This is a genomic window from Shewanella violacea DSS12 (assembly GCF_000091325.1).
Lineage (GTDB): Bacteria > Pseudomonadota > Gammaproteobacteria > Enterobacterales > Shewanellaceae > Shewanella > Shewanella violacea.
This window is the reverse complement of the sequence record NC_014012.1, coordinates 4,498,377-4,556,047: the sequence shown is the minus strand read 5'-3', so window position 1 is coordinate 4,556,047 and position 57,671 is coordinate 4,498,377. Positions and strand designations below refer to the sequence as shown.

54 protein-coding genes and 1 pseudogene (2 of these 55 cut by a window edge) are annotated in these 57,671 nt (G+C 44.6%); 29 read left to right on the top strand and 26 right to left on the bottom strand.

The features are described from left to right. Positions 1–2,694 carry the 3' portion of an amino acid adenylation domain-containing protein gene (locus SVI_RS20830; protein ID WP_013053246.1) on the top strand. 3,156 nt of this gene lie to the left of the window's left edge, so the window shows 2,694 of its 5,850 coding nt (coding positions 3,157–5,850); the start codon falls outside the window, past its left edge; its stop codon occupies positions 2,692–2,694. Between the two features lie 151 nt (positions 2,695–2,845). On the opposite strand, the gene SVI_RS18775 is transcribed toward SVI_RS20830, so the two are convergent. The 5 genes from SVI_RS18775 to SVI_RS18755 all read right to left on the bottom strand — a co-directional run bounded on the left by SVI_RS18775 (position 2,846) and on the right by SVI_RS18755 (position 10,755). After that, positions 2,846–3,796 carry a linear amide C-N hydrolase gene (locus SVI_RS18775; protein ID WP_013053245.1) on the bottom strand — a complete coding sequence of 317 codons (951 nt, stop codon included), beginning with the start codon at positions 3,794–3,796 and terminating at the stop codon, positions 2,846–2,848. Between the two features lie 421 nt (positions 3,797–4,217). After that, entirely contained in the window at positions 4,218–5,660 is a 1,443-nt protein-coding gene (locus SVI_RS18770; protein ID WP_041420100.1) for a phosphomannomutase, read from the bottom strand. A 121-nt stretch (positions 5,661–5,781) separates the two neighbouring features. Beyond that, a complete protein-coding gene (locus SVI_RS18765) occupies positions 5,782–7,221 on the bottom strand; it encodes a mannose-1-phosphate guanylyltransferase/mannose-6-phosphate isomerase (RefSeq protein WP_013053243.1) in 1,440 nt (479 codons plus the stop codon). 333 nt (positions 7,222–7,554) lie between these two features. After that, positions 7,555–9,144, bottom strand: a complete 1,590-nt coding sequence (locus SVI_RS18760) for a BamA/TamA family outer membrane protein (protein ID WP_041420099.1) — start codon at positions 9,142–9,144, stop codon at positions 7,555–7,557. Positions 9,145–9,534: 390 nt separating this feature from the next. Next, a complete protein-coding gene (locus tag SVI_RS18755; RefSeq protein ID WP_013053241.1) occupies positions 9,535–10,755 on the bottom strand; it encodes a threonine/serine exporter family protein in 1,221 nt (406 codons plus the stop codon). Positions 10,756–10,916: 161 nt separating this feature from the next. Between SVI_RS18755 and SVI_RS18750 the strand changes: the two genes are divergently transcribed. The 5 genes from SVI_RS18750 (at position 10,917) to SVI_RS18730 (ending at position 16,169) form a co-directional block, all read left to right on the top strand. Beyond that, positions 10,917–11,333 carry an MAPEG family protein gene (locus tag SVI_RS18750; protein ID WP_013053240.1) on the top strand — a complete coding sequence of 139 codons (417 nt, stop codon included), beginning with the start codon at positions 10,917–10,919 and terminating at the stop codon, positions 11,331–11,333. Positions 11,334–11,588: 255 nt separating this feature from the next. Next, a complete protein-coding gene (locus SVI_RS18745; protein ID WP_013053239.1) occupies positions 11,589–13,901 on the top strand; it encodes a YgiQ family radical SAM protein in 2,313 nt (770 codons plus the stop codon). An 81-nt stretch (positions 13,902–13,982) separates the two neighbouring features. Next, entirely contained in the window at positions 13,983–14,372 is a 390-nt protein-coding gene (locus tag SVI_RS18740; protein WP_083779950.1) for a YkvA family protein, read from the top strand. A 199-nt stretch (positions 14,373–14,571) separates the two neighbouring features. Continuing rightward, on the top strand, positions 14,572–15,159 hold the full coding sequence (locus tag SVI_RS18735; protein ID WP_041420098.1) for a hypothetical protein: 588 nt from the start codon (positions 14,572–14,574) through the stop codon (positions 15,157–15,159). Positions 15,160–15,983: 824 nt separating this feature from the next. Further along, the gene (locus SVI_RS18730; protein ID WP_013053235.1) at positions 15,984–16,169 is read left to right on the top strand and encodes a hypothetical protein; all 186 of its coding nucleotides are present in this window, start codon (positions 15,984–15,986) and stop codon (positions 16,167–16,169) included. A gap of 430 nt (positions 16,170–16,599) precedes the next feature. Here the strand turns inward: SVI_RS18730 and SVI_RS18725 are convergent, their stop codons facing one another. From SVI_RS18725 to SVI_RS18710, 4 genes are all read right to left on the bottom strand, one after another. Further along, on the bottom strand, positions 16,600–17,166 hold the full coding sequence (locus SVI_RS18725; protein WP_013053234.1) for a lipid-binding SYLF domain-containing protein: 567 nt from the start codon (positions 17,164–17,166) through the stop codon (positions 16,600–16,602). A 168-nt stretch (positions 17,167–17,334) separates the two neighbouring features. Then, entirely contained in the window at positions 17,335–19,398 is a 2,064-nt protein-coding gene (locus tag SVI_RS18720) for a S9 family peptidase (RefSeq protein WP_013053233.1), read from the bottom strand. 113 nt (positions 19,399–19,511) lie between these two features. Then, a complete protein-coding gene (locus tag SVI_RS18715) occupies positions 19,512–20,435 on the bottom strand; it encodes a hypothetical protein (protein ID WP_013053232.1) in 924 nt (307 codons plus the stop codon). 288 nt (positions 20,436–20,723) lie between these two features. Continuing rightward, entirely contained in the window at positions 20,724–21,119 is a 396-nt protein-coding gene (locus SVI_RS18710; protein WP_013053231.1) for a nitrous oxide-stimulated promoter family protein, read from the bottom strand. Between the two features lie 355 nt (positions 21,120–21,474). Here SVI_RS18710 and SVI_RS18705 point away from each other — a divergent pair, with 355 nt between their 5' ends. The 6 genes from SVI_RS18705 (at position 21,475) to SVI_RS18680 (ending at position 25,773) form a co-directional block, all read left to right on the top strand. After that, positions 21,475–22,392, top strand: a complete 918-nt coding sequence (locus SVI_RS18705; protein WP_013053230.1) for a hypothetical protein — start codon at positions 21,475–21,477, stop codon at positions 22,390–22,392. 101 nt (positions 22,393–22,493) lie between these two features. Further along, on the top strand, positions 22,494–22,793 hold the full coding sequence (locus SVI_RS18700; RefSeq protein ID WP_041420097.1) for a hypothetical protein: 300 nt from the start codon (positions 22,494–22,496) through the stop codon (positions 22,791–22,793). 132 nt (positions 22,794–22,925) lie between these two features. Beyond that, entirely contained in the window at positions 22,926–23,219 is a 294-nt protein-coding gene (locus SVI_RS18695; RefSeq protein ID WP_013053227.1) for a DUF3630 family protein, read from the top strand. Continuing rightward, positions 23,216–24,220 carry a serine/threonine protein kinase gene (locus SVI_RS18690; RefSeq protein ID WP_013053226.1) on the top strand — a complete coding sequence of 335 codons (1,005 nt, stop codon included), beginning with the start codon at positions 23,216–23,218 and terminating at the stop codon, positions 24,218–24,220. The genes SVI_RS18695 and SVI_RS18690 overlap by 4 nt, the downstream gene beginning before the upstream one ends. 134 nt (positions 24,221–24,354) lie before the next feature. After that, positions 24,355–24,966 (top strand): thiol:disulfide interchange protein DsbA/DsbL, encoded by a 612-nt coding sequence (locus SVI_RS18685; protein ID WP_041420096.1) that lies wholly within the window; start codon positions 24,355–24,357, stop codon positions 24,964–24,966. Between the two features lie 594 nt (positions 24,967–25,560). After that, entirely contained in the window at positions 25,561–25,773 is a 213-nt protein-coding gene (locus tag SVI_RS18680; RefSeq protein WP_013053222.1) for a DUF1107 domain-containing protein, read from the top strand. Positions 25,774–25,821: 48 nt separating this feature from the next. Here the strand turns inward: SVI_RS18680 and SVI_RS18675 are convergent, their stop codons facing one another. Together SVI_RS18675 and SVI_RS18670 are read right to left on the bottom strand one after the other, a co-directional pair. Next, complete coding sequence (locus SVI_RS18675) at positions 25,822–26,025, bottom strand: cell division protein ZapB (RefSeq protein WP_013053221.1); 204 nt, start codon at positions 26,023–26,025, stop codon at positions 25,822–25,824. 603 nt (positions 26,026–26,628) lie between these two features. Then, positions 26,629–27,237, bottom strand: coding sequence for an outer membrane beta-barrel protein (locus SVI_RS18670; protein WP_013053220.1), 609 nt, complete (start codon positions 27,235–27,237; stop codon positions 26,629–26,631). A 476-nt stretch (positions 27,238–27,713) separates the two neighbouring features. On the opposite strand from SVI_RS18670, the gene SVI_RS18665 reads away from it, so the two are divergent. After that, positions 27,714–29,075, top strand: coding sequence for an esterase/lipase family protein (locus SVI_RS18665; protein WP_013053219.1), 1,362 nt, complete (start codon positions 27,714–27,716; stop codon positions 29,073–29,075). A gap of 181 nt (positions 29,076–29,256) precedes the next feature. Next, the gene (locus tag SVI_RS18660; RefSeq protein ID WP_013053218.1) at positions 29,257–30,345 is read left to right on the top strand and encodes a branched-chain amino acid aminotransferase; all 1,089 of its coding nucleotides are present in this window, start codon (positions 29,257–29,259) and stop codon (positions 30,343–30,345) included. A 108-nt stretch (positions 30,346–30,453) separates the two neighbouring features. On the opposite strand, the gene SVI_RS18655 is transcribed toward SVI_RS18660, so the two are convergent. The 6 genes from SVI_RS18655 to SVI_RS18635 all read right to left on the bottom strand — a co-directional run bounded on the left by SVI_RS18655 (position 30,454) and on the right by SVI_RS18635 (position 35,625). Next, positions 30,454–30,867 carry a hypothetical protein gene (locus SVI_RS18655; RefSeq protein WP_013053217.1) on the bottom strand — a complete coding sequence of 138 codons (414 nt, stop codon included), beginning with the start codon at positions 30,865–30,867 and terminating at the stop codon, positions 30,454–30,456. 496 nt (positions 30,868–31,363) lie between these two features. Beyond that, positions 31,364–31,540 carry a hypothetical protein gene (locus SVI_RS21625; protein ID WP_231847751.1) on the bottom strand — a complete coding sequence of 59 codons (177 nt, stop codon included), beginning with the start codon at positions 31,538–31,540 and terminating at the stop codon, positions 31,364–31,366. 117 nt (positions 31,541–31,657) lie between these two features. Then, positions 31,658–31,852: a hypothetical protein gene (locus tag SVI_RS18650; protein WP_041420095.1), complete on the bottom strand. Its 195-nt coding sequence runs from the start codon at positions 31,850–31,852 to the stop codon at positions 31,658–31,660. 117 nt (positions 31,853–31,969) lie between these two features. Then, the gene (locus SVI_RS18645; protein ID WP_013053213.1) at positions 31,970–32,914 is read right to left on the bottom strand and encodes an acyltransferase; all 945 of its coding nucleotides are present in this window, start codon (positions 32,912–32,914) and stop codon (positions 31,970–31,972) included. 7 nt (positions 32,915–32,921) lie between these two features. Beyond that, positions 32,922–33,827 (bottom strand): acyltransferase, encoded by a 906-nt coding sequence (locus tag SVI_RS18640; RefSeq protein WP_013053212.1) that lies wholly within the window; start codon positions 33,825–33,827, stop codon positions 32,922–32,924. Between the two features lie 274 nt (positions 33,828–34,101). Continuing rightward, on the bottom strand, positions 34,102–35,625 hold the full coding sequence (locus SVI_RS18635; protein WP_013053211.1) for a YifB family Mg chelatase-like AAA ATPase: 1,524 nt from the start codon (positions 35,623–35,625) through the stop codon (positions 34,102–34,104). A 304-nt stretch (positions 35,626–35,929) separates the two neighbouring features. Here SVI_RS18635 and SVI_RS18630 point away from each other — a divergent pair, with 304 nt between their 5' ends. The 7 genes from SVI_RS18630 (at position 35,930) to SVI_RS18600 (ending at position 41,851) form a co-directional block, all read left to right on the top strand. After that, positions 35,930–36,532 (top strand): TetR/AcrR family transcriptional regulator, encoded by a 603-nt coding sequence (locus SVI_RS18630; RefSeq protein WP_013053210.1) that lies wholly within the window; start codon positions 35,930–35,932, stop codon positions 36,530–36,532. Between the two features lie 164 nt (positions 36,533–36,696). Next, complete coding sequence (locus SVI_RS18625; protein WP_013053209.1) at positions 36,697–37,854, top strand: iron-containing alcohol dehydrogenase; 1,158 nt, start codon at positions 36,697–36,699, stop codon at positions 37,852–37,854. Between the two features lie 91 nt (positions 37,855–37,945). Beyond that, a complete protein-coding gene (locus tag SVI_RS18620) occupies positions 37,946–38,632 on the top strand; it encodes a type 1 glutamine amidotransferase domain-containing protein (protein WP_013053208.1) in 687 nt (228 codons plus the stop codon). Between the two features lie 12 nt (positions 38,633–38,644). After that, positions 38,645–39,268, top strand: a complete 624-nt coding sequence (locus SVI_RS18615) for a glutathione S-transferase family protein (RefSeq protein ID WP_013053207.1) — start codon at positions 38,645–38,647, stop codon at positions 39,266–39,268. A gap of 933 nt (positions 39,269–40,201) precedes the next feature. Next, the gene (gfa, locus tag SVI_RS18610) at positions 40,202–40,759 is read left to right on the top strand and encodes an S-(hydroxymethyl)glutathione synthase (RefSeq protein ID WP_041420094.1); all 558 of its coding nucleotides are present in this window, start codon (positions 40,202–40,204) and stop codon (positions 40,757–40,759) included. 459 nt (positions 40,760–41,218) lie between these two features. Then, positions 41,219–41,545, top strand: a complete 327-nt coding sequence (locus SVI_RS18605; protein ID WP_013053205.1) for a DMT family transporter — start codon at positions 41,219–41,221, stop codon at positions 41,543–41,545. A 105-nt stretch (positions 41,546–41,650) separates the two neighbouring features. After that, on the top strand, positions 41,651–41,851 hold the full coding sequence (locus SVI_RS18600; RefSeq protein WP_408005153.1) for a DMT family transporter: 201 nt from the start codon (positions 41,651–41,653) through the stop codon (positions 41,849–41,851). A gap of 217 nt (positions 41,852–42,068) precedes the next feature. Here SVI_RS18600 and SVI_RS18595 read toward each other — a convergent pair whose 3' ends face one another. Next, on the bottom strand, positions 42,069–42,338 hold the full coding sequence (locus tag SVI_RS18595) for a hypothetical protein (RefSeq protein ID WP_013053203.1): 270 nt from the start codon (positions 42,336–42,338) through the stop codon (positions 42,069–42,071). Between the two features lie 136 nt (positions 42,339–42,474). Here SVI_RS18595 and SVI_RS18590 point away from each other — a divergent pair, with 136 nt between their 5' ends. Then, a complete protein-coding gene (locus SVI_RS18590; RefSeq protein ID WP_013053202.1) occupies positions 42,475–43,887 on the top strand; it encodes a methyltransferase domain-containing protein in 1,413 nt (470 codons plus the stop codon). Here the strand turns inward: SVI_RS18590 and SVI_RS18585 are convergent. Next, complete coding sequence (locus SVI_RS18585) at positions 43,836–45,791, bottom strand: sulfatase-like hydrolase/transferase (protein ID WP_041420093.1); 1,956 nt, start codon at positions 45,789–45,791, stop codon at positions 43,836–43,838. The genes SVI_RS18590 and SVI_RS18585 overlap by 52 nt on opposite strands. A 376-nt stretch (positions 45,792–46,167) precedes the next feature. On the opposite strand from SVI_RS18585, the gene SVI_RS18580 reads away from it, so the two are divergent. Next, entirely contained in the window at positions 46,168–47,223 is a 1,056-nt protein-coding gene (locus SVI_RS18580; RefSeq protein WP_013053200.1) for an NAD(P)H-dependent flavin oxidoreductase, read from the top strand. A gap of 602 nt (positions 47,224–47,825) precedes the next feature. Then, positions 47,826–48,410 (top strand): YeeE/YedE thiosulfate transporter family protein, encoded by a 585-nt coding sequence (locus SVI_RS18575; RefSeq protein ID WP_013053199.1) that lies wholly within the window; start codon positions 47,826–47,828, stop codon positions 48,408–48,410. Between the two features lie 138 nt (positions 48,411–48,548). Here SVI_RS18575 and SVI_RS18570 read toward each other — a convergent pair whose 3' ends face one another. From SVI_RS18570 to SVI_RS21620, 3 genes are read right to left on the bottom strand one after another with little or no spacing between them, the layout of a single operon-like run. Next, positions 48,549–48,983: a hypothetical protein gene (locus SVI_RS18570; RefSeq protein WP_041420092.1), complete on the bottom strand. Its 435-nt coding sequence runs from the start codon at positions 48,981–48,983 to the stop codon at positions 48,549–48,551. Next, on the bottom strand, positions 48,973–49,425 hold the full coding sequence (locus SVI_RS18565) for a hypothetical protein (RefSeq protein ID WP_013053197.1): 453 nt from the start codon (positions 49,423–49,425) through the stop codon (positions 48,973–48,975). Before SVI_RS18565 ends, SVI_RS18570 begins: the two co-directional genes overlap by 11 nt. Then, positions 49,410–49,598 (bottom strand): hypothetical protein, encoded by a 189-nt coding sequence (locus tag SVI_RS21620; protein WP_157608731.1) that lies wholly within the window; start codon positions 49,596–49,598, stop codon positions 49,410–49,412. The genes SVI_RS18565 and SVI_RS21620 overlap by 16 nt, the downstream gene beginning before the upstream one ends. A 91-nt stretch (positions 49,599–49,689) precedes the next feature. Here SVI_RS21620 and SVI_RS18560 point away from each other — a divergent pair, with 91 nt between their 5' ends. The 4 genes and pseudogenes from SVI_RS18560 (at position 49,690) to SVI_RS21755 (ending at position 53,146) form a co-directional block, all read left to right on the top strand. Next, positions 49,690–50,670 carry a hypothetical protein gene (locus SVI_RS18560; protein ID WP_013053195.1) on the top strand — a complete coding sequence of 327 codons (981 nt, stop codon included), beginning with the start codon at positions 49,690–49,692 and terminating at the stop codon, positions 50,668–50,670. Between the two features lie 215 nt (positions 50,671–50,885). Continuing rightward, a pseudogene (locus tag SVI_RS18555) lies at positions 50,886–51,599 on the top strand (NAD(P)H-dependent flavin oxidoreductase); the annotation flags it as partial. Positions 51,600–52,089: 490 nt separating this feature from the next. After that, positions 52,090–52,671 carry a hypothetical protein gene (locus SVI_RS18550; RefSeq protein WP_013053193.1) on the top strand — a complete coding sequence of 194 codons (582 nt, stop codon included), beginning with the start codon at positions 52,090–52,092 and terminating at the stop codon, positions 52,669–52,671. Positions 52,672–52,771: 100 nt separating this feature from the next. Further along, positions 52,772–53,146, top strand: a complete 375-nt coding sequence (locus SVI_RS21755; protein ID WP_013053192.1) for a hypothetical protein — start codon at positions 52,772–52,774, stop codon at positions 53,144–53,146. 357 nt (positions 53,147–53,503) lie between these two features. Here SVI_RS21755 and SVI_RS18540 read toward each other — a convergent pair whose 3' ends face one another. The 4 genes from SVI_RS18540 to SVI_RS18530 form a co-directional block, all read right to left on the bottom strand. Continuing rightward, the gene (locus SVI_RS18540) at positions 53,504–54,082 is read right to left on the bottom strand and encodes a nucleoside triphosphate pyrophosphohydrolase family protein (protein ID WP_013053191.1); all 579 of its coding nucleotides are present in this window, start codon (positions 54,080–54,082) and stop codon (positions 53,504–53,506) included. Between the two features lie 176 nt (positions 54,083–54,258). Continuing rightward, positions 54,259–54,507, bottom strand: a complete 249-nt coding sequence (locus SVI_RS21615; RefSeq protein ID WP_157608730.1) for a hypothetical protein — start codon at positions 54,505–54,507, stop codon at positions 54,259–54,261. Positions 54,508–54,651: 144 nt separating this feature from the next. Then, positions 54,652–55,812, bottom strand: coding sequence for a saccharopine dehydrogenase family protein (locus SVI_RS18535; RefSeq protein WP_013053190.1), 1,161 nt, complete (start codon positions 55,810–55,812; stop codon positions 54,652–54,654). Positions 55,813–55,836: 24 nt separating this feature from the next. Then, the gene (locus SVI_RS18530; RefSeq protein WP_013053189.1) at positions 55,837–56,940 is read right to left on the bottom strand and encodes a saccharopine dehydrogenase; all 1,104 of its coding nucleotides are present in this window, start codon (positions 56,938–56,940) and stop codon (positions 55,837–55,839) included. Between the two features lie 160 nt (positions 56,941–57,100). On the opposite strand from SVI_RS18530, the gene SVI_RS18525 reads away from it, so the two are divergent. Next, positions 57,101–57,671: the beginning of an aminotransferase class III-fold pyridoxal phosphate-dependent enzyme gene (locus tag SVI_RS18525; RefSeq protein WP_157608729.1), read on the top strand. 1,829 nt of this gene lie beyond the right edge of the window; only the first 571 of its 2,400 coding nucleotides appear in the window; the start codon lies at positions 57,101–57,103; its stop codon lies off the right edge, out of view.

Here is a 57,671-nt window from a genome sequence, read left to right as displayed (position 1 = left end):
GTTTATGATGATGAAATTAAGACCTTATTGACCTGGGGCCAGCATAAGGGTGAGTTCACACATCAACAATGTATACACCATGTATTTGCCCAACAAGTACAAAGAACCCCAGAGGCGATTGCGGTTAGGTTTAATCAAGACAGTTTAACCTATCAGGAGTTGAATGAGCGTAGCGAGCAAGTAGCCCAATACTTGCGTAATCATGCCATTGCCCCCGGTGCTGTGGTGGGCTTATGTATCGAGCGTTCCACACACTTGATTGTATCCATCTTGGCCATCTTCAAAGCCGGTTGCGCCTATTTACCATTGGACCCTAATTATCCCGCCGCGAGTCTGGATCATATGATAGAAGACTGCGCCGTTAAGCATATTTTAGTGGCCAATAAGTCGCCACAAGCACTAGTGCTTCATCGGGAAAAGCTGATTTCACTGACCGATGTTGACTTTGCCATGTACGCGGCCAGTGAATTAGCTCCCGGCATATCAAATACTGGCCAGCAATCACGGCCGAGTGATCTGGCCTATGTGATTTACACTTCGGGCACCACAGGCAAGCCTAAAGGGGTACAGGTTGAGCATAGGAGTGTGGTGAATCACAGTTTAAGTATGGCTGATGTGTTTGGTTTGACTGGACAAGATAATGTATTACAGTTCTCAACCATCAACTTTGATTCTTTTATCGAAGAAGTGTTTCCCAGCTTATTTACTGGCGCTACTGTGGTGATGATTGAGCAGGAGAAGCTTACCCAAGTGAGCGAGCTAACTGAGTTAATTCTCCAGCAGTCGGTCAACGTGGTTAAGTTCTCCACCGCCTACTGGCACACTGTGTCTAAGGTTAACTTGCAGCAACTGGGTGTGCGATTGTTAGCCATAGGGGGTGAAGAGGCCGATATTCAGAAATACAATGAGTGGCGAGTCATTAATACCGATATTCCCCTTATCAACACCTATGGGCCAACTGAGACGACAGTGAGCGCCAGTTACTCAGTATTAAATGGTCCGCTCGATAACATCACCATAGGCCGGCCAATTGCCAATACCCAAGCTTACATCTTGGACAGTAACTTGGTTCCTGTGGCCATTGGCTTTGTGGGTGAACTCTATATTGCTGGTGAAGGGGTCAGTCGGGGTTATCTCAATAATGCCGAGCTTACCGCGCAAGTGTTTATTGATAATCCTTTTAGCGGTCATTCTAAGATGTATAAAACAGGGGATCTGGTACGTTGGGACAATGCCGGTAATATTGAGTTTATGGGCCGCACAGACAACCAGGTGAAAGTTCGCGGTTATCGTATCGAGCTCGGCGCCATTGAAAGTGTGTTAAATGACTATCAAGGTATTAGCCAGGCCGTGGTAGTGCTGAAGCAAATTGAAACCAAGAAGAAAGTGGTTGCCTATGTTGTGGCCAATAATGAGGCGATTGATATTGCCGAGCTAGGGGAGCATCTATCCCAAGCCTTGCCTAGTTATATGCTGCCTAATCTAATATTACCTCTCGATGATATTCCTCTCAATCCCAACGGCAAAGTTGATCGTGGCTTGCTAGAAAAGATGGAGATTAATAGTGAGAAAAGTATTAATTTCACCTCTCCGGTGACGGATAATGAAATCAAAATGACGGCCATTTGGCAAGATGTATTGGCGGTATCGAGTGTCGGTTTACATGATGACTTCATGGAGCTTGGTGGCCACTCATTGCTAGTTATGTCGCTTATAAGTGAAGTGAACCAAGAGTTTAATGCTAATGTCAGTATCAATGATATTTATGAGTCGGCGACGGTTGCCAAGTTACTCGCCGTGGTCGAAAATAATGACTATGAGCAAGGGTCTAATTTGGTTGAATTTCCCAACGTTCACCTCTCTAAGACTGAGTTAACTCAGGTTAAACCTCTGTTCTTAGTCCATGGTCTAGGGGGGCATCTAGCGTCTTTCTATCCCTTGGTGAAGAACTTAAAGCAGCAGTTACATGATGTGTATGATATTGATATTGCAGTTTATGGCCTAGAAGCCAATGGTTTTAAGGCTCAGCAGCAACACTTTGCCAGTGTCGATGAGATGGTGAGTGAATACATTAAACTGATAAAGGCTAAGCAGGCATCGGGCCCATACCTGATAGGTGGCTGGTCTTATGGCGTCTCGATTGCTTACCACATAGTGCAAGCGCTCATTAATCAGGGCGATGAAGTCGAGGTGTTTATCTCCATAGATGCTGAGGCACCCTATGTGCCAAAAGACTTTGCAGAGTTCTTGCGAGACAATGATGTCTCTGGTTTGAATGACTTATATCAGGATGAAAAACTGGCGGCGCTGTTGAAAAACTTCGGCAAACGTTTTGGCTTTATCAGTAATGACAAAGAGTGTATTAAGCAGCAGTTTTATCGCTTTTTAGGCTATTCACAAGATGATAGTCAAGACCAAGTCGAGCGCTTCAATAAGGTGGCCATAGCCAATCTGTTAAATGCTAAGGACTTTAACCCCAGCACAATTAACCCGGTTAATTCGCTCTTAGTTAAAGCATCACAGAGTGTCTTCGATGATTACGTCGCCGATTGGTATGACTTACTCGACAGTAAGATGATATCACTGCTTACTTTAACCGGAGATCATTGGTCCATTATGCAGGAGCAAGAATTGGCAAGTAATTTAGCAAGAGTACTCGCTGTTAGCTCACAGGTGGTAATTAACGAGAGCTAGTGTCTTGCTTTGATAAACCAATAATAGCCCCTGTAATTCAAGGGGCTTTTTTTGACTTGTCTATTTTGACTTGCCTATTATGACTTGTCGGCTACCAATTCAGCCATTTGGCACTTGGTGGTTTACATCGTTTCTCAGCAGGCAGATAAGATTAAGATGCTAAGAATTTCTCTGTAATGTCGCCATGTAAGTCGGCCTGATCCAATCTAAATCTGAGTGGCACGCCTCGAGTAAACAACTCAGAGATATCAAAGTTATACTTCATATAAGCATCATTCATAGTATATAAAAAATGTGCCGTTAAATTGTTCAAATTATATGAAATAACAAACTCTGTCGGGAAGCACACTATCTCTTCACCTTCGACTCTATTTGGCACATCTTGTGGGATCTTGTAGATGTTTGTCACTAACTTCATATGGCCATTTAAATTACTTGTCGGCTCTTTAAGATGGGAAGACATATAATTATTGTGAATGAACCTGTCTTCTGGATTAATGTTGCCACCAGTCTGAATATGCGTGTAACCAGTATGCGGAGCCAGATCTATACTGCGCTTTACTCGTTCCCAATTATTAAGTTGCTTATTATAACCAGGTTGATTGGTCATAATATTATATTGCTTGCCATGCCAAATGTTGAGTGAACCATTTTCAATTTCAATAACGCAATTATCACCAGTTATATCTGAAAAAGAAGCATGTATAGTACCAGGACCAAAATCAGTAACTTCACAAATTGTAATGTGATGTTGTTCAATCAATTTAACTAGGTCAACAACATTGCCACATTCACTTAGACCGAAATTAACAAGATGATTAAGATTGAATTTCGGTAGGCTTTGCTTGTTTTCATAATCTAGAGCCGTTGCGAAATAAAGCCCATGCCCACTAAGCCCCGCATCATTTACACCATCGAGTATGTAACCGTAAGTAGTTATTCCAAAAGTGGAAAATTTTGATTCCTTTGAAAAGAAACCATAATCCTTCTCTACACCTTTAGGTGTAATTATTGCTTCTGGATTTGTTGCAGCAAACCAATCCATTGTCCGAGCAACAAATACACCATGATTCTGTGTAGCCCAAGTGATTTTTGAACACATAAAAACCTCTACTTACTATTTAAAATTGAGTTGTCAGGAATATTTATTTTAAATGCGTTTGTGGATATGCTATTAAAAATAAATGTTTTAGATAATATTTGTTTAGGGTTTATTTTATTTCATTTTATAGTTCGAGTTGCTTGTTAATATCTAAAGTGAAAAATATTAAATGAATATAATTTCATTTTAATTTCATGTGTACCTAATGAAGTAATAGGTATGTTTATTAACTTTAGTTTTTAATCAATAAAACAAACGAATGCTTTGCCTAGGGACATTAAAGCAATTGAGAAGCGGCGTGACTGTGCAGGTTTGGACAATTGCTTTACTTTAGTGGCCAAAGTTAAAAGGTGTTTGTCAGTAAACTCATCGAAAATTGACTATTTCGTGTGTTGTAAGACCAATACAAACAGGCATAGGCTTATTCAGATAGCGAATCTACAAATCCACAATTAATGATGTTTTTTAAACATAGACTCACCAGATTTGTTGCTACTTCGACGCTATCAGCTTCAGCGTAGCATCTGAGTTCAGGCGCATTCCCCGAGGGGCGTAGGTGGATTATTCTCTGGTCTGTGAGGGTCATTCGTAAGCCATCGGTGCAATCTAGGCTATGAATTGATACCGCTTCAAATCCCAGGGCTTGGAGTAGTCGATGGGGATTTTCTTGGCCTAGAGTCAGGATGATTTGGCTACGCTCCCTAGGGAAGTTTTTTATACGGTCGCTATATGTCACTCTTTTGGGGAGGGAGTCGACTAAAGATGAAATAGTCTTATGCTTAGCCTCTGCAAATAGCATTAATGCCGGTAACACGGCATCTCGAGTCGGCAGGGCTTTAAGTGTATCTTGCTTAAGTTTCACATCGCTGGCGAGCAAGAAGCCCCCGTTTGCTTCAAAACCTGCAATTACGTCATAGTCTTTTGCTAGAGCTGAAAACTCAGCAATAACATAGGGGGAGCCAATCCTAGTTCGTTTCACATGAGAGAAGTAAGCGCAGCTCTCGATGGCCGTATTGCTATTAACGGGTATTGCCAGGGCCTCTATGTGTAGCGCATTGGCACAGAGTAAGCCTAAAATATCACCCCGCAGCCAAGTGCCATTCTCATCGGCAACTAAGGGACGGTCGCCATCACCATCGGTTGAGAATATGGCATCGAGGGCATATTGTTTTGACCAGGTACGCGCCTTAGCTATGTCCTCATCGGACACAGCCTCGGTATCGATAGGCACAAATTCATCACTTCGCTCTAAAGCTATGACTTCGGCGCCTAGGGCCGAGAATATTTCGGAATATAAGTCACGCCCCGCACTCGAGTGTTCATAAATGCCAATACGCTTGCCCGACAGAAGTGAAGTATCAAACAATGATGTGTAGCGTTGGATATAAAGTCTTGCAGCACTGGAGTTCACTGTAAGGTTAGGGATATCTTCGAAAGGGGCATACTCAGCTCTAGTACTTAAGATCTCTTGTTCATCAGATTTACTGATCTCACCGTCGGGGCGGTAGAACTTAAGGCCATTACGGTCAAATGGAATGTGGCTTCCGGTCACCATGATACTAGGGGTGTTATCTTGCATTGCGGCATATGCTAGTGCGGGTGTTGGCACAACGCCATAGTAAATCACTTCGATATCTAAGTGTTCCAGCGCCTTGGCACAGGCCATTGCCATCCTAAAACTGCTAGGGCGATTATCAATCGCTATGGCGACATGAGTGAAAGTGAAGTTTTGTCGCTGAGTAGCGACGAATGCATGGGTGAAAGCCGCACAAACCTCATTGGTAAATTGAGTGACCAGCCCACGTGCACCGCTGGTGCCAAAGGCTATACCACTCTTTTTAATCACATCAGAACTCAATAACATCAAAAAAACCTATAGATGGGAGTGTCGCCCCCAATGAAAATTCTACGACGAACTTGCTTATTTAGTTTCAATTCTCGAGCTTCAAAGATTGAAGTAAAATGTTTAAGATCTGGCCTGGCATCTATACCTGCTCATCTTTACGGCCGTAGCGATCTTCGAGGCGTACAATATCATCCTCACCAAGATAGGAACCCGATTGCACTTCGATAAGTTCCAACGGAATTTTACCCGGGTTTTCAAGTGAGTGGACTGTGCCTATGGGTATGTATGTGGACTGATTTTCAGTCAATAAGATCTCTTGATCCCCATTGGTAACTCTTGCGGTTCCGGATACCACTATCCAATGTTCGGCCCTGTGGTGATGCATCTGAACCGACAGTTTTGCGCCTGGGTTTACCGTAATATGTTTTACCTGAAAACGCTTACCATAGTCGATGGAATCATATTTTCCCCAGGGGCGATATACTTCTCTATGGTGCTGCCATTCACTGCGTTGGTTTGCTTTTAATTGCTCAACGATCTTTTTAACCTGCTGAACTTCTGTCTGTTTTGAAACTAAAATAGCATCTTTAGTTTCAACAATTATCACATCTTCGAGGCCTATGGTTGCCACTAGCTTGTGGCTAGCATGTACATAGGAATTACTGGTATCTATGCTAATCACATCGCCTTGAAAGGCATTGCCGTTACTGTCTTTGTCTTGCACTTCCCAAAGAGCAGACCAGCTACCTACGTCACTCCAGCCACAATCCATGGGAACGACCACAACTTTATCTGAGCCTTGGCTACTGCACAAAGGCTCCATGACGGCGTAATCTATGGAGTTATCTGGGCATGCCTCAAATGCGGCTTTATCCACCCGTAAAAAGTCGAAGTCCTGGGCAGTATTGGCGATAGCTTTTTCACATGCGGCATAGATCTCCGGGCTGTGAGTCTTAAGTTCGTCTAAGTAGCGACTGGCTTTAAACAGGAACATGCCGCTGTTCCAATAGTAGTTCTTGCTATCCAGATAGGCTTGAGCCGTCGCCTTATTTGGTTTCTCCACAAACTCAGCCACACAATAGCCTGCGCCGTTCGCATATGCCTCGCCGTGCTTTATGTAGCCATAACCAGTTTCTGGCGCCGTAGGCACAATACCGAAGGTAACTAGCTTGCCTGCTAGGGCAAATTCGGTGGCCGCTTTTACTGATTGACGAAATGCTGGTTCATTTTTAATCAGGTGATCGGCAGCTAACACTAGCAATAAGGGGTCATCATTATTTTTAACTGCGGTGAATGCTGCCAAGGCGATAGCCGGAGCCGTGTTGCGCCCAACAGGCTCAAGAATTATGCCGCTATTGGGGATATTATTGGCCCGAAACTGCTCTGCTACCGAAAACCTGTGTTCTTCATTACAGATCACCATGGCTGGAGCATGCTCGATCCCTTGTAGGCGCATGGCCGTGCTCTGTAACATAGAGCTATCACCGCTCAAGGTGAGAAACTGTTTGGGGAACATCTGTCGCGACAAGGGCCAGAGTCGTGAGCCTGATCCGCCAGCCATGATTACAGGTAAAATCATTTTTTCTCCGAAATAACAATTAAATCTGTTTAATTAGAGTCACATGTTAATTTTATTATAGTTACTGCAAAAATAATTTTGCATGGTTATTTTTATTTTCTGTCATTTGTTTCTAAACGCCAAGCAAAGTTGAGGCAGCTTAGATGCCGAGTATTAGCTTTGAATCGATACATCTTCATGTGTATCGGGTAACCCGTGAGCAGGTTTGAGCTTAGTTCGACAATGAATATGTCATCATGGATTTGGTCCCTTGGATTAGGGCAGGGATGAAGAAATTTGTGGCTAGCTCTTTAGTAAATATCTGAGTCGCTAGGCTCTACTGCTTTGGCTAATCTAGAAACGGTTTCTTACCTGGAAGCGCCACTCCCAGTTATTGACCTCTACACCTGAGGTGAAAGGCAGGCTGAAGTCTATGTGAGCCACGTTACCGTAACTGGAGCGAGATGAATAGATTCTCGCACCTATGCCTATACTGCCTATGGGGCCCGATACTTCATTATTCTCATCTGCCCCGCCATAGGCCTGCCCTACATCGACAAATGCAGCCCAACCGAGTTCGGCGAGCTGATACAAGTTTATATTGGGGTAGTGACGGATCTCTGTGGTCAATAACCATTGATTATCCCCATGCTGGTAATCGTTGGGGTAGCCACGTATACCTGTGTTATCGCCCAGAGAAAAGGTCTTATCTAAATAGTTATTCTGAGATGTACTGAGTCTGGTCTTAAGGTAAGCCGTCCACTTTGGACTTATCTGATAGAAGTATTCCGTCATCAGGTTTACTTTATAGAAGTCTTTCTGGCTGGTGGCCAAAACTGCGGAACCGTCGAATGACAGCAGCAGAAGCTCTGCGTCGGCCTGATAGCCTCGAGTCGTTCTCCAGTTGAGGTGGTAGCCAAGGGAAGAGCTGTCCCCGGTATCTTGGGTTTCCAATCCGAACTTAAAGTAATGATTCCAGCCTAAGTTAAAGTCTTCGTTATAGTTGATGAGGCGAACATTGTTCAGCACCTTAAAGTCATCTTGCAAATACTCATAGGCGACCCAGGGATAGAGAAAATCTCTGTTTTGGGGGAGCTGTGAGTCGGGGTATTTTTCAATGTTGGAAAATTGGCTTTTATCTTGGGTGATACCTGTGGTGATTCGAGTCCTAAAGTTGTCCCCCTTATTCAGACGCCAGCCATACATTAGGCTATTGAAATTGTGCTCTTGTTCAAATTCATTGATGTCTGCGCCATTTTGTCTAAGGGTATCGACCCTGAGATCGTCGCTATACATGAGTGAATACATATCTTGAGTATCTAAGGTATAGAAGGGCTTATTGAAGTAAAACTGTGTCGCCTCTCCGTCGCTATTATCTTGATAATTGAAGGCGACTTTTGAGTGCTTGATAAAACTATCCAGAGGGGCTTGCAGTGAAATTTTATAGCCACTTCTATCGGCGTTAGATTGGTACTTAATTCGGGTGCGTATACCGTAGCCAAGTAAGTTATCTTCCTTAATGCCTATGGAATATTTACTCTCACCGCCGCTATGACCTAAGCTGACTGTCGGTAACAGAGACCAGTTATCCCAAGTTTCAACCAGTAAGGTATCTCCCTCTTCGGTAATATCTGCATCGGGCCCTTTTTCTATCAGGCTAACTTTAGCGTCGCGTATGTAGGGCTCATACCTCAACAGGCGCTGAGCTTCGTCGAGATCTTTCTGTGTGACTCTATCGCCGCTCTCTAGGCTTAGTTTATTGAGAATGACATGTTCACGGGTATTAATATGCAGATAATTAGCCCAGCGATGGATAAAAAATGCATCGGGATCTGATTCATCGAAGATGGGATTACTAGAGACTACAATTTTGCGGATGAGTTTTTTCTTGGTGATCTTTGGGCTGGTGTCCTCTCGTTCAAAAGCCTCATCGTCAGTGAGCATAGAAGGTTCATCTGATGATGTTTTAGTTAACGTTACACCGTCTCCTCTGGCAGGCATGCTTATGATAAAGCAGAGAATAAACAGAGATAACTTAGACGTACATCTCACCATATAGAGGCCTTTAATATTGTCTTTGTGTGTTTTAATATCCTAATTAAATCATTTTGATTACAAGTTAATAACACACGCCAGACTCGAATGTGTCAAGGACAAAGGTGAAATATCTGGGTGATTAAACTTAGGTAAAATTGTGGCTACAAGGGTTAAAGCGGGATAGATACTGGGTAAAAGCCGGAGGGTAGAGGCTTTCTGCTTGCAGAAAATATCTCAGCGCTAACTGCTAGCGTTAACCCTGAGTATGCTAGCGGATGAGTCTTTTGTAATAGAGCCTTAAAGGGTTCTTCGTGGAGAGACGGCAACGTTGGCGAACATGAGTCCGGCAATTAGCGACATAAAGATCAGAAAGACCTGACTGCCTATGTGTGATTGATTAAGCATGGTCTCGCCTAAGATAAGTGTATTTAGGCCTATATAAGTTTTACTGCCGGGCACTAAGATCACTATACCTTGTAGCAGGGCGATAGATGCGGGAGCCTTCATCCAGCGGGCAAATAAATTCGAATAGACGCCTACGGCGAATGCACCGAAGAAGATGCCGATTGAATCACCTAGGTAGATGCTGCCTAACATGGACGAGAAGAATGCGACTATACCGGCGAGTATGCCCCAGGGGGCATCTTTCATGCGGGCCTTGAAGATGATAACCAAGGCCATGGACAGAATGGGTACAGCCGACCAAATAGCCCATCTGGGTAAGGGATCAGGCTCTAAGCTGATGGCATCGCCGAAGATGGCTGAGCCTACCACCATGCCCAATATTACGCCAAAATAGAGTTTAAACAGTAGCATGCAGGCATCCATGATACGTGCGGTACCGGAAATCAGATCCCTGGCGGCCAGCTCGGCCATGCCTAATGTCAGTGCTAGCCCTGGGATAAAGATGATGATGCCCGAGAGGATCACCACTGGGATATTAATATTTGGGTCGAAATGAGCAATAGCAGTGGCTAAGATGGCACAAAGAATCGCCGATAAGGGTTCGAGCATCTCGGCCATGCGCTTGGAACGTTCTGCGCGGTAGACCAAACCGTAGACCATGAGTCCTAGCATTGCCGACCAGAATACATCATTCCAGCTGGTGCCCATCAACATGGCAAAGGCTCCGGCAGAGCTACCGAAGGCCAGCAAGGTTTGCTTGGTACCATAGGGGTTTGGTTTGTTGGCTATCTCATCGAGGCGTGCTAATGCCTCACTTAGCGTGCGCTTACCTGAGGTTAACTCTTCCACCAGTTCATCGGTACGAGCCAGAGAGCCAAGATCTAATTCGCCGGGATTGACTCGGGCGACATGGTTATACTCTTGATCGGTATCGTGTTGCAGTACAAAGGTCATTGCCGTTGGCGAAATAAGAAAGTAACCCTCTATGCCAAGTAAGCTTGAAACGGCCTGAAGGTGGGCTTCCAGTCGATAAGCTGGAGTACCAAACTTATGCAACGACTTACCTAACTTGATAATAAAACGTCGTTTCTCAAGAAATTCTGCGTTGTCCACTAGCTAGGTCCATTGGTTATTTAGATATTGAGGTCTTCAGGCGAGCGCATATTAACCTAGTTTGTGGAAAAAAGGTTAATCGTCTGGAAAATATTTACTTAGCTTCAATTAGTTGTAATGCTGGTTTATCAAAACCAATAGCGCAAGCAAAAGGACGGCATATGTCAGTGGTTATTTCGGGTCTGTATATCAGTTTAACGGCGATATTAATGGTGGCGCTGGCCATGCGGGTGGTTAAGTTACGCCGCAAACATAAAATAGGCCTAGGGAGTGGGGATAATAAAGAGCTGGAGCTTGCTACTCGAGTCCATGCCAATCTAGTTGAGAACGCACCGTTCGCCATGGTCTTGTTGCTGGTGGCAGAATTGAATGGTCTCTCAGCTATCTATCTTCACCTGCTTGGCGTTATCTGGATCTTTGGGCGCATCTTACATGCTGTGGGACTGACCAGGGGCAGAGGCGGCTATCACCTTGGGCGGTTTTGGGGCGGATTACTCAGCTGGTTGGTGATTTTAATCTTAGCCATAGTTAACTTGGTTCACTTTATCTTAGGCTCGATGGGTTATTTGATAAGTTAGCCTATCAAAATGTGCTTAGCGATTGATAAAATAGAAATTATACTCTAATAAGCAGGCTGGTTATGCCCGCGCACCTAAGCTGTCTAATATCCTTACTATTTAAAGGTTAATGTCTTTTTTCATTTCAAGCTGGCTTTTCTTTACACTTGTTCGTTTTTTGTTCGCCCAGATGGTGTCTCCCCTGCTATACTCCGCCTCCCTTTAATGGGCGCAAATATTCTATTTTCACCGTTAGACAGTCAGGTTTTATTACTCATGCAAGTTGAATCTACCTTATTTACTCATCCAAAATATCGCTCTGAGCAAACAGAGGCGGCGCCTTTTTTGCCTATGTCTCGCAAAGAGATGAACAAACTAGGGTGGGACAGCTGTGACATCATAGTCGTGACCGGGGATGCCTATGTGGATCATCCCAGCTTCGGTATGGCAGTGATTGGACGCATGCTCGAGGCTCAAGGTTTCAGGGTCGGCATTATTTCTCAGCCCGACTGGTCTAATAAAGATGACTTCATGAAATTAGGTAAGCCTAATCTCTATTTCGGGGTGACTTCGGGCAATATGGACTCGATGATCAACCGTTATACCGCCGAGCGGCGTATGCGTCACGATGATGCTTATACGGCTGGAAATCTCGGTGGTAAGCGCCCAGATCGCGCAGTAACAGTTTATACCCAGAGATGTAAGGAAGCTTACAAGCAAGTGCCTGTGATCATAGGTGGTATAGAAGCCAGCCTGCGCCGCATGGCCCACTATGATTATTGGTCTGATAAGGTGCGTCGCAGTGTAATTTTAGATGCGAAAGCCGATATTCTAGCCTACGGTAATGCCGAGCGTCCCCTGGTAGAGATCTCTCACCGGCTGGCTGCGGGTGAGTCAATCGCTGACCTCCATGATATTCGCGGCACCACAGTGATCCGCAAAGAGCCCCTTGCCGAATGGAAGGGCATGGACTCACGCAAAATAGATCAGTTACATAAAATAGACCCTATTCCTCATCCCTACGGCGCCGATGATGTGGGTTGTAAGAACATGTCCGGCCCGTCGGATGTGAAGATATTCGATAATGACGCTCCTAAGGCCATCAGCGTACAGGCTCCTAGACCTAAACCTTGGGAGAAGACCTATGTGTTATTGCCAAGCTATGAGAAAGTCTCGACAGACAAATACCTCTATGCTCACGCGTCTAGAATTTTGCATCAAGAGCAGAATCCTGGCTGTGCCCGCGCCCTATTTCAGCGTCATGCCGAGCGTGCTATCTGGATTAATCCTCCAGCCTGGCCGTTAAATACCGACGAGATGGACGGTGTGTTTGGTCTGCCCTACAAGCGGGTGCCACATCCTTCATATGGTGACAACAAGATCCCCGCCTATGACATGATCAAGACCTCGATCAACATAATGCGTGGTTGTTTCGGTGGTTGTTCATTCTGCTCAATTACCGAGCATGAGGGACGTATCATTCAGAGTCGCTCACAAGAGTCGATTTTGAATGAGATTAAAGATATTCAGGATAAGGTGCCTGGTTTTACCGGGGTTATCTCAGATCTTGGTGGCCCTACGGCCAACATGTATCGTCTGGGCTGTAAGAGCGTCAAGGCGGAGAAGACCTGTCGACGACTCTCCTGTGTCTTCCCCTCTATCTGTGGTCACTTAGATACAGATCATTCGGCAACGATCGATCTCTATCGTGCGGCAAGGGAAGTTCCTGGGATTAAGAAGGTACTCATAGCCTCGGGTGTTCGCTACGATCTGGCCACGGAAGATCCTCGCTATGTGAAGGAGCTTGCGAGTCATCATGTGGGCGGCTATCTCAAGATTGCTCCCGAGCATACCGAAGATGGTCCGCTGAACAAGATGATGAAGCCGGGCATGGGCACCTATGAAAAGTTTAAGGAATTGTTCGACAAATATTCCAAGGAAGCGGGTAAGAAACAATACCTGATCCCTTACTTTATCTCGGCGCATCCTGGCACGACCAATGACGACATGGTTAATCTGGCACTCTGGCTCAAGGGTGAGAAGTTTAAGCTGGATCAGGTGCAGAACTTCTATCCATCGCCGATGGCGAACGCGACGACCATATACCATACCGGACTCAACTCGCTGAAGAATGTGAAACACACCAGTGAAAAGGTGACAGTGCCGAAAAAGGGACGTCAGCGTAAGCTGCACAAAGCCTTGCTGCGCTACCACGATCCTGCTGGTTGGCCTATGATCCGCGAAGCCCTAATCGAGATGGGCAGAGAGGAGCTAATAGGCAATAGTCTCAGTTGTCTGGTGCCGGCGGAGTCCCGCCAGGAACGTGAAGCCATGCGTAACAAGGGGAAGGGCGGAGCCAATAAACTTAGCAATAAAGCCTCACCCGGTGACAAGAAGGCCTTTACCCGTTTCTCTGAAGATCAGTTTGAAGACAGAAAGCCTAAGGTAAAAGCTAAGCCAGGGGACTCGTCCAATAAATCAGCTGGCAAGGGTAAGGCATCCGGCGGCCAAGGGAGCAGTGCTACTGCTCAGAGGCAACGTCCGGCAAAGAAGAATGTCTGGGGTACCACGCCTAAGCATCAAAGATAGTTCAGCTAGTGTCTGTTCTAGCTAATTAACATAAAATAAGGGAATATCATGGATATTCCCTTTTTGTTTCAGGAGGTAATGATGGTCGACAATTCAAACCATAGTGGAAACCATAGTGAAAACCCAAACCATAGTGAAAACGATACCGCAAGCCATGACTATAGTGATGCAGGTTTCTGGCACAAGGTAAAACTGTTTGCTAAGAATGCCGGCCTGGATGTGATCGACAAGGCTCTGTGTCTCTATTATGCAGCCCAACGCCCAGATACACCTAAGTGGGCCAAGACAGTTATTTTCGGTGCTCTGGCTTACTTCATCGCACCTATCGATGCCATTCCTGACTTAACACCTGTGGTTGGCTTCTCAGATGATTTAGGCGCATTGGCCGCGGCGCTTGCCATGGTCAGTATGTATATCGATGACACGGTCAAATCCCTAGCGGCAGAAAAGTCTTCCGCCTGGTTCGATTAGGAGTGTTAAGCAGGCCTGATTAGCTTGTGTTGATCTTATCTAGCAAGATTAGCTGCTTGGCCGAAGCTTTAACGTTGGACCAAGCAGCTGAATATCAAATCATGCTGGCGATAATGAACACTGATCTGAGATTGCAGGCCTTAAGCTAACATTTATCTGCTTATGTTAGGCTGCTAGGCACCAATTGACGGAGATCATAATGCAAACAACAAAATACTCACAGCTGGCACTCTTGCTAACTAGCTGCTCACTTATTACCTTGCCAGCCCTGGCCACTACCTCTGAACAAGATGCCTTCTTCGATAGCATAGCCGCCCATTGTGGCAAGGCTTTTGAGGGAAAGGTTACAGCAGGTAACTCTGCCGACTCGGCTTTTAGCGGTAAGAAACTCATCATGCATGTTCGCGAGTGCAGCGAGACAGAGCTTAAGGTGCCGTTTCATGTGGGTGATGATCATTCGCGTACCTGGGTGATCACCAAAACCCAATATGGCTTACATTTAGCTCATGATCATCGCCATAAAGATGGCAGTGAAGACAAGGTGACCATGTATGGTGGCATGACAGCGGATATGGGCAGTGCCGAGCAGCAGTCTTTTCCTGTCGATGCCTATTCAATTAATAACTTCAGAGACAACGGTCTAGATGTCTCAGTAACCAATGTGTGGCATATGTATATCCAGCCAGAAGAGTTTACCTACCGTTTGACCCGAGATCAGCGTGATTTCAGAGTGGATTTCGATCTGACTAAGCCGGTAGCACTACCACCGGCCCCTTGGGGGACATAAGTAGCTTACCTTCAAATGAAGGCTGATCACATTTTCTGATTTAGCTTCTGGCTGAGTTGGTATTGGGTAGTGTGTTTGAAGGTCGTACCTTCATGGTAATTTATAGCCTGCGGCTCGCTTATATGCAGCTACTTCTGCGAGTCGCTGCAAGCACATCCATGTGAGCTCTGCCAAAACGTCCCTGTTTTGGAAGCTCGCAGCCGCATCTACACCTGATTATTTTTCTCTTCGATTGAGGTTTTGTGGGTAACTCTAAGTTTGAGTTTGTAACTCATTTTTGCCCCATTGTGAGTTGACAGATGATTTCATCAATTCTTGATTAATAGAGTTTTGATATACAAAAGCTTATCGAATTATGGATGAAAGGCTTGCGCCAAAGGTTGCACCATTTGTCATTCCTACTTTAATATTTTTGATAAATGACACAGGCTTATAGATCTAGCTAATTTTTACACTGACCCCACTTATTAGTGGTTCTCGATAATGTTGGTATATGCTGCTGCACATTACTTTGAAATTCCAATGCCATTAATGAAGTTGCCGATACAAACTTAAAGGGATTGTTAAACAGTAGGTTTGACGGAAGCGAAGTGTGACCGCTTGAAAGCAGTTAGTGACTATCCAACCATTCTTTTGATTGATTCGCTTGTGTACCTTATCCATCCTGCCAGACCTATTTTGATTTTAAATACAACAGACCCAAATAAACACAATGTCAGCCATGGTGCGTTATGCTTATAAGGTGTTGTGTTTAAAGGTGTTTTAAGCTTGACGGTCTCATTTGTGTTATTATTTCTGCGAATTCATTTAATGAGGTAAGGGCTATGCCAGTAAAGTTTAAAAACCGCAAACCTATCGGAACGATTGTTATTGAAGATATGAAGTCTCGTTTCTTGTCTAGTGGAGCTATATCTCAGGAAGAGCTGGTTCAGTTGGACTTTTTGTTTAAAGAGGAAAAGCTCACCGTGAATGGTCCGCAGGATATTTTAGATAAGCTTCCTCGTTATTAAACCTCAGGTTTGATGGTAGATAAAGGGGTCGGAACTAATTAGGGAGTTCGAATAAAACTCAGATACTTTTTCTTATCTGAGTTACCCGCATTAGAGCAAGTAATCTAACAAGCTTCTGTCCAGAAGTGAGTTACGAACCGTAAACTCCAATCGAAGAAATGAATAACCTGATGTAGATGCGGCTGTGGGCTTCGGTTTCAAGGATGAAACCGCAGAGCGGCCAGGGATGGCTTTACAGCGTCCCACAGAAGTAGCTACATGTGAGTCTGCTGCAAGCAATAGATAACAATGAAGTTGTGCTTACCTAAAAATAACCAAGTACAAAGCCAGTCAAGTGAACCCAAGCTAAAAAGATATTTGAAACTTGTTATCCGACAACAAATAGATGAAGGTCCTAGGTTATAGGAATTCGAACCTCGAACCTAGGGACTTACTTATCTTCGAAGGTAAATGACTGTCCTGCTAGTGCCGCTTCAAACATCAAGCCGCCTTTAGCTAAGGTATAGATCGCCATGCCATTAATATATGCAGCCTTAGCGGCAGATGTACCGGCACTGCTGGAGTTGCCTGTTGTACCCGCATGGGCGTTTGCGCCGATAGTGATGGCTACGGCCGAGGCTTGAGCGCCAAATTCGAAGGTTCCGCTGGTAAACTGGTTATAGGCCTTGGCATCTTTAAAGAAGATGATCTCGCTATAGGCTTGACCGCCAATCTGGAATCCAAGGGATATCTGAGTCAGGCTAGTATCGCCTGTATAGGTGCTGCCTTTAAATACTCGCCCCTTGCCGTATGCGGCGCCGATACCGAATCCACCTTTACCCACGGTAGGAAAAATGGCGTAACCATAGGCGTTATCGAAAAACTTATGGGTATCATTAGCCTGCTTGAAGTTGGTGACCGTCTCGGCATAGCTTTCATCTGCTAGGGCAACTTGAGACATGAGCAAACTGGCGACAAGGGCGCATGAAGTGGCAATGATAGAAATGAATTTTTTCATTTTTGCTCCGTTTCGAATGTTGTAATAGTGAGCACAGCATACCCAGCTATGGTGAGTAATAGAAAGCAGTAAAAGATAAAAGCGCCTAAAAATAGGCGCTTTTAGCTTGTTTGTCAGCTTAGGTTCAGGCTAAAACTCACATTCTATCCTGCTTTAACTCTGAGCTTTTTAATCGATAGCCTTGCCGAGAACATAATGTTCGAACCATTTCTGATCCCACTCCATCTTGGCTTTCCTGTGCTGATACTTGCTCAGTCCGTGCCCTTCTCCCGGATAGACAAGGAGTTCAACTGGCACATTCAGGTAGTGCTTGAGGGCGCGATAAAGCCCTTGTGCATGACCGGCTGGTACGCGTTGATCATTTTCACCTATGTGGATCAGTGTTGGCGTCTTTATCTTGTCCGCATGGGTCATCGAAGAGCCATGAGTGTAAGCATCGGGCTTCTCCCAGGGGAGGCCTTGCATAAAGTTGACCACATGTCCTGGGGTGTCTTCAAGCATCCATTGTAGGCGTTGGTCGAATACGCCGGCACCTGAGCTCGCCGCTTTAAAGCGAGTATTTGTGCTGATGATGGCGTTAGTAAGGTAACCACCATTACTCCAGCCCATCACGGCCATCTTATCGCCATCGACTATGCCGTCGGCAATCAGCTTATCGACGCCAGCCATGATATCTTTGACTTCGATATCATGTTCTTTGCCAACCAAATCGGTCAGGAACTTATCACCATAGCCGGTGGAGCCGCGGTAGTTTGGTGACAGTAGCGCCCAGCCTTTCGCGGTAAATGTCGAACGGCCATAGGATCTATGTTGCAGTGCATAAGGTGTGGCAGATGTAGGCCCACCGTGGATCTGCACGATTAATGGTAAGGGGCCGTCTTCTTTCTTGTATCCGGCGGGTAGGTCTAATATTCCCTCTACGCTGGTTCCATCAGGTGCTTGCCACTTAACTATCTGGATCTGCGGCAATATCCAGCTATCGACCTGAGGGTTGATATTGGTCATGCGCTTATACTTAGCTCGCTTGCTATCGGCGTCGGCGATAAATAGATCATAGAAATGATCCAGTCCATTGTGGCTGAAGGCGAGTTTCTTGCCATTATGGCTGAAACTATAGCTGCCGATGACCAGATCTCCTTTGATCACTGTACGGGTATCGCCCTGTTCACCGTCGTCGACCTCAGTACAAAATAGCTTAACGCGGGCATGATCTGCGCCGCGATAACAGATCTCGTCACTATTGGGACGCCAATGGATATTGGCGGCGCTTAAGGTGACATCATCGGGGCGAGTTATCTCTAGCAATGAATCTTTCGCGGTATTGCTGACGAAGAGTTTGCCTGGATGACCATCGAAGTCGATTCTAAAGGCGAGTTGTTGATTGTCACTGTGCCAGTCTAAGCCGAGTAGCCAGCCGTAGGGGGATGGGGCTTGCTCACGCCAAGCCGTATCTTCCAATACCTTGTTGGTTTTGCTTCTGGTGTCATAGATCTCTATATCTGACCAGCCTTCCAGATTCACTAGCTCGTTATCAGATGTGGTAATACGGGCTATCTTACTGCCATCGCTATTGACGCTGAATTGCCATACCACCTTGTCATCGTCTAACAAGATATCTTGCTTGAAATGTTGCAGGTCGAGTTTATAAAGCGGGTTGGTCTTACGCTCACCATGGGCATATTCGGGTTTATCATGGCTGGCGCGCATGCCTGCCCACAGGTCTTTATCTTTAACGGTTTTACTGGTTAGAAAATAGAGGCTATTACCATCACTGCCCACAGAGAAGGCGCTGACTCCTTCGACTTCCTTGGTCATAGGTACAGCTTCACCACCATCCTTACTCATTCTGAAGATCTGACTTTTACCATTGAAGGGGGCTTTTTTATCTTCGTGGGTGAGTTTACTCAAGTAATAGATGTAAGTGCCATCCGGACTCCACTGTGGACTAGACTCACTCTCATTAGTAAAGGTGAGCCGTGTTGTCTGACGGGTCTTGGTGTTGACTGTCCATAGGTCTTTTTGCGATTTATCTAATTCTTTGTCCCAGCGAGACTCAAGCCAGAGTGCCCGTTTGCCGTCTGGGCTAAGTTGTACACTGCTCATGCCTGCTATATCGAAGAAATCATCTGTGGTTATCTGGTGGCTTGGAGCTGATGCCATTGAATATGATGTGGTTAACAGGAGACTCGCAGTGATCACTGCGAGCTTAGAAATCGGATATGACTTTCCCATCTTAATCCCTTATATGACTGAAGATTTTAGTGTTTTAGTTATTATTTATCCCAGTCACAATAACGTAAAACATCTTGGGCTTAAATGAAGATAGTCAAAAAGTGTTAATGTTTTTATTCAACTTGGTGGCTCTTGTTGCTGTCTTCATCTGTTTTGGGATCTTCCTTTAACAAGTCTTGAAGGTAGTTGAGCTCCTCAGAGTTGAGTAGCTGAGTGCTGGCCTTGTTTCTAGAAGCGCCTGAAGGTGTCGTTATAGTGAGTCGGCCTCTTAGATAGGCTGCTCTAGTGATCTGTTGTAGTCCATAGATAGCCAGTACATATATGGTCAGCAATAGCGTTAATTGAGTAAACGCTTGGGTTAACTGTGAGATCTGATCTCCCAGATAGAAGGGCAATATAACCAAGACAGTACGTATCAGCCAATTTACCATCATGGCGAAGGTGAGCACCAGTAACCAACGAAACTTGATGTCCCGTAAACTCTCTTGATGTGCTTTATAACTTCTTCCGCGATATTTTTGGAGCATGCGGATGATCAGAATGAAATAGATGCAGGTCTGCATACTGAGCAAGCCAGGTAATAAGGCACCTAACTTATTAATCAAGCTCATGTTGGACTCATAGCTCAGCTCAATGATGCTGAGATCTGGAGTGACATTCTTGCTCAATAGTGAGGCTGTGATGACTACAATGGCAACGATAAGTGCCAGGTAGAAATGCCTGGAGAAGCTAATAGAGCGTCGAATATTATGCAGGCTTCTGTAACAGTAGAGGTATAGCAGTGGCATCAGGAGGAAGTATACCGGGATGATGAGCATGAAAAGCAAATGGATCGGTGCCGGGGCGTTATCTTTATTGAGCATTCCGGTGAAGAAATACAGTGCGATTAAGCTGAATATACTGCCGAGTAGCTTATGGTTACCATTACCCTCTCGATATAAATAGCGAATGTAGAGGCCCAGGCCGAAACAATGGAGACCGCCCAGCAGGGATAACCACCAATAACTCTGTAAGAAAAAGCTGCTAAATTCATTCATAACAATTAATTGTCATCTCTATAGAAGGAAAGGGCGATAGGATAAATAATCATCAAGCTATAGAGTTTGAAACTATAGATGCTACAAGAACATCAGTATATAGAAGCTTTGATAAATGATGCATAACATTGGCAAATAATGTCAATTAAGTAAATTTATCAATTGTGGCTTATTGTTAACTGCTAGTTGATGATTCGATGGCGATATCATCAAGCCAAGAATTGAATATTAATCCTGCAAGGGACAGCAGGTCCGAGTCTGGCGAAGCGGGTATATGACAGAGTTGAGCTATTGGTTTTCTCCCAGCTTTCTTAGGTGGCGGTTCGATTGGTTGGCCGGAGGCTTATTCGGAACCAGATCTCTAGCGGATAATAAATGCCGTATTGCCATAATCGGATGGGGAAATAGCATCTTTGGACCCGCGAATACCATTATCTCCCGTGCCTTATCTTTCATCTGGGGCTTGTAGCAATGAACCGGACACTTTTTACAGCTTGGTTTATCTTGTCCGTATGGACAACGGTCAAGCTTGGTGTGGGCATAGGCGAGAAATTCTAGGCACTCAGGGCAGGCTGACATGGGCTTAGCATCATGTTTATGGGCCTTACAATATATTTCGACCATGGCTGCTATGGTCTGATATTCGCGAAGTAACTTTCCTCTAAGTAGCTCTGAATTTTCCATACCCAATCTCCCAAGGCTATCGATTATTAAATAGCAGTACCTTAGTGCTCTACTTGGTTATTATATCGCTTCAATAGAGTGCGACTCAAAATGGGTCGTCTAAACTATGAAGAGGCGCACAAAAAAGTGTGATACAGGCTTGGAATTTTAATTATTTTTCATCTTAAGCTAGTGTTAATAAACATAAATTACTGCGAGAATAGTGGCTCTGGACTGTAAATTAAGTAAATTATCAAAAATAGAGATATAAGACTTAATTTATAGCGAGAGAATTAACAATATCGGTTACTATCTGTACACGGATAGGAAACATGCAACCTGATACAAGGTTGAGGTCAATCACTGGTGGACGACAATGAAATATATAGCCATTATTTTGCTAGTTGCTTTAGGCATTTATCTGTATAAACGCGCTAAAAGACTGGCGGAAGATGAACAAGATCAAAGCAGTATGCCTGCTGAAAAAGAGATCTTCGATGAACCTAAGGCTGATGAGCCTGTTGTCGAAGAACGTGCTGATGAAGTCATTGCTGAACAAGCCATAGAGAGCACCGAGTCTGAAAATATTGCAGCGGCAAAATCAGTCGTTGAAGGGCTAACCTTTGGGGAAAAAGATACTCTCGAAGAGTCTGAGCTTACAACTTCTGAGTCAGAGCTAGCTGAAGCAGCTGAATCTGAGTCTAAAGCTGAGTCAGAGGCTAAAGCTGAGTCAGAGGCTAAAGCTGAATCAGAGGCTAAAGCTGAGTCAGAGGCTAAAGCTGAGTCAGAGGCTAAAGCTGAGTCAGAGTCTAAAGCTGAATCAGAGGCTAAAGCTGAGTCAGAGGTTAAAGCTGAATCAGAGGCTAATACAGAAGCTGATGAAGAGGCTGAAGTCGCTATGATTGCGGTCACAGATGAGTCTTGGGCAAACGAGCAGCTGACTCTGGCGTTATCTGAATACCGTGAGGCATCGGATAATACGATAAAGCATACTGGGTTACAGGCTGTTATTGCCGAGTGTTACAAGCAACGTAAGCAAATTCAGTACTGTGAATACGGCGCGTCATTATCACCATATTATTTGTCACTTTTTGCTGTGTTCGAGTCGCCTGAATTGTACAAGGGGGTAGGTTTTATGCACTTATCTACTCTACTCAATGATTGTGGAGAGTTTGATTGCGCTATAGATGTTTGTCGTAAAGCCATAGAGTATGGCTTGAGCGATGGCACAAAAACTGGCTTCGAAGGGCGTATCACCCGCATCGGCAAGGCAAAGGCTAAATCATTGAAGTAACTCGTTTACCCTAAAGGGGATAACAAGTGTAAAATAGGCGAACTGAGTTTCGCCTTTTTTATTGGTTGTGGTTAACTTTTAAGGGCATTTATGGAGTGTTTATGGGGTTTAGCCGGTTAGTTTTATTGGGGCTCTTATGTTCATCTTTGGCCGCTTGCACGCAAAGCCCAGAGTGGACTTTATTCTATTATGCCGACACTAGAGAGATCCCTCAGGGAGCAGTGCAAAGTGAGCACATCTCAGGTTATTATGCCGAAGTCGATCAGTGCCTGATGAAGGGAGCTGGCATGGTTAGGGTTAGTGATTCGGGTGAAGGGCGCTATCAATGTGGTTTTCAGTGTGTCACGACTCAAGGTAAGGCATTAAGTTGCAAGGAATTTGTAGATAAACTGGCATTCTGATGCCGTTAATCTACGCCGGAATCGAGAAGTGTTAACTGGTTTTTATTTTGAGGTCGCAGTCTTACATGCTGCCCAATCCCCTAAGCCTATTTACCCAGTTGCTCTTTATCCGTTTTTACAGAGACAATATTAATGAAGTTAGAATCATTACAACTAGATCCAGTAGCGAAAAGTTTGTCTATACAAGCAAAAATCGATTTTGATCAGTTTGATCTTTTTGCTGAGCCGCTAGCGGCGGCCATGGATGCTAGGGTCATAGAGCGTCATGATGGAGCCGATAGGCATCAATGGTTGCTCACATTTGAAGGAACCCTGATACAGCTCAATTATGAGTTTTATGCTGAAATCTGCTGGCTCAGTGTCGAGGCTGAAGATGAAGTAGAGGTGCTAGAGTATTTAGCGAGCTTGTTGAGGAGATTATTATGAGCCAAGCACAAACAGGATCTGGTTTTCATTATCAGGCGTTAACCCCAGACCTAATCTTAGATGCAATCGAAAGCCTAGATATATTTCCTGAGACAGGATTATTAGCACTCAATAGTTATGAGAATCGTGTTTATCAATTTCGTTGTGATAACGGTGTGCGTTATGTAGTGAAGTTTTATCGCCCGGAGCGATGGAGTAATGCTCAGATCCAGGAAGAGCATGACTTTTCTCAGTCGTTATTTGATGAAGAGATACCGATTGCGACGCCGCTGATCATCAATGAACGCTCATTGCATGAGTATAAAGGTTTCAGGTTTGCCCTGTTTCCCTCTATAGGCGGTCGTGCGTTTGAGGTGGATAACTTAGAGCAGTTAGAGGCTACTGGACGTTTCATTGGTCGTATCCATCAATATTCCAAGCAGGGGAAGTTTGCCCATAGGGATCTCATCAACCCTCAAGTCTTAGGGGATGAGTCTCTGCTTTGGTTGAAGGAGTCGGGCCACGTACCATCATCCTTAGTATTGCCCTATTTCACGATTGTCGAACAGGTGTTGGAGAAGTCAAAAGAGATATGGAATCAGCAGAGTCCTAAGCATATACGTTTACATGGGGATCTTCATCCGGGTAATATCTTGTGGACTCCCGATGGCCCTGGATTTGTCGATCTCGACGATGCCCGCACAGGCCCGGCAATTCAAGACTTGTGGATGATGATCACAGGTGACAGTTCACAGAAGCAACTTCAGTTAGAGATCTTGCTGGAAGCTTACGAAGAGTTTTGTGAGTTTGATGCTAAAGAGCTAAGGCTGATAGAGCCATTAAGAGCTATGCGCATGTTGCACTATAATGCTTGGCTCAGTCGTCGCTGGGAAGATCCGGCGTTTCCGATGAACTTCCCCTGGTATGCAGAGGAGAGATATTGGGAACAGCAGATCCTCTCGTTTAAGGAGCAATTGGCAATCCTGAACGAGCCTGCATTGAGCTTGATTCCAGGCTATTGAGTCTAGTAACTGGCTTGAGCTCTCACTTTGTAACAGAAAAATGAACTAATGCTCTTGAGATACACTCGAAAGAGCATTATGTTATTCTCCAAATTATTAAGATCATGCTGCGCAACGCGCAAAAAGGAATCATCATGAAAAAAGCATTATTGATTGCCCTAGCTCTATTAATGGCGCCTATGGCTGCCATGGCTGTAGATTATAAAGAGGGCGTTCACTACACAGTGATCAATCAGGGGCCTGCGACAGCTAAACCTGAAATTGCCGAGTTTTTCTCATTCTATTGTGGCCATTGCTACAATTTTGCTAAGACTGAAGTACCTAAAATTAAGGCTAACCTTCCTGAAGGTGTGGTATTTAAGCAGAACCATGTGGACTTTATCGGCAGAGAGATGGGTGTCGAGATGTCTCGTGCTTTCGCCGTTGCTCATCAGCTTAAAGTGGAAGATAAGATAGAGAAGGCAATTTTCGCAGCGATTCATGAGAAGAAGCAACATTTCACCAGCCGTGATGATGTGCGTAAGCTATTTATTGAAAATGGCGTGGAAGGCAAGACATTCGACGCGGCAGCAGATTCATTTATGGTCAGCGCACAGATGTCACAGATGAAGCATGCTACTACCAATGCCAAAATCTCAGGCGTACCAGCTTTAGTGGTGAATGGTAAGTATCGTGTTGAGACTGGCGCTATCAAGTCTTATGACGAGCTTCTCGACATCGCATACTACCTGACTTCAATGAAATAAGCTTATTTCAGCAGTCATACGTTTTATCGAAAAGGAGCCTATGGCTCCTTTTTTTGTGTCTGGCTTCTTTTAATAAGGAGCTATGCCGATTGATGCTTTAGCTTGAATACTTGCAGCCTTCTTAGCTCTTTCTTGGACCTTACAGCTTAAAACTCGCAACTTTCTCTGCCTGAATTCAGTCTTACTGCTAAAATATGGATCCCGGTCATAAGCATGCCTGAATGACATATGCTTATATGAAAAGTTTAGTTATAGGCTGCTATAGACAAGAGTTAGCTTAAATTTAGGCAAAAAAAAACCGCATTTCTTGGTCGCAAGAAATACGGCTATCGAGCCATAGGGCTCAGTTTTACCCTGAGTAACCAAGCTAATCTAGCAGGGTGTCAATTTATTGGCAAGCGACATTTTAAAATTAATTGTTAGCTATAGGTCTGATAGACAAGAACAAGTTTTATCGCTAAAGATACTGTTTCAAATAGTTACAAAAAAAAACATTTATTAATGCAACTCTCATGGTAAAACATCTGTCCAACTCAGAGTCGAATCTAAATAAATACTACTGCGGTCAGTAAACACTTATAACAAGGAGGCTATGTGAGAGTTTTTCCTATCTATGCACCAAAGATTATCGTGAAACATGCGCGTATTTTTTTATCTGGAGTGATCTGGGTAAAGGACTTAGGTCGTTTAGAATTTGAGAAAGGGAGATTTTTATTGCCAAGGAAGAGCTTACCGCAAGTAAAACAAGCCATCATAGAGTTGAATGAATTAATCGAAGCTCAAACTAGCGAAGCGAAGATGGCTTAAATCTTCGCTTATGCTATATAAACAGTACAGAGAGTTTGATTCTCTGTGCTAGCTCACTTCTTCATTGAGCAAGCCAACGAGTCCGGTGACTTTTTCAGTCCAAGCATTAAGATCTTGGCTCAGCTGTTGGTTTCTGTCAGCTAGACTAATGCCTTTCTGCTTCTCGTCTTCAAGCTCCATTCTTAATAGCTCGATAGTTTCAAGTGCTGCTTGGATTTTTGTCTCCAGCTTGGACAGTAGTTCAAGGCTCATAGAGAGTCCTAATAGTTTCTAGATGGTGTGATTATTCTATCAGTGCAAGGACTGTAGTGAATAGTTAATTATGCTGATTGATGAAAAAAGTCGCTGAAAATAGACAGAAAAAGGCTTTTATTTGCACTTGTTACCATAGGGTTGGTGAAATGGTCGTTTTTTAACGAGATAAGCTAGCTTGTTGTTGACTGCTTGCCACTCTAGCTGGATTTTCATTGGCTATTCATTTGCTTGATTCTTACCTAAAATTAGCGGTTTGATAAGCGGATTATCGGTCTAGATTATTATTCTGCTTAAGCTGGTCGATTTAGCTATTGGCGTGCAAGTGATGCTAATGAGTCTAATGAAGATAGTTTCCAGCCCCTTAATGCTTAGCCTGAATATCAGCTATTGAGCTTATCTTAGGGTGTTTCTATATTGAGCCCAGTTCCTGTCACCGTTTCTGACTCTGTTAACTCAAGGTTCAGGAATCAGAATTTATACTTTCCCGTGCTAGATAATCATGAATGCCACAATCTAATGATAAGTACTCCTAGTCTTCTTATGTGGGAAATACAGACGAAAAAAAAGCCCACATGGGGCTTTTTTTCTTAAAATACTTGCTTAGAAGCGATAATCGACAGCTAGATAAACTTGCTGAGAATTATCCAGTGAATCGGTAAATGTTGTAGTGTACTTCTCATCGGAGAACTTACTGGTAAAATCAGTATTCTGTGTCAGGTAACGATAACCAAGCTCTGTGCTCAACTTGTCACTGATCTTGTACATAAAACCTGTTTGACCACCCCAGATGAAGCTATTCTTAGAGCTTAAGTCTTGAGTATCAGGACTTACGTGATTAACACCAGCCGTGGCACCTATAAACCAGTTAAGCTTGTTATTCACGCCTAAGCCGATTAGATAGTCATAAGATAGCAGCAGGCTCTGCTGTTTAGTGAAGTCGTCAGAGTTATATGAGTAAGTGCTGTAGATACGATTATTATCGTTGAGGTAAGCACCACCACGAACTTCGTAAAACTCATTGTTCTCTTTTTCGCTTGTATTTGTAGTGATAGGCGCAACTTTCAAAGTATCACTCGATTTTGTTGACGATGATTTATAGTTGTTCTGCTGTGCACCTACGCCACCACCGATAAACCAGTCTGCTGCCATAGTAGGTGCTGACATTGCTGTGACGATTACTGCTGTTAGTACTAAAAGTTTGGTTTTCATTATGCTCACTCTCTGATTATTTGTGACTCAAATTTAAGTAACTTACATTCAGTGACTTAGATTTAAGCGACTTAAATTTCAGTCACTTGGTTTTCGTTGAGGGCATACTAGTTGGATCTGCCTGAACGATAACTGAATGGAATAACCGAATTAAAATTCAGAGTGAAATATAGTAATGAAAAACCTTTGCAGCTAATATCTATGTGACTGATTTATAGTGTGTTTAGTTACTAGCTATGAGGTGGTGTTTTTAACTGTGCTCTATTTGTTTATCTATCTATTTATCTATTAAAGACTTGAGTCTAACTGCTATATCTCAATGAAAATGCTTAAGTGGCTGCTGATATTTTCATTATTAATCTTCTGATGAGATTTAATGAATTTGGCGGTTTTATTTCTAAATAGAGATAGAATTTGAAATCAAGAAAGATATTGATATATTAAGGCGCTGATATTTAGCTTAATTGGGGCTTATTATGAAGCTGGTCTTTGTACACGGTTGGAGCGTTACCAATACAGATACCTATGGTGACTTGCCCCAAGCCTTAATTAACTTGGCAGCACCTGAACTCGAGTTGGATATTCAGCATCTCTATCTTGGCCGCTATATCAGCTTCAACGATCAAGTCACATTGGAAGATATTGCTATAGCGTTCGAAGCTGCGCGCAAGCGAGAGCTGGGTGATGACTATTTTTCTGTGATCACTCACTCTACGGGTGGACCTGTGATCCGTGCTTGGCTGGATAGATATTATGGCCAGACTCAATTGGAAACTGCCCCGCTAAAGCATCTAATCATGCTGGCACCTGCCAATCATGGCTCGGCTTTAGCTCAGATAGGTAAGTCTAGGGTTGGCCGCCTCAAAGCCTGGTTCGATGGCGTAGAGCCGGGTCAGCGGGTGCTCGACTGGCTTGAGCTTGGCAGTGATGGTCAACATAGATTGAACCTCAATTGGCTAAAGTACAGTGTTAGTGACCTAGGCATTTTCCCTTTTGTGCTCACTGGCGAGACCATAGATCCCAGTTTGTATGATTATATGAATAGCTATACCGCCGAGCCAGGCTCCGACGGCGTAGTGAGAAGCGCCGCCGCAAATATGAACTTCACTCATATACGCTTGATTCAGGACCCCTTGCTCACTTGCATGGGATTCGAAGGTGATTGTGTGAGCCGATTGACTCTGGATGACTATCAAGTTCCGCTTCAGGAGTGTGCATTCGAGATAATTCCCAAAGCCAGTCATAGTCAGGACACTATGGGCATCATGGCATCAGTGACGCGAAAAAATGCCAGTAAGAAGAGAGTGGTATCTTCGATACTGGACTGTTTATCTGTTGGAAATAACAGCCAATACGCGGACGCTTCTAAGGCGATGAAACTGCGTACTGATAAGGTAAAGAAAAAGCGACGTCATAGCATGTTAGTGGTGCGGGTCTCGGATGATCTTGGCCATAAGGTGACGGATTTCGATCTATACCTGCTCAGTGGCCCAGATTTTCATCCTGGCAAGTTACCTAAGGGTTTTATGCTGGATAAGCAAAAAAATAGTCATAACGGCAATTGCGTGACACTTTATCTGGATACCAAAAAATTACACTCGGTGGCTGAGGGTAAGGTAGGTGTTAAAATTGTTCCCAGGCCAGATACAGGATTTAGTTATTATCGAACTGCCGAATATCATAGTGAAGCTAATCAAGTGAGTCGGTTAATTAAAGCTGATCAGACCACACTGCTAGATATAGTGTTGAAGCGCCATATCCATCAGGAGACCTTTACCTTAGCTAATACAGATGAAACTGCTAGTTTTGAATCTCTTCAAGGGATGCAGAAAGATTAAGCTATGGGCTAAGGTGTTATTAGCGGTGGCAGACTTAGGTTCGAGTGTTATTTGTTCTCTAATTGAGGCTGATTTTTTTTACATATTTCAAACACTGTGATGTTAATCACAGTCCCCATTCTGCTTGACTTTAGTGCCTCTCCTCCATAGTCTGCTTATTCAGTAATCAAGGTGGTATGCAATGCAAATAAACTATAATTTAAAACCTGCGTCTGAGCGCCGCACTGAACAGTTCGAGCCTAAAGAAAATGTGGGCTTCGGTAATCTCAGAACCGATCATATGTTTCTAATGGATTATCGTAATGGGGAGTGGCATGATCCAAGAGTCGTACCTTACGGACCTTTTCAAATTGCCCCCGGCGCCATAGCCCTACACTACGGCCAATCTGTGTTCGAAGGTGCTAAGGCATTCAGACACGATGACGAGGAAATTTATACCTTTCGTTTAAATAAGAATGCCGAGCGTCTCAATCGTTCAGCGGACATCCTCTGTATCCCAGCGATAGATGAAGAGCTACAGTTAGCCGGCATCAATGCGCTTATCGATGTCGATAGACTCTGGTTTCCGATGCAGGAAGATGCCTGTCTCTATATTCGTCCGTTTATCTTCGCCACCGAAGACAGATTGTCGGTGAGCCCGAGTGAAGAGTACACCTTCTGTGTCATTCTGAGTCCGAGTGGTCCCTATTATTCAGACGGGTTCGATAAGGCTATTCGTTTACTGATCAGTGAGCGTTTTCATCGTGCAGTTTCCGGTGGTACAGGTGCATCTAAGGCTGCGGGTAACTACGCCGCCTCATTGAAAGCGGGTAAGGCTGCAGCCGAATACGGCGCCGCTCAAGTCTTGTATCTAGATGCCAGCAACAAGCAGATCGAAGAAGTTGGCGCTATGAATCACTTCCACGTGCTTAAAGATGGCACTGTGATTATTCCTACGTTTACCGATACTATCCTCAAGTCGATCACCTCAGTGTCGATTCTGGAGCTAGGCGAGCTATTGGGTTGTGAAGTGCGTCAGGAGACTGTGATGTTAGATAAGTTCATCGCAGATATCGAATCTGGTGAGATTATCGAGGCGGGAGGCTTCGGCACCGCGGCCGTGGTGTCACCTGTTGGTTCATATATCTTCGAAGATAATCGTGTTGTCACTGTGGGTGATGGCCATGTGGGCAAGAATACCCGTCGTATTTACCAGGTATTAACCGATATCCAGAAGGGTAAGATTGAAGGGCCTAATGGCTGGATGCAGCTGGTTAATCGCCAAATCTAATCCCAGTTAAAGCTGATAAATCGAAATATTAAAAAAGGCGCCTAAAGCGCCTTTTTTGTGTCCGGGTTTATACCGATTGGTATTATACCCTTAGGTGTAGCGGTCTAATTATTGGTTCTGTATGATTTCTACGGTGACAGAGACAGCTTGATTGGTGTGATTGTTCTTGGTGGGAATAAAGCTCTGACGGGAAAAAACGTCGAGCTTATGTTCGTCAATTTTAAAGCTGCCAGATTGCTGAGTTAGATCTATCAGCTGTATTTTCCCCTGAGAATTAATCACAAGGTTAGCGGTAAAGTCGCTAGTTACTGTTTGCTCTGGGAACAGTATTGACCAGTCCAGAGCGCCGCCTTTTACAATCCAATATTGACTGAGCTCAGTGACACTGACATGCAGTACTTGAGATGAGTTGGATATGGGTGCCGATAAGCTGCTACATCCTGTGAGCAGTATAGCAATACAGACTAAGATGCTTCTAAGCCTGAGCGAAAAATTCTTCCCTGATAAATTTGCAATATTCATCAATACATTTCTTATATTTATCTTGCTGAGAAATTCAGCAAACGCGAATATAAGGTAATAACTTTTGAGTCACAAATCCAGTTGGATTATTCGGCAGGCATATTTAAACTTGACTGTTTTATAGAGTTTATACTACTGACAGAAGCAAATTAACTCGTTATTGCTGGCTTTGGCGGACGTACTCAAGGTGAAAAATGTGAGGGTAAACAGGCGACCAGTTTTATGTAAGTAATATTGTTCTGCTGGTATTTTGAGCTAAATGTTCGAAGGTGGGGAAATCATACCTAAGTAACATGGAAGCGGTAAGGTCCACTTCCATATAACATCAGCGTAGGTTATCTCTTACTCGAGTCAGTCTTAACTGCACCATGCTTAATCATCAACTGATGGATCTGCTCATCTTTCTCTTCCCTGGCCTGATTTAACCAAGGCAGGAAATCGACACGGTATTTAGGCTCAGAAAAGTAGCCTAGGTTATCGACTTCAGGAACTGGGTTTATCCTTTGCTTGAGTCAGTCTTAACTGCACCATGCTTAATCATCAACTGGTGGATCTGCTCATCTTTCTCTTCCCAGGCTTGATTTAACCAACGCTGGAAATCGACACGGTATTTAGGCTCAGAAAAGTAGCGCAGGTTATCGACTTCAAGAACCGGAAGAACTTCAATTCTCATGACTATCTTCTTGATCTTACCGTGCATGACTTCCGCAGACTGAGGCTCGTCTTTCGCCTCAGGATAGACCTAGTTGTATTTAAGCTAGCTAACTTGAGCTGAGGAGGTTATTTGTTCTTATATGAGGGGCTGGTTTTGTCCTTTGCTCGAGTCAGTCTTAACTGCACCATGCTTAATCATCAACTGGTGGATCTGCTCATCTTTCTCTTCCCAGGCTTGATTTAACCAACGCTGGAAATCGACACGGTATTTAGGCTCAGAAAAGTAGCGCAGGTTATCGACTTCAAGAACCGGAAGAACTTCAATTCTCATGACTATCTTCTTGATCTTACCGTGCATGACTTCCGCAGACTGAGGCTCGTCTTTCGCCTCAGGATAGACCTAGTTGTATTTAAGCTAGCTAACTTGAGCTGAGGAGGTTATTTGTTCTTATATGAGGGGCTGGTTTTGTCCTTTGCTCGAGTCAGTCTTAACTGCACCATGCTTAATCATCAACTGATGGATCTGCTCATCTTTCTCTTCCCAGGCTTGATTTAACCAACGCTGGAAATCGACACGGTATTTAGGCTCAGAAAAGTAGCGCAGGTTATCGACTTCAGGAACCGGAAGAACTTCAATTCTCATGACTATCTTCTTGATCTTACCGTGCATGACTTCCGACAGGGGGTCGTCTTTCGCCTCAGGATAGACCAAGGTGATGTTTAGTAGGTTGGTAAACTGTTCACCCATGGCCGATAACGTGAAGGCTATACCGCCAGCCTTAGGGCGTAACAGGTATCGGTAGGGAGAGTCTTGACGTCTATGCTTCTCTTTTGTAAAGCGACTGCCTTCCACATAGTTGATGATAGAGGTGGGCATGGTCTTAAACTTCTCACAGGCGCGTTTAGTAGAGATAAGATCTTTGCCTTTAAGCTTAGGGTTTTTCTTCAATTTGGCCGGACTGGTGCGGCTCATAAATGGCATGTCTAAGGCCCAGCAGCCCAGACCTATAAACGGAATGTACATCAATTCACGCTTGAGGAAAAACTTAAGCATAGGGATATTATTGCGCAATACATAGGTTTGTACCGCAATATCTAAACCGCTCAAGTGGTTACTGATGAGTAGATACCAGGCGTTTTCATCCAGGTTCTCCAGACCTTCTATGTCCCACTCTATATCGGCAAGCAGGTGGAGTATGCCGCCGTTGCCAGTAGCCCAAGCCCACATAAAGCGATTCATCAGCTTAGTGAGCAGGTCGCGTCCCGCAGTAAAAGGAACGAGTAACTTAATGATTCCACCAAGACTGATCAACCCAGCCCAGATGGTGGTATTGATGATCAATAGCAGTGAGCTAATAAAATAGAGCACTGAACCTGGTAAGAAATTTAACATTTTGAAGTTATCCCTTTGGATTTGCAGGTTTTTTCTGGGCTAATAGGTCAAGGGTTTTATCTTTATCTAGCCAAAGTTGATTAAGCTGCTCCTGAAAAGCAATTTTAAATTTACGATCTTTCATATAGTCACCACGCATCGCCGTTGGGATCTCCGACACGCTGATATGTACATGAACTTCTTTTACTTGGCCACTGATGTATTCCCAAAAAGTTGGCACTTTCTCAGGATAATAGATAGAGACGTCGACCAACTTGTGAATATGCTCACCCATAGCCGAGAGCGCGAATGCCAGGCCGCCCGCCTTAGGCTTAAGCAGGTGTTTAAACTGTGAATTTTGTTTCCTATGTTTGTCGGCTTTAAAGCGTGTACCTTCGACAAAATTCATCACACTAACAGGCTTAGACTTAAACTTAGCACAGGCCTTACGGGTAATTTCGATATCTTTTCCCCTAAGCTTAGGGTTCTTTCTCAGTTGTGCCGTGCTGTAGCGGCGCATGAAAGGAAAATCTAATGCCCACCAGGCTAATCCCAAGAATGGCACAAAGATCAGCTCCTTCTTGAGGAAGAACTTTAAGAAGGGGATTTTATGGTTCAGTACTCGCTGTAAAATTAAAATATCGACCCAAGATTGGTGATTGGCGATGACCATGTACCACTCTTTCGGTGAAAGTTCTGCATTGCTATGGATGTGCACATTTACTGGATGGATAATACGTTCTATCACGCCGTTGATGGTGATCCAGGCAGTGGCGCAGCTGTCTAGCAAGCTAGAGCAGGTGTCGCTGATCACAGGGATCGGTATGAGTTTAATCGGGCTAAATATGATGATAGGAAGTACCCAGAAAATGGTATTCGCTAGAGTGCACACGAATGCCAGACAGCCTCTGATTAATGACAAAACTCTACCCACTTGGTATTCACTGACAAAATTGGTGGCCTATATTATACCAATTGCATTAATTATGTAATAAATCCAGAGGAACTGACTCAGTGTCGCTGACGTTTAAAGCCCTTTATGCTGGGGTTGATGCTGTCGATATAGGGCTAAATAGAGGCTAGATTCAGCAAGTATGAGCCCATATAAGGTGATAGGTGAAGCTTGAATAATGCAGGAGTTATTATCCTGATCAAGGTTGGAGCTAGTCACTTATGACGATCAATGAAGTTAAGCTGGCAGTATAAGATTAATATTGGGCCTTTAAGCTATGCAGTAGTCGGTCCATGGCTCTGTATCCCAAGGCTTGGGCTATGTGTCTACGCTCTACAGTCACACTCTGGTGTAAGTCGGCAATGGTGCGGGCGACTCTTTGTAAGCGATGATAGCTTCTTACCGACAAGCCAAGCTTGTTGATGCTCATCTCCAGAAAAAGTAGATCGGCTTGTTTAAAATGACCTAGCTGTTTAAGTTGCTTGCCGGTTAAGTCGCTATTGAGTACGCCTGCTCGGGCCAGTTGTGACTCTCTGGCCATTTTAACGCGTTGAGCAATGGAAGCGCTGGTTTCTGCCGATGGCTCTGGTTTGGTTAAGGCTCCGGCGGGGAGGCGAGGGACCTCTATGGTGAGATCGAACCTATCCAAGAAGGGACCGGATAAGCGAGACAGGTATCTTTGTATCTGATCTGGCGTAGCTCTGGCGTTATCGATATCGCCACATGGGCTAGGATTCATCGCCGCTATCAGCTGAAAGCGACTTAAAAATTTAAGCTTAGCCGCGGCGCGGGAGATAACCACCTCGCCACTTTCCATGGGTTCACGCAGGCAGTCGAGGACTTTTCGAGGAAATTCGGCCACTTCGTCAAGAAAGAGCACGCCCCTGTGAGCCAGAGATATCTCACCTGGTTTAGGATAAGTGCCGCCGCCAACCAAAGAGACCGCCGAGCTAGTGTGATGGGGATTGCGAAAGGGACGCTTGTAAAAAGATTTTGGGTCGATAGATTGACCCGCTACCGAGTGTAAGGTGGCGACTTCCAGAGCCTCATCGTAGTTGAGTGGTGGCAACAGCTGCATTAAACGATTGGCAAGCATGCTCTTGCCTGTGCCTGGTGGCCCTAGTAAGAGCAAGTTATGGTTACCGGCTGCAGCAATTTCTAAGCCGAGCTTGGCCTGGTATTGACCTATTACATCGCTAAAGCAGAGATGAGTGTCGATATCTGGTGCTTGTATCCATTCCAGTCCCGGCTCTATACCCGGCAATCTCGTCTGTCCGTGGAGGTATTCGCTTAAACCTTGCAGGTGGGTGGCAAAATAAACCTTATTGAAACCCACTAGTTCGGCATCTGCTCGGTTATCCAAGGGGATCACCAGATGGGTATCTTGTTTTTGCGCCTCAACGATAACAGGCAGCAATCCCGGGCAATGCCTTATGTGACCAGAGAGGGCCAGCTCTCCAATAAACTCATGATCTTTAACTGCCTGCTTGGGGATTTGTTTCGATGCAGCCAGAATGCCGATGGCAATGGGCAGATCGTAACGCCCGCCTTGTTTGGGGAGATCTGCCGGTGCCAGATTGACTGTGATGCGGCGCATGGGGAACTCGAATCCTGCGTTAATAATTGCGCTGCGAACTCGCTCTTTGGCTTCCTTGACCGAAGTTTCTGGCAAGCCTACGAGGTTGAATGCGGGTAAACCATTACTGAGATGAACTTCGACGGTAACGGCTGGGGCATCGACTCCCTTGTTGGCTCTGGTAGCGACACAGGCGATGGCCATAAACAAATCCTTTTGTTTAGCTAAGCTGCTTATTCAAGTCACTGCTTGAGTGATCTATTCTGAACGATTTAGTTTAAGTGTTTAATCAGTATATTAGGTGCTGTAATGAGTGTAGCAGGTAAACTCATGGAGCAGATTATTGCCCTTCATAATGGAATGTGAGTTTCGCTAGTCATCTATCGTTCTAATATTAAGGGATTCAGTAATTAAAAGATTAGCTAGGGTTAGCCGTTATTCAAGTGCGCTGTAAGCAATTTAATTCGGGACTAGACGACTGGTCTAATTTGCCGTAGACTCGCTGCCTATGAAAACAGAATCACCGACACAATCCACTCGCCAGCATATTCTCGATATCGGCTACAAGCTGATCGTCGCCAAGGGCTTTTCCTGTATGGGATTGTCGCAACTGCTGCAAGCGGCAGAGGTGCCAAAGGGCTCCTTCTACCACTATTTCAAATCGAAAGAGCAATTCGGTGAAGCGCTTATCCAAGCCTACTTCGAAGGTTATAAAGCTGAGCTCGATAGCCTGTTTAGTAATACTAGCCTGAGCGGTTACGCACGTATGATGACTTACTGGCAGAGATGGCAGTCTGTACAGACCCAAGGCTGTGTCGAGCAGAAGTGCCTGGTGGTTAAACTCAGCGCTGAAGTCGCCGACTTGTCTGAGGCCATGCGCCTGGCATTACTCAAAGGCTCTGGCGGAGTAATTCAGCGCCTGACGACTTGTATTGCCGCTGGGGTTAAAGATGGTTCCATCGCCAAGCAAGATCCACAATCTACAGCAGAAATGTTGTATCACATGTGGTTAGGGGCCAGCTTAATGAACAAGTTGGGTCATAGTTCGGATGCTCTCGACAGAGCCATACAAACAACTGAATCTGTCCTAGGGCCAAAGCCGACAGCCTAGTTCATAACACGAATAATGTTAATACTACTCGATTTAATACTCCCGCCTATCTGTTTAAGGTACGCGGGGATTTTTTTCAATAAACTCTAGACGACTGGTCTATTCGTCTGTTCTTATTAGACAATAGAAGAGTTAAAACAAGATGATTAATGTGAGGCAATGCCATGTTAAATTTTGATTACTACAACCCAACCCGCATCAGTTTTGGCGAGGGAAAAATTAGTGAGCTGGATAAGTTAGTCCCACAGGGTGCCAAGGTCTTGGTGCTATTTGGCGGAAACAGTGCCAGAAAAACCGGCACCTTAGACGAAGTTAAGCAGGCCTTGGGTCAACGTGAACTGGTTGAGTTTGCTGGGATTGAGCCTAACCCAACTTATGAGACCTTGATGCGGGCGGTCGAAGTGGTCAAAGCAGAGAAAATAGACTTCTTACTGGCTGTGGGCGGCGGCTCTGTGATTGACGGTACTAAGTTTGTCGCTGCAGCGGCTGTTTTTGACGGCGAGCCCTGGGATATCTTGCTTAAGTGGGGGGCGAATGTCACTCAGGCTATGCCTTTTGGCACTGTGTTAACTCTGCCCGCTACCGGCAGTGAGATGAATAATGCCAGTGTGGTGACCCGTAAGTCACTCAAGGCTAAATTGCCATTCCGTAACGATCTTGTGTATCCGCAGTTTTCGATATTGGATCCTACTAAGACCTATACCTTGCCTGAACGTCAGGTCGCTAACGGAGTCGTCGATGCTTTCGTGCACATCACAGAGCAATATCTGACATATCCGGTGAATGCCGCGGTGCAAGACAGAATAGCCGAAGGTTTACTGCAAACCCTGATAGAGCTAGGTCCTCAGGTTCTCGTAAACCCAGATGACTATGACATACGTGCCAACTTGATGTGGGTCGCCACGACGGCGCTCAATGGTACCATAGGCAGCGGTGTTCCCCAAGATTGGGCGACGCATATGATAGGCCACGAACTTACGGCCCTATATAACATGGATCATGCCCGCACCTTAGCCGTCATTCTGCCTTCATTACTGACGCTGACAAAAGAGGCTAAGCGTGAAAAATTATTGCAGTTTGCTCATCGTGTTTGGCACTTAGAACAAGGTAGCGATGATGAAAAAATTGATCTCGCTATCACTAAGACCCGCGCCTTCTTCGAGGCCATGGGTATCGGGACCCGCCTCTCGGATTACGATTTAGGCAAACAAGATGTCGATGTGGTCGTCGCGCAATTAGAAGCGCACGGCATGGTGGCACTGGGTGAACATGAGAATATCGACCTCGCTATGAGTCGCGATATTTTAACCTTAGCGCTATAACTTATTTGCATGAATTTCAAGCCGTGCAGTGCGGCTTATTAGGCTAACGACTAATACCTTTTGGTATGACATCATTTTTAAATATTAAGGGTTGATAATGAACATTCTTATGGTACTGACTTCTCACGACAAACTCGGCGATACTGGCCTTAAGACAGGCTTCTGGTTAGAAGAGTTTGCCGCGCCTTTCTATGCATTTAAAGATAAGGGATATGCCATAACACTGGCATCTCCTTTAGGTGGCCAGCCGCCACTGGATCCTAAAAGTGATGAAGTCGACTTTCAAACTGCATCGACACATAGATTCGCTAAAGACGCAGAATCTCAGGCGCTACTGGCTAACACACAAGTGTTAAATACTATTAAAGCCGATGACTATGACGCGGTATTTTATCCAGGTGGTCATGGTCCATTATGGGATCTGGCCGAAGATAAAGACTCTATCGCCTTGATTGAAGCCTTCCATCAGTCAGGCAAGACGCTTGGACTAGTGTGTCATTCACCTGCGGCGCTACTGCATACTAAAGGGGTTGATGGCAAGCCATTAGTCGCTGGTAAGCAAGTCACTGGCTTCAGTAATTCAGAAGAAGATGCGGTGCAGCTGACAGATATAGTGCCTTTCTTAGTAGAAGATATGCTGCAACAGCAGGGCGGCACTTATGTGAAAGGCGATGACTGGGCGAGCTTTATTGTCACCGACGGCAACTTAATCACGGGTCAAAACCCAGCATCATCAGATGCGGTAGCCCATGCCATGATGGCGCAACTTAACCGTTAAAGGAGACTGATTATGATCACTTTACACCACCTGAATAAGTCACGTTCTAAACGTATCATCTGGTTACTGGAAGAGCTGGGTCAGGCTTATGAGATCAAGAGTTATCAACGTGACAGCCAGACTTTTCTGGCACCCGCTGAGCTTAAGCAGATCCATGCACTGGGCAAGTCTCCCGTTATCGAGTTAGACGGTCAGGTTATTGCCGAGTCTGGTGCGATCACCGAGTATTTGATCGAGCGTTTCGCGGCCGATAGCTTAGCCCCTGCTCGTGACAGCCAAGAGCATATCCATTACCTACAATGGCTCCACTTCGCCGAAAGTTCGGCAATATTGCCGCTGTTATTGCGCATGTTCGTCGAAAAAGATGGCTGCACCACTAACTTCCTCGAAGGTTATGCCAAGGTGGAAGTGGAGAAGGTACTGAGTTATTTCAATGATATGCTCGAAGATAAAACCTATTTAATCGGTGGCAAGCTCAGCGGTGCGGACATCATGATGTCCTTTATCGTAGAGATAGTGCAAAACAATGGCGAATTTGACCTGTATCCAAATATCGAACGCTATGGAGCGCTATTAAGCCAGAATCCTCATTGGTTAAAGTCGGTTGAGATCGAAGCCGAGCTCGATGCATCTTAGCTTTGATTCCCCCGAAGCTGGCAAAGGGTGTTGGCTAGTTAGATAACCAAGCTGCGCTTGAGCTTTATGGTTAGATTCCATCTAACAACTTGAGATGAGTGATTGCCTCACTCATCTCTTGTAGCCGAGTAAGTCGTGGAATCCCACTCCCATACTCGGTATGCAAGTCCATTTACAAAGCCTGTTCAGCCAATTATGTCCATATAAAAATGCCAGTTCAGCATCCATGCTTCTCGTTCATGAGCTTATGGCGGTGCCATATTCACCTTGCTTCTCGTTCATTGCTTATGGCTACGCCATATTCACCATGCTTCTCGTTCATTGCTTATAGCTACGCCATATTCACCATGCTTCTCGTTCATTGCTTATAGCTACGCCATATTGGGGAATTATTTAACCAGCAGGCTATCAGAGAGATTCTAGTGCATATGAATCGGCAGGTTTCATTGCTAGGAATGCCGTAACGGCTAGCAAAATTTGCATGGAGCAGACGCTAATTCGCTCCGACCCTTTTATTGACCCCTTTATCGGAAAACCTTCCAATTATTATCCAATTTTGACTAATGGCAATTTAAAATTAAATATCATTTAAAACCGCTAATGCATCCTATCTATCACTAAATCGGGACAATTAGTGAAGTTTATTATTACTGACTGTAAAAAGTGAATTGCTAATAATTGGGATTATCAGTTTATTTGTAAGGAATATAATCACTGCCATCGAATGACTAAGCTGGCATCCAGCCTAAGTATTCAGTAGTTACAGATGATCTAAACAGACTGCTAGTTTTTATTTAATTTAAGGGCGCGTGTTTTCTAACTAACCCTAGAAAGGCTAGCGCCAAGATATTCTCAATATTTTTAATCAAGCTATAAAAATAGCGCAGCTAAGCCTTGTCGAGCAAGGTTTAGCTTCATTTTGGAGTAATCACTATTAAAACCTTAATTCACCCCCAGATCGATAATGGCACCATAGCAACGGCTGAAAATTTTTCCGGTGGCTTATTGCAATGCCAGTGTTCACATCATCAAGTAGAAGTGGCTGTGTCGGCGCAAGTTGCACACAACCATGCCTGTGGTTGCAGTAAATGCTGGAAGCCAGAAGGTGCCTTGTTTGCTCAAATAGCCGTGGTCGACAAAAATAAAGTCAATGTGACTGCCAATGGGGATAAATTGCAGATTGTCGATGAGTCGGCAGCAATTCAGCGCCATGCTTGTAAAGAATGCGGTACTCATATGTATGGCAGAATCGAAAACACTGGGCATCCTTTCTACGGTTTAGATTTTGTGCATACAGAGCTATCTAAGCAGCAAGGTTGGTCAGCACCTGAATTCGCTGCATTTGTCTCTTCAATCATTGAGTCAGGTACTGCACCTGAAGCTATGGAGGATGTTCGCGCAACATTAACTGATTTGGGACTGACGTCATATGACTGCCTATCTCCAGTATTGATGGATATAATTTCCACTCATGTAGCGAATAATAAATAAGACATCATGATTAATCTATGCCGGTTATATAGGCATAGTGGATGTCATAAAAAAGCGCTTCGGCGCTTTTTTGCTTTTAATTATAGTTACTTAACTCTTGCCTGTCAGTCAGTATCAGATTTTAACACCTGTGGTTCATTGCACGCCGAGCTCCCCTCCATAGCGGGTTGCTTATGACATTCCTGCGATATACAGCTCGTCAGCCCAAAGCAGCTACTGCTACTTATTAGGCACTGCACTCTTTTAGAACTGGGATGCTTACCTGAGCCGATATGGACATATTTACAGCGTCTTGCTCACTCACAATGGCATAATCATTATTACCAAGGCGTAAAAGTAATTTGTTATTTAGCTAGATTATCATCTGAATGATTATGAATATAATAACCGCACAAAATCACTATCACTATCTAGGCCGCGGGCTTAGCCTGCTGACCACTTCACATTAAGGCTTACATTATGAGTTGGATCTTTCTTTTACTGGGTGTAATGGCCGAAGCATTATCTCATGTGGCGCTAAAGGCAACCGATGGTTTTAGCAAACCCTTGCCTGCTGTAATGGTGATCGTTGGGCATTTGGTGGCATTTATTTTTTTAGGGCAAGCCATGAAGGGCATGCCTGTCGGTGTGGTGCATGCGCTGTGGGCTGGCTTAGCTATTGTGACTGTTACCCTGTTATCGGCTGTGTTTTATCGCCAACATCTAGATTTAACGGCTTGGATTGGCATGGGGCTAGTGGCTGCTGGTGTCATGATGATTAATATCTCTCAGGGGCACAGTCACTAATGAGTGCGAATACTTTTTTACATACAGGGGCACAGTCATTAAATGAGTGCGAATACTTTTTTGCACACTTAGGTGGCACTGCGAGAGAGTATTTGCTCTGACCAAATGATCTTTCTGAGTCAAGCCATGAAGGGCATGCCTGTCGGTGTGGTGCATGCGCTGTGGGCTGGCTTAGCTATTGTGGCCGTTACCCTGTTATCGGCTGTGTTTTATCGCCAACATCTAGATTTAACGGCTTGGATTGGCATGGGGCTAGTGGCTGCTGGTGTCATGATGATTAATTTCTCTCAGGGGCACAGTCATTAATTCGTGCGAAACTTTTTTGCACACTTAGGTGGCACTGCGAGAGAGTATTTACTTTGACCAAATGATCCAAAAATATATAAAGATTCTAGCGCATATAAATCGGCAGGTTTCATTGCTGGGAATGCTGTAGTGGGTAGCAAAATTTGAATGGAGCAGAAGCTAATTCGCTCCGACCCCTTTATGATCTTTCTTAGAGCTCATTAGCTTATTTATTTATTTAGCTTTTATTTTCTTTATCGGTTATTACGATCTCTTCACTTTCGCTGCTTTGTTTTTTAGATTCCTTATCGCTTTTACGTGAATTGAAGAGGCTGATAAATTTATCCCACCAGAGTCTTATAGTGGCAAATCCCATTACGACAGAAGCTATGATGGCCTGAAAAATTATACTCCCAGTGCCTGGGTCCAAATAAGCATAGGCTGGGAGACTTAGCGTAGCCAACAAGGCTAAGGAAATAATTTTTATCCCAATCTGGTGGTGTTCCATGGTGAACTCCAGAGCTGCAAACAAGTCGACAGGTGTGACTAAATAATAGTCAGGCATTTGCCATTGAGCAAATTGCCAATCAGCTATACTCGTGTGTAATAGATTATTTATCTTATTAAATAGTGAGTTCTTTTTTATGGATGGTATTGAGGTAGATAGGGCTTCGTTCCGGGATAGCAGTGGTTTTATCTTCAGTAAGCAAGGTAGTTTGTATCGACAGGTTAACTCCTCATATAAAGAAGAATTTGATGCTTATGTTGACAGTGGTCTGCATCAAGCGCTTGTCAATAAAGGCTATATTGTCGACCATGAGGAGGTGAGCCTAGATGAATATTGTCGGGAGAACCTGTATAAAGTCATTAAACCCGTTTTCATTCCCTATCTTACCTATCCATATGAGTGGAGTTTCAGCCAGCTCCAAGATGCAGCTAAGCTGACTTTAGATATTCAATTATTAGCCTTAGATTTTGGTTTTACACTCAAAGATGCAAGTGCGTTTAATATTCAATTTTACCAAGGTAGACCGGTTCTTATCGACACGCTTTCATTTACCCAATATCGACAAGGTCCTTGGGTTGCATACCGTCAGTTTTGCCAACACTTTTTGGCACCTTTATTGTTAAAAAAATACTGTGATCATCGATTGGGGCGTATGGCTGAACTCTATATCGACGGAATACCACTGGATCTGGCTAGTCGCTTGCTGCCATTACGCACTTGGTTTAGCTTCAATGCGCTGTCGCATATTCATCTGCATGCAAAAATGCAATCTCACTACAGTGGGAGTGGAGTCAGTGGCAGCCAGCGTATGGAGAAAGTGAGTGCGAAAATGGGCATCAGCAAACTCGATGCGCTGATCTCGAATTTGAAGTCCTATGTCGAAGGCTTGCGATGGGCATCGGCTAATACCGAGTGGGGGAACTATTATGAAAATACCAACTACTCCCAAACGTCTATGCAAGGTAAGCAAGATCTCATCGAAAGTTACCTTAAAAAAATCGGCAAACCAATATCGCTGTTAGGTGACCTTGGCGCCAACAATGGACACTTTAGTCGCCTGGCGAGTCAGTATTCACATAGGGTTGTATCATTCGATGTTGATGAGCTAGCGGTTGAACAGAATTATCTCAAGGCTAGAGCGGAAGGTGATACTAAGATACTGCCCCTGGTGTTGGATCTTTTTAATCCGTCACCCTCGTTAGGCTGGGGCAATGAGGAGCGTAACTCGTTTGTGTGCCGTGGGAAATTCGAAGTGATTATCGCCTTAGCACTGATACATCACCTAGCGATAAGCAACAATGTACCACTGAAGAAAATTATTGCCCTGCTACACAAGTTAGTCACTGATTGCTTGATCATCGAATTTGTTCCCAAAAGTGATTCGCAAGTGGAGCATCTGCTATCAACCCGAGAAGATATATTTCCTGACTATCATGAGCAAGGCTTTGAGCTGGCTTTACAGGGATGCTTTACCATAGCGAGTAAAGACAAGGTGCCTCATTCCAATCGTACGCTGTACTTCCTTAAGCGGGAATCAAGGTTAAGTTGAGCGATATCGTATCCCATATCTTTGAGGTGGGTGAATATCATGCCATACGCTAACTCAGGCTCTAGATCCACAGCTGGACAGGTGGCAGTTTTAGCGTGAACCCTTTGGTAGGACAGTAAGGGATGATGACTATTGTTTATATCCACAGAGTACAAGATGCCACAATATGCCATGGATATAGTACCCAGAGAGTAAAAAGGTGGAATTAAATTAGCTGAAACCTTCCATTTTCCCGGAACGATTAATTGCTGCTTTGCAGCGCTCACGATAAATATTGGATAGGCTTCTTTACTTCGTGATAGCAGGCTGTGACCGTCCATCCATTGCGGTGGTGTGACTCCTAGATAGGATAAAACTGTTGGTGCAATATCCATTCGCTGGGATGCTAGTGTTACTGAACCTGTATGCTCTTGATTTGGATAACGTATGATTAAGGGTAAAGTTTCATTTATTTTATGGCGTTTTCCATGGTCACTGCTGAATATCAGTAGGGTATTATCCAGCTCACCCAAGTCGTCTAACAGTTGATATATTTCTCGGATATATGCATCCCATTGATAGATGGCATTGTCATAATGATCAAGCATCCAGTGGTCGGCTTGCTCCTTGGTTTTGGTGAAAATGGGTTTCTCATAATCAAATTTTTTCCCATGTGAACCGAGTAAGTGAACGTTGGCAAAAAATGGTTTAGGAGCATGTAATATCTGGTGTTTTAATTGATTAATACGATCAACATCTGATCGGTGAGCTGGAACTTTCTCGCCTTGATTAACCAACTGATGTGGATTAAACATAGTCGCATAGCCGCTTAGGTGTGCCAGACGTTGAAAGAGCCGCTGCCAGTTGTCTTCGATAAACTGAACAGAGCTGGGCCAACGTAAAAGAAAGAAACCACTTACCAAAGAGTAGTTATTATTCAATAGCCTATGATTAGCGTAGTCGAACGCGTTACGCATGTTTAGATCTTTAGAATCGATATAATGCCTCAGACTGATATCAATATTATAATAACCTAGCTCTTTTAGTATCCCTGGGAAATGCTGGAACATATCTTTTCCGGAAAAAGTATCGGGCCGGAAAACAACCTTGGTACGGGTTGGATATTTGCCACTTAATAGCGAGCCTACAGCGCCCGTTGTTTTAGCTGAGTTAGTCCAATGGTTCATATAGACAAGGCTTTCATGGGCGATGCTGTCCATAAATGGTGTGGTTATCCGCTCATAACCATAGATGGACATGTTAGCGCTATTCACGCCGTCGGCAGCGAAGAAGATAATATTGGGAAAATCATCCCTTATTGGCGGAAGCTTCACTCCTGATTCTGTTGCTAGTGGTCGATGATAGGATACCGCGAGGGATAAAAATGACAGACCTAGCAATACCAACATTATATGAAATAGGTGTCTGATATACCTGCTAATTATTCCGCCTCTGGAGTTATTATGGGCTAGTTTCCCCATGAAATAGATTAAAACTAGCGCAATCATAATCCAATAGTAACTCTGAGACGCTAATGTTGACGCTAATGTTGACGCTGAATGAGAGGCGATACCGAACATGGTATAGGAGAAATTATCTAGCATTAAAAATGCCGTACAGGTCAGGATAATAGCAGGGATAACATAGGGGACCTTGTCCACAAGAGCCTTAACACCCCCATTTTTGATAGAGAATATAGCAGGTAACAAGCTCATTATACTGACAGCAGGTAAGGCGATTAATATCAGTGGTAAAGGAGCGTTGAAGAGTAAGGTCAGGTTTTCGGTTAGGGTCAAATAGCTCAACATGGAGGGCCTGGAGAGGAAGAATAACCATTCCATTAAATAATAAAAATAACAACTCAACCCGGTTAACACCAATAAGCTACCTAAGAATCTGATGTTGTTACTTTGAGCTTGCTTCATTTTATCCCTTAATGTATTGCCATATAGAGACATCAATATCTGTGCTTATTTAGCATACAAGTATAGTTGGATATCAAATGAAAGCTGACCATCGGCAATTTAAGCTGTTTTCTGTATGGGAATTGCGGCGATTGCGGTCACTCATTTCAGTTTAATTCGATCACCTAACTCATCTTTTTCTTTAAACTGGGGTCATTAAATAGAGGTCACTAAATAGGGGGCACTAAATTGGAGTTACTAAATTTGGGGGGGAGGTAAGGGGTAAGAAGATTAGAGTGGCGTAGCAGTTAATTAACTGCGGGCCTTTATACTGGAACTTCAAACGGAACTCGATACTTAAGTTCATTCATATAAGCTGAAAGGGAGTAGCGACACTATGCGTATACAAGAGCTCTTAGGTGTAGATTTACCCATTATTCAGGCCCCGATGGCCGGGGTTCAGAACAGTAAACTGGCATTGGCGGTCTCTTCAGTCGGCGCTCTGGGCTCCATTCCATGTGCCATGCTCAGTCACGATGCCTTGAGGGCAGAATTGAGCCATATTCAGTCGCAAACCCAAGCTCCCATCAATGTGAATTTTTTCAGTCATCAACCAGCCGAATTTAACGTCGAGCGTGATGCGATTTGGCGCAAGACCTTAGCACCCTATTTTAGAGAGTATTCCATCGACAGTTCCATCGACAGCAAGGCATTGCCCGAGGGGCCTAGCCGCCAACCATTCAGCGATACCGTCGCAGATATTCTGGAGGAGTTTCGACCTCAAGTGGTGAGCTTCCACTTCGGTCTGCCGGAAAAAGCCCTGCTCGCACGGGTGAAAGCCTGGGGCGCGACTGTGCTAAGCACTGCGACGACTCTGGAGGAAGCCCTGTGGTTAGAAGCCAATGGCGTCGACGGCATCATAGCTCAAGGCTTGGAAGCTGGTGGTCACAGGGGCATGTTCCTGTCACAGGAGCTTGGTCTGCAGGTGAGTACCTACTCACTGCTGCAACAAATACTGGCGCGAGTCAGCCTGCCAGTGATAGCGACAGGCGGCATCAGCGATGCCAAAGACGTTAGCGCGGCTCTCTCACTCGGCGCCGCGGCGGTGCAAGTCGGCACCGCTTATCTGCTGTGTGATGAAACCAACACTAGCACGCTACACAGGCAAGCCATCAAGAGTAACCGCTCACATAAAACCGTCATCACCAACTTGTTTTCTGGCAAACCGGCCCGTGGCATCGTCAACCGGGTCATACAAGAGCTTGGCCCCATAAGCGAACTAGTCCCAGAATTCCCCCACGCCGCCACTGCGATAACAGCCATCAGACAAGCAGCCGAAGCCCAAGGCTCTAGCGATTTTTCTCCACTATGGTGTGGCCAAAATACCATTGGCTGCAAAGAGATCTCCGCAGCGGAACTCACCTTAGAGTTAGCCAGAGGTGTGGAAGTATAGTTAAACTTCGTCAGCTACTTTGACTTACCCAAAGTTGGTAAATGTATTAGATAACCAAGCTGCGCTTGGGCTTTATAATTAGACTTCGTCTAATAACTAAAATCGTGGGTCTTCAACCCACACCCGACCAAGGAGGACTGCTCGTCCTCGCCCTCCTTGGAACCACCATAACGCCCCGGCGAAGTTACATGCATTGAGTACGGGCCTCAATCTTATTCGATAATCCCTGACGCTTCCGATGGGGTGTCCATACCCCCCGAAAGCTAAGCTGACGTCGTGTCAGCTTCACAGGATTATCTTCAACGATTTACGGCAACTTCCAACGGGGAATTATCGAACTTGCAGGTTATCAGAGAGATTCTAGTGCATCATAATCGACAGGTTTCATTGCTGGGAATGCTGTAATGGGTAGCAAAATTTGAATGGAGTAGAAGCTAATTCTCTACGATCCATTTATTAGATTTTGAGTAGATATTTAGACATTTAGAGCCATCAACTCTCAGCAGGATCTCATTAAGGCGTAAATCATGTTAAGTCGGCAGCTAGGAGTGGAAATTTTAGAGCTTTGAATTGGAGGAATTAAGCATGGGTGGCTTGGTTAATTGCAGAATATTCAACATCAAAACAATCAAAACGGCGAAGATAAATCGTTTAGATTATTCAGCCGTGAAACATATCAAAACTGGTTCGCTAATCTCTGGCAAATGCGCACCACCGCGTTAGTCATAGCGGTTATTTTTGGCATCATGATGGCAAGTACCGGCTCAGGCTGGGGAGCGTCGACACCCTTTGGTATTTGGTTCGCAAAGGGATTGATGTTCTTTGGGGTTGAATTAAGCACCATTACCGAGATAAGCCAGCGACCTGAATCTATGTTTACCACGCCGTTTTTTGAACATGGCGTGTCAGTGCAAAACTTGGCTATTTTATTAGGCACCTTAATAGCGGTGTTGTTTATGGGTAAGTTTAAGTTTTCATTTACCCTAAACCACTCAGCTAAACAGCTGGCGATTTTTGCTTTAGGTGGATTATTAATGGGATTTGGTACTCGTTTTGCCAATGGCTGTAATGTGGGAGCATTGTTCACCCCTATCGCTAACTTCTCATTATCTGGATGGGTGTATTTACTGGTAATGATTGGTGGTGCTATCGCAGGCAACCGTTTCCAGCAAGCGGTGATGAAGTAACTTATTGTTAGATCGCTACGCTGCGAGTTAACGGTTCACCGAATACGGAACGCTGCGCTCACAGATAAAGCGTTAAGGGACAGAGTGGAACAAAGTTTACACTGACCCCTTTGTTTTCTTTGTTTTATTTGTTTTATTTCATTTGCTATATAACTCTTGACTCCAAATTTCAAAAAGCAATTTATCATCTATATCAATGAACGTATGGCAATCAGTTATTATCCAAAAAGTTTCAGGGTTATCCTCAGGAGGAAAAAAACCTCTATAAAAATGTAACACCTTCCCATTTTTAGTTATATATTCAGCATCCTTTATGATTTTAGCATCATAATTAATCTCCCCCGAAATAACTCCATCGATAAAGTTGCACTTTTCATCATTTACATCTATTAGCCCTAACGCAATACCACTCTCTTTGCTATACACCTTCACTCCAAAGTCATCCAGACGTAATCTAACTACACTGTTATCAGGCAAAGGGAGTTTCTTTCCAAACAATTCTATATAGCTACTAGCATATAGAAGGTTAGAAAACAGTATTGTTAATGTCAGAAATAAAATTTTAATAACCAAAATAAGCTTCTCCATAACGTCTTATAATTAGCTGACTCTGATCATTTCTAGGAAGTTCAGCATACCAAAAACTAGCAATGTCCTTAAAAATGGGGAGGAATTGACCCGTCCCTAACAATTCAACAGCGCTTTTTGATAAAAATACATTTTTATATTTCAATCCAATAGTCAAAGCAGAGTCAAAAGCAGCTCCACCTTGATGCAGTGACTTATGCATTTGCATAAGACGGAGTTCTGCGAAACTGTCAGTTTGTAACTCTGGAAATATCTCTAAAAGATCGCTTAGCTCCATCCCTTGTAGTTTTTGTGTTGCAAGCACTAGTTCACTATCTGTAATGCTAAGAGCCTTAAATTCACCTAGCACTTGCTTGATTCGATCTTTTCTAGATGATTTTTTCCCTCCAGAATTCCAACTACTCGCCTGATTCAACAAGTACTGCATGGCCCCCATCTGCGCGCCGTTAGCAAACTTGCCGCCACTGACCACTGACCACTGACCACTGATGCTGTACCACCAATAATGGCTGAAGCCACTGTGCCTTTCAACACCTGTGATGCCTTGAGACTCCCGCCACCTTGAGTTAAATAGAGCCACCCACAGCTAATTGCGAACATTACATCCTCCAATAACATGGCCACCCATAATTCTTGATGGATAGTTCAGCTCTGACTAAGCTTAAGTTCTCTCTGTTGGATTGAGGTTGCTATGGCCAGACCAAGAAGCACATTGATTAGCATTGAAGATACGCCTTTCTACCACTGTATTTCTAGATGTATTCGCATGGCGTGGCTTACGGGAGTCGATAGATACTCAGGTAAGTCATACGAGCATCGGCGTGAGTGGGTTGAGTCTAGGATACTTGAACTCGCTCAAATTTTTGCGATAGATGTGGCGGCTTATGTTGTTATGTCTAACCACCTGCATTTAGTGCTTAGGGTCGATATTTTTGAGGCCAATAGCTGGACAGATAAAGAAGTGGTAGCGCATTGGCATCAGCTGTTTAAAGGGACTGAAGTTACGCAGAAGTTTGCTAAGGGGGAGTTAGTTGAAAGCTTTGAAGTTAAAGCCTTAAAGCATTCAATTGCTCAATACCGAAGTCGATTAAGTGATATCTCTTGGTTTATGCGCTGCCTCAATGAACCCATTGCGAGACAGGCCAACAAGGAAGATAACTGTACAGGGAGATTTTGGGAGGGGAGGTTCAAGTCCCAAGCCCTATTGGATGAGGCCGCTGTCCTGGCCTGCATGGCTTATGTAGACCTCAATCCAATCCGCGCCAAGATGGCCGCAACACCTGAAACCTCAGACTTCACCAGCATTCAGCGACGTATAACTGCAGCTTGTAATGGAGAACAGCCTAAGTCACTACTGCCATTTGTGGGTAATGAACGCAAGGATATGCCAAAAGGACTGATGTTCAGTGCTAAAGATTACTTACAACTGGTTGATGATACTGGGCGAATAGTTAGAGCCGACAAGCGTGGTGCCATTAGCCAGACATCACAACTGATACTCGATAGACTCAACATTCCTCAAGCGAATTGGCTAAAACTCACCACTGAATTCAGCCGACTATTTAAAGGTCCAGTAGGAACCCTTCAAGAGTTAGATGCCTACTGCGAACACTTAGATAGAAAGCGCCGGCAAGGGGCGGCTAACTGTCATCGATGGCTAGATAGCGCCTAGTTACACATCTATTTTAATGGAAATGGCAAACCGAACTTAAGTTCGGCATTCTTGCTGCGTGTTTCTCGGATTTTGGACTGATATTGAGATATCCAGAGTCATTAACTACACAGTTGGAGCTCATAAACGTAAATCATGTTGAGTTAGTGAGAGTGAGGCTGGAATTTTAGAGCTTTGAATTGGAGGAATTAAGAATGGGTGGCTTGGTTAATTTCTACAGCGATACCGTCGCAGATATTCTGGAGGAGTTTCGACCTCAAGTGGTGAGCTTCCACTTCGGTCTGCCGGAAAAAGCCCTGCTCGCACGGGTGAAAGCCTGGGGCGCGACTGTGCTAAGCACTGCGACGACTCTGGAGGAAGCCCTGTGGTTAGAAGCCAATGGTGTCGACGGCATCATAGCTCAAGGCTTGGAAGCTGGTGGTCACAGGGGCATGTTCCTGTCACAGGAGCTTGGTCTGCAGGTGAGTACCTACTCACTGCTGCAACAAATACTGGCGCGAGTCAGCCTGCCAGTGATAGCGACAGGCGGCATCAGCGATGCCAAAGACGTTAGCGCGGCTCTCTCACTCGGCGCCGCGGCGGTGCAAGTTGGCACCGCTTATCTGCTGTGTGATGAAACCAACACTAGCACGCTACACAGGCAAGCCATCAAGAGTAACCGCTCACATAAAACCGTCATTACCAACCTGTTCTCTGGCAAACCGGCTCGTGGCATCGTCAACCGGGTCATACAAGAGCTTGGCCCCATAAGTGAACTAGCCCCAGAATTCCCCCACGCCGCCACTGCGATAACAGCCATCAGACAAGCAGCCGAAGCCCAAGGCTCTAGCGATTTTTCTCCGCTCTGGTGTGGCCAAAATACCATTGGCTGCAAAGAGATCTCCGCAGCGGAACTAACCTTAGAGCTAGCCAGAGGTGTGGAAGTATAGTTAAACTTCGTCAGCTACTTTGACTTACCCAAAGTTGGTAAATGTATTAGATAACCAAGCTGCGCTTGGGCTTTATAATTAGACTTCGTCTAATAACTAAAATCGTGGGTCTTCAACCCACACCCGACCAAGGAGGACTGCTCGTCCTCGCCCTCCTTGGAACCACCATAACGCCCCGGCGAAGTTACATGCATTGAGTACGGGCCTCATACTCCAATAAAAATAGCCTAACGGCTCAGATGCTACATCCATGTACCCCCGAGCCTGAACCATCATCCATGATGGTTCTACAGCATTTTCATCTGCATATTTCGGCAACTTCCAACGGGGAACTGTTGTAACCTACAGCCGAATTTGAAAACAAATTAGTTTTGTAGTTTTAGATGTGCTCTCTGGAGAAAACACACTGAAATTATAAATAATTACAATTATCTATATGTGAAGTAAGAATGTTGCTTGAGCTAATGGTATTACAGGAGAGTGGTACATAATGTCGAATGAACTTAAACGAGAAAAAAGAGCATTAATTCTCAGCTATGCATCTGATATGGCGAATGGTAGAGAGTGGAGATTAAATGCATGTCAGCAAGTAAGTGAATACCGAGAACTAGGAGATGAATGGTCTGAAAAAGTAGGAGGTTTCAAGTCATTAGAAGATGCGACTAATGGGCTAGTTAAAAGTGAATCTGATATGAAAAGGCTAGCGATGAAGTGCTTGCTGGAATATGCAGAAGGTGGTTCATCATTAGCAGGAATTGAAGGTAGGAAAAAAGGGAGTTTTAGCAGGAATACCAAAGCTGCGATTGCTTGTCTAAAGGATTTTGTAAAGGATGAAGAAAGTTTAAGATTTTCTGATCTAGAAAACCTACTAGATATGGATGGTGCACAGATAAATCGAATAGTAAAAGAAGTCGATATAGCAGATAAAGTTTATGTTAAAACCAGTCATATATTTAGCTTAGGGATTCTTAATGCCAATTATTTTCATCAACTTGAAGCCAATAGATTACTTAGTCCAGCTGGCGATACAGTATTTGAATTTAGGTGGGGGGATTTAAAGTTTTCGTTTTGAAAAAATAGGACTATGCGTGTTAGCACAGTCATTACCTTAATCTCTCATTGACTGTATTTTCGTACTTATTCAGAAACATCAACAGTACGGAGAGCAGAGCATGACTATTTTCAATTCAACCTTAATCACTCATTACGCAGTGGATTTAAGCAACTGGCAGACAGTGACAAAGCTTATTCAGTTTTACCCACAATTCACCCAACAGCAGTTTCGGGTGTTATTCAATAAACCAGATAACAATGTGGGGTTAAGCCGTTGTCACAGGGTGATGGGTAATCAGACGTATATTAACCTTCCCTTGTTCGGGCTATGGCTAAGTGGTCAGCTACCTGAGCAGCAGCAGAATAAATTAGTGAAGGCCTTTTTGAACCAAGGATTTGATAAGTGTGATTTTAAACTCCAGTTCTTGATGAGGCTTTTGATGTACCTTCCTAAAATCAGTCATGTTATCTGGCTAGTTTGGGAAAACTTATAAATTCCGTGCCAGTTATAGACATCAGTAAACTTACTTCGAAGAGATAATTCATCTGGTGTGAACGCGGCTGTGACCTTCGACAGCAAGGACGCTGTCGCAGAGCCCACAGGGAGCGTGCTTGCGGCGTGTCGCAGAAGTGTTTGCACTTAAGCGTACCGCAGGTAATAAATACCAATGAAGCTATGGTTTTCAATTCAATAACCCAATATGAAAATTGAAACCGTAAGAAAACAAAAAAGCACTCCAAACGAAGTGCTTTAAAGTTTAAGACTAGTGATGTGCAATGACCTATCTACGAAGAGATAATCCACCAGACATCAGCAATCCAAAAAAATGAAACTAACGTTTTCAGGAACGTTACGCTTTAACGAGCTTTGCCAGATCTGCCGGACGGTAATATACCGACTTTAGCACCTTACCTTGGCGTACGATTTTACCCGCCATATCTACATCTTTAGCGCACTTAGCTATGATGAAGTCGCCCTTAGTGCTGCCGACGATCTCGACGCCTTGCTTGGCGTAAAACTCGATAGTCTCTGCAAGCTCTTTCTCGTTGCGGCAAACCTTGCTCATGTTACTTGAGTGAACTTCGTCCCAACAGGTGATGAAGTCGATTTCGCGATTCTTGGCCACGTGTAGCAACAGGTCGATAACATAGCTGATTTCCATGCGGTCACTGACTTGAGTTGCACCTAAGTGAACCTGACGGCCCATTAATACATAGACAGAATCGACGATGGCGTCGGCCTGCTCCATGCGGCTGTCAGCTTCGGCAAGCTCGGTCAGCTCTTCGATGGCCAATGAAGTGTGCAATGTGTCGGCCTTGTCATCCAATGTGCTTTCATCTTCGCTTGGCAAATCGAAAGTAGAGCGAAACTGGAGGATGTCACTATAAAGATGATCGTAGAGTGGCTGAGTGAGTGCGGTAAGTTTCATTGATTCTGCCTTGAAGCCTGAGCTTTCTGTCATTAGGGTTGAGTTGAGATAACTCGAATGGCGGTGATTCTAAGTTAATGGCAGCGCAAAATAAAGCGAACTGAAGAGGACTCGCTTGCATAACAAATGAAAATTGATACTCGACGAGTAGTTAGCCATATATTTTTTTGGCAAACTTAATTGATTATGCTGCTGAGCACTCCGCTAGCGACATCCTGATGGGTGACTTTACCATCCCGCAATGGAGCTGGGGTACTGGACTCTCTTCGTTGTTGAGCCTTGAAAATCTCTGTGCTTAAATCCATAGAGGTTGACTGAGCATGATGACTCGAACAGCCAGTGATGAAGAAAGAGAGCACAATTGAAATTAATGTGAGACTCGTTGACTTGATTTGTAAGTGATGGAGATTTCTAGTCGATACCATTGCGTCAATTCCCTTTAAACGATTCAATATAATTCAACATTAGATTATTTAGTTGAGTTGTTCAAGGAAGCATAAATATGCTTCCTTTTGTCGTGGATATATTTCGACAATGAACTCTAGTTGACTAATTTCTGTGGCAGTTAACTAGACCAGCTGATGACGGAATACCTTCTCATTCATCTTATCCAGCTCATTAAGCCACTTGGTCACTGTCTTCTCATCGTGTGGAGCCGGAGAGACACCGATAGCCAGCTCACCGGCGACTAAAGATTCGATGGCGATAGCCACTGTGAGAGAAACCAGACGGGCCATGGCCGAGCCGCGCTCGTCACCGGCTTGATCCATGCCATAGCTCGAATGCCAGATTGTCTGCTTACCTTGAGGGTCTTTGACTTCTAGCTCAACCGATAGCACCACGCGATCGGCTTCACCCTTATCATATTGGTGTTTATCCCAGAGTCCATCACTGAGCTCGGCTAAACGGGCCATGCCGGCATCACCTACCGCATTATCGACTTCGGTAAATAGCTCACTCCAGGCATCAGACCAGCCGTTTAGACGCAGTGTGCCGCGAACAAATTCTTCAATGTTCCACTCGTCTGTTAAGCCATATTGTTGCTGAAACGGGATAGAATCTCGGTTTGGATAGGCCTGGAAGGTCTCTAGGCTGGCATCGCTCATACGCATATCAAAGCTAGACAGGGCGAGCCAAGGTTTCTCAGTACGCTTTATTTCGCCGTCTTGGGTCCATTGGGCCGGAGACTTGAGGGCTTTTAGTACGCCCAGTGGTGACCAGGAAAACTTATATCTAAAGTCGTTGGCGACCTTAGGGAAGCCACCACAGTAAGAGCGGAAGCTGTGCTGGTTTTGCTTGTCGAATTTATCCGATGCCTGATATTCGGCGATCAAGGCGTGGGCCAACAGATGATCGAGTCCAGGGTCCAGTCCCACTTCGTTGACGAAGCTGAGGTTTAAACTCTTGGCTTTATCGTGCAAGGCCTGCATTTCTGGAGATACATAGCTGCTGGAAACGAAATGGGCCTTCTGCCCAAGACATAGCTCGGCGACTTGGACATGTAAGGTGCCGGGCAACATGGAGATCACCAGATCGCCAGCTTGAATATCGGTTTCCAGAGCTAGCCAATCTAACTGCTTGGTAGGGACCTTAATGCCTAAGCTGGCAACCGCTTGATCGGCCTTAGCTAAGGTGCGGTTCCATAGGACCATCTTTTGACCCGATTGTGCGACCTTGCGTATTCCCGGCAGTGACGAGAGTCCTGCACCTAACCAATGTACTGTTTGCATGTTTATTATCTCTTAATGTAGTTGTTATACCTGACTGAGCTTATCGGTAAATATTTGATTGGCTTTTTGCCACACGCCTAGATTGAGATCGTCCAGCTGCAGTAGATGTGGCAGCAGTTGTTGGCAGAAATCTTCACTACTCTCCACCGGCAGCAGTGAGGGTAAGTGATCAATGGCGATCAAGTCGACGGGATTATCCCCTTCTATGATGCGCAGGCACGGCTTATCGAATGTGGTACAGCTTGAGTAGATAGGCAAGGGGTTGTAAGTGCCGTATGGATCGCAGCTGACATCACAGATAATTGTCAGACGCCTTGGTTCTATGCCATTGGTCTCGAGCATAGGCAAGGTAATAAACGGCGGCAGCGCTTCTTGTACGAATACACAGTTGACCAGCACATCAAAATCTAAGATGGCTTCGAAGGGGCCACCTATTTTAGTCTCGGCCATGTCCCACTGGGTAACCTCAGCGCCTACACTCTCGGCCATTTCTACGGCGCCGCGTCCGCTTCGGCCCTTAGCGCCAATCACTAATACCTTAGGTGGGCGTGCTAGCGTGCTCAGTGACTTGGCCACATCATCGACCAGTGCCTGCTTGCTTGGCATGGAAGTCAAAGGGGCCAGTACCGACTGGCTGTCTTGCGTAGAGGCATTATTAGCGACTTGCTGACGCTTACCGAATGCCTTCAGAGCCACGGCTGCACCGGCAAATCCTGCCCAGTAACCGAAGGCGGCCACTCGGCGGTTATTGTCATCCACCAGATATTCTAGATCGTATAGCTCGCCTTCGCCTGTCTTAAAACGGCGCAGTACATCTTGCCAGCCTTGTTGTTCTTTATACACATGAGCGAAATGAATATGGCGATGTACTAGGGGCCAATTATTTTCACTCAGCTCCTTGAGGCCCAAGATGATGGTGTCTTTTGGGGCTTGTTGCCAGCTTTGAGCCGGCATTACGTCACAACCTATCTCTTGGTAGGCTTGGGCTGGAATGGCGCTGAGGGGGGACTCTTCGACTGTGATCTTGAACCCCGCCTGCAATAGCTTCTGGGCGACATTCGGGGTTAGGGCAATGCGTTCTTCTAAGGGTTTAGATTCTGCACGTAACCAAATATGGGCTTTTTTCATACCGCTGGCTCTCCTACAAGTCTCTCTGACTACTAAGGTTTACATCTCTTCAGAGACGATTAGATAAATTGCTATTGAAAAACAGTTAGTGTATACAATATCCATATTTACACAAGATTAACATCACAGCTTAAGTGAAGAAACCAGAGGCAGAATGGCAATGCAAGAGTTGAAAACTAAGGTCGTTGAATATTCACCATCCACTGTGAAGGCGTTGGTAGAGGAACATTTCCACATGACGGTAGAGGTGAAATCATTGCCTGGTTATGTGGATCTCAATTTTTTACTGACTGATACACAGGGCAAACGTTTTATCCTCAAAATTGCCAATGCCGACGAGTCTTTGGCCGAGTTGGATATGCAAAATGCGGTGATGAATTATCTCAACGGACAAGAGCTGGCCTACCAGTTACCTGAGGTGATAAAAAATCTGGCAGGTAATGAAATCACGGCCTTAAAAGATGGACATGGCAGGCCGAGACCTATGCGTCTGCTTAGCTATGTGCCCGGCGTCTTCTATTGTGACCATAAAGCCCTGACAGGCCATCATTATAGTCAGCTTGGTACCTTGTTAGGTAAGCTAGATCTTAGTCTACAAGGTTTCTCCCATAGCGCTGCTTCACGGCATTTCGATTGGGATCTTAAGCATGCAAAATCTGTCATCGAGTCTAAGGTGGGCTTAATCACAGATCAGAGCCAGCGACAGCAAGTACTAAAGATTCTATCTGGGT

Coding starts and splice junctions, on each gene's coding strand:
- SVI_RS18775 (WP_013053245.1), bottom strand. CDS start 3,796: ATGTGTTCAAAAATCACTTGGGCTACACAGAATCATGGTGTATTTGTT.
- SVI_RS18770 (WP_041420100.1), bottom strand. CDS start 5,660: ATGTTATTGAGTTCTGATGTGATTAAAAAGAGTGGTATAGCCTTTGGC.
- SVI_RS18765 (WP_013053243.1), bottom strand. CDS start 7,221: ATGATTTTACCTGTAATCATGGCTGGCGGATCAGGCTCACGACTCTGG.
- SVI_RS18760 (WP_041420099.1), bottom strand. CDS start 9,144: ATGCTCACTGACGATGAGGCTTTTGAACGAGAGGACACCAGCCCAAAG.
- SVI_RS18750 (WP_013053240.1), top strand. CDS start 10,917: ATGTCAGTGGTTATTTCGGGTCTGTATATCAGTTTAACGGCGATATTA.
- SVI_RS18745 (WP_013053239.1), top strand. CDS start 11,589: ATGCAAGTTGAATCTACCTTATTTACTCATCCAAAATATCGCTCTGAG.
- SVI_RS18740 (WP_083779950.1), top strand. CDS start 13,983: ATGGTCGACAATTCAAACCATAGTGGAAACCATAGTGAAAACCCAAAC.
- SVI_RS18735 (WP_041420098.1), top strand. CDS start 14,572: ATGCAAACAACAAAATACTCACAGCTGGCACTCTTGCTAACTAGCTGC.
- SVI_RS18730 (WP_013053235.1), top strand. CDS start 15,984: ATGCCAGTAAAGTTTAAAAACCGCAAACCTATCGGAACGATTGTTATT.
- SVI_RS18725 (WP_013053234.1), bottom strand. CDS start 17,166: ATGAAAAAATTCATTTCTATCATTGCCACTTCATGCGCCCTTGTCGCC.
- SVI_RS18720 (WP_013053233.1), bottom strand. CDS start 19,398: ATGGGAAAGTCATATCCGATTTCTAAGCTCGCAGTGATCACTGCGAGT.
- SVI_RS18715 (WP_013053232.1), bottom strand. CDS start 20,435: ATGAATGAATTTAGCAGCTTTTTCTTACAGAGTTATTGGTGGTTATCC.
- SVI_RS18710 (WP_013053231.1), bottom strand. CDS start 21,119: ATGGAAAATTCAGAGCTACTTAGAGGAAAGTTACTTCGCGAATATCAG.
- SVI_RS18705 (WP_013053230.1), top strand. CDS start 21,475: ATGAAATATATAGCCATTATTTTGCTAGTTGCTTTAGGCATTTATCTG.
- SVI_RS18700 (WP_041420097.1), top strand. CDS start 22,494: ATGGGGTTTAGCCGGTTAGTTTTATTGGGGCTCTTATGTTCATCTTTG.
- SVI_RS18695 (WP_013053227.1), top strand. CDS start 22,926: ATGAAGTTAGAATCATTACAACTAGATCCAGTAGCGAAAAGTTTGTCT.
- SVI_RS18690 (WP_013053226.1), top strand. CDS start 23,216: ATGAGCCAAGCACAAACAGGATCTGGTTTTCATTATCAGGCGTTAACC.
- SVI_RS18685 (WP_041420096.1), top strand. CDS start 24,355: ATGAAAAAAGCATTATTGATTGCCCTAGCTCTATTAATGGCGCCTATG.
- SVI_RS18675 (WP_013053221.1), bottom strand. CDS start 26,025: ATGAGCCTTGAACTACTGTCCAAGCTGGAGACAAAAATCCAAGCAGCA.
- SVI_RS18670 (WP_013053220.1), bottom strand. CDS start 27,237: ATGAAAACCAAACTTTTAGTACTAACAGCAGTAATCGTCACAGCAATG.
- SVI_RS18665 (WP_013053219.1), top strand. CDS start 27,714: ATGAAGCTGGTCTTTGTACACGGTTGGAGCGTTACCAATACAGATACC.
- SVI_RS18660 (WP_013053218.1), top strand. CDS start 29,257: ATGCAAATAAACTATAATTTAAAACCTGCGTCTGAGCGCCGCACTGAA.
- SVI_RS18655 (WP_013053217.1), bottom strand. CDS start 30,867: ATGAATATTGCAAATTTATCAGGGAAGAATTTTTCGCTCAGGCTTAGA.
- SVI_RS21625 (WP_231847751.1), bottom strand. CDS start 31,540: ATGAGAATTGAAGTTCTTCCGGTTCTTGAAGTCGATAACCTGCGCTAC.
- SVI_RS18650 (WP_041420095.1), bottom strand. CDS start 31,852: ATGAGAATTGAAGTTCTTCCGGTTCTTGAAGTCGATAACCTGCGCTAC.
- SVI_RS18645 (WP_013053213.1), bottom strand. CDS start 32,914: ATGTTAAATTTCTTACCAGGTTCAGTGCTCTATTTTATTAGCTCACTG.
- SVI_RS18635 (WP_013053211.1), bottom strand. CDS start 35,625: ATGGCCATCGCCTGTGTCGCTACCAGAGCCAACAAGGGAGTCGATGCC.
- SVI_RS18630 (WP_013053210.1), top strand. CDS start 35,930: ATGAAAACAGAATCACCGACACAATCCACTCGCCAGCATATTCTCGAT.
- SVI_RS18625 (WP_013053209.1), top strand. CDS start 36,697: ATGTTAAATTTTGATTACTACAACCCAACCCGCATCAGTTTTGGCGAG.
- SVI_RS18615 (WP_013053207.1), top strand. CDS start 38,645: ATGATCACTTTACACCACCTGAATAAGTCACGTTCTAAACGTATCATC.
- SVI_RS18605 (WP_013053205.1), top strand. CDS start 41,219: ATGAGTTGGATCTTTCTTTTACTGGGTGTAATGGCCGAAGCATTATCT.
- SVI_RS18600 (WP_408005153.1), top strand. CDS start 41,651: ATGATCTTTCTGAGTCAAGCCATGAAGGGCATGCCTGTCGGTGTGGTG.
- SVI_RS18595 (WP_013053203.1), bottom strand. CDS start 42,338: ATGGAACACCACCAGATTGGGATAAAAATTATTTCCTTAGCCTTGTTG.
- SVI_RS18590 (WP_013053202.1), top strand. CDS start 42,475: ATGGATGGTATTGAGGTAGATAGGGCTTCGTTCCGGGATAGCAGTGGT.
- SVI_RS18585 (WP_041420093.1), bottom strand. CDS start 45,791: ATGAAGCAAGCTCAAAGTAACAACATCAGATTCTTAGGTAGCTTATTG.
- SVI_RS18580 (WP_013053200.1), top strand. CDS start 46,168: ATGCGTATACAAGAGCTCTTAGGTGTAGATTTACCCATTATTCAGGCC.
- SVI_RS18565 (WP_013053197.1), bottom strand. CDS start 49,425: ATGCAGTACTTGTTGAATCAGGCGAGTAGTTGGAATTCTGGAGGGAAA.
- SVI_RS21620 (WP_157608731.1), bottom strand. CDS start 49,598: ATGTTCGCAATTAGCTGTGGGTGGCTCTATTTAACTCAAGGTGGCGGG.
- SVI_RS18560 (WP_013053195.1), top strand. CDS start 49,690: ATGGCCAGACCAAGAAGCACATTGATTAGCATTGAAGATACGCCTTTC.
- SVI_RS18550 (WP_013053193.1), top strand. CDS start 52,090: ATGTCGAATGAACTTAAACGAGAAAAAAGAGCATTAATTCTCAGCTAT.
- SVI_RS21755 (WP_013053192.1), top strand. CDS start 52,772: ATGACTATTTTCAATTCAACCTTAATCACTCATTACGCAGTGGATTTA.
- SVI_RS18540 (WP_013053191.1), bottom strand. CDS start 54,082: ATGAAACTTACCGCACTCACTCAGCCACTCTACGATCATCTTTATAGT.
- SVI_RS21615 (WP_157608730.1), bottom strand. CDS start 54,507: ATGGTATCGACTAGAAATCTCCATCACTTACAAATCAAGTCAACGAGT.
- SVI_RS18535 (WP_013053190.1), bottom strand. CDS start 55,812: ATGCAAACAGTACATTGGTTAGGTGCAGGACTCTCGTCACTGCCGGGA.
- SVI_RS18530 (WP_013053189.1), bottom strand. CDS start 56,940: ATGAAAAAAGCCCATATTTGGTTACGTGCAGAATCTAAACCCTTAGAA.